Raw genomic sequence first — 57,671 nt, forward strand, 5'->3', positions numbered from 1 at the left:
ACTGCGAAGGAGAACGGATTAAATCCATTCAACTATCTTCGTTACTTATTTGAGGTACTTCCCAACGTGGATACAACAAACAAAACGGAATTGGCGAGATTGCTTCCTTGGTCGCAATCCCTTCCAGAAGAATGCTGTGTACCATCTAAATCTGAATAAAGCATACATGAAATCCCCATCTAATTACAGGTGGGGATTATTTGACGCTTACATTTATAATACATTTTTACCATTTTTTCCAGTTAAACAGAGACGCACAAATCAAAAAAAGCCAGAACGCAAAACTTCCAGCGTCCTAGCCATACTAAAAAATTAACATTTCTCTGGGGATCCTTCGCGTTCTTTCGCTTTAAACGATGAACCGCAGCCACAGCTCACGATTGCGTTTGGATTATCGATAGAGAATCCGCCGCCCATCATGTTTTGTTTGAAGTCAATTTTTGTGCCTTCAATGATTGGGATGTCCTGTTTAAAAATAACAACAGGAAGTCCATTTATTTCGTCTACCATATCTAATTCTTCGTTAATATCATACTCAAATCCAAGGGAGTAGGATAAACCGCTACAGCCGCCACCTTTTATACCAAAGCGCAGACGTACATTTTCTTCCTCGCCTTGCATCATCTCTCTAATTTGCTCAACTGCTTGATCTGTAAATGTAACAACCATATTGCGCCCTCCTTTATCATCAGTATACAAATTGTAGCACAATCAATCAAATCATTGATTTTATAAAACTCGGCATTCGCCTTGTTTTATAGTGAATGCTAACTCTTTCTTATCATAATTTGTGTTATAAATAATATGTTCCATCTGCAATAATTTCTGCTTCACCGGTCATCCATACTTGACCGTCATCTGTCCACTTAATAACTAAATCACCGCCACTTAGATGTACCGTTATATCTTTATTTTTTTCCATAAATCCGTTCAAAATAGACGCAACTGCAGCAGCACATGCACCAGTGCCGCAAGCTTGGGTAATACCAGACCCACGTTCCCATACACGATAGTTCATTTCATTACTTGACAAAACTTCTACAAAACCAACATTAACCCTGTCAGGAAATCGTGAATCAGATTCTATTATTGGACCAAGTTCAGAAACAGGTGCATCCTCAATAGATGAAACGAAAAAAAGCGCATGCGGGTTCCCCATCGAAACACCTGTTATTTCTAACTCCGTGTCATTTACGATAAACGGTTCCGCCACCACTACATCACTTGCAGGTCCAATCATCGGAATCATCGCACGATTTAGTCGGGGTTTTCCCATATTAATCGTAACCTTACCACTTTCCGGGAAAACTTCCGCATCTACTATTCCAGATTTGGCTTGAATGTGAAATCTTGCCTGATTAACCAATCCACGGTCATACGCATATTTTGCAACACAACGTAACCCATTTCCGCAATTCTGGCCTTCGGAACCATCTTTATTAAAAATGCGCATTCCAATTTCAGCTTCTTCTGTAGGGTGAATTACAATTAACCCGTCAGAGCCAATGCCAGTATGAACATTCGATATTTCCCTGGCAATAAAAGGCAGTAATTCCTCCTCTAACTCTAATTGAAAAAAATCAAGATAAATATAATTATTTCCTAGCCCATGCATTTTAGTAAATGGAATCTTCATTACGTTTCCTCATTTCATTACGATTGCAATGGAATTTCATGTTTATCCAATTTTTGGTAAATTGTTTTTAAACGTGGAATGCCTTCAGCAACTAGTTCATCGTTAACAAATACGATTGGATAAAATAAATCCTCTTCAAAAATTCGTTCCACAAATAACCGATGCTTATCCTCTGTTTGTACTGCATTAATATCTATATAATCATAGCCAATTTCATCAGCGATATATTTTCTCCCTATAGCTGCTTGAAGCCACTCATACGTATCTTTAGAACCTGGAGCACCAACGCAACTCGCACATATTTGCTCTGCTCCGTAGACTGTTACCAAAATTTTCTTGTTCCCCATGGATAAACCTCCACAAATGTAGTTTCTTATATTTTACAAAATCTTTGATTAAAGATAAAATAAAATCAACTACTTATGAAAAGATGTAATTACCAATAGATTTTTTTTAGCATTCATCTTATAATGGTACATAGAAAGGAGAAGATGGATAATGCAAGAGCAAGTGCAAGAAGTCTTAAATAAATTACGCCCATTTTTACTACGAGATGGTGGAGATGTGGAGTTAATAGACGTTGATGAGAATGGCATTGTGCTTCTTCGTCTCATGGGTGCATGTGGGAACTGTCCTAGTTCTACCATCACACTAAAAGCAGGAATCGAACGCGCGTTAATCGCAGAAGTTCCTGGAGTAACTGAAATCGAACAAGTATTTTAATACCAAATAGATTGAAAGGCAAACTAATTACAGTTTGCCTTTTTTGTTACAGCCAATCCACTACAGGTAAATCCCACGATTTATAATCAACCGCTGCATTTTGGTAAAATTCCCGCATAAATTGTTCATATCGAATTTGTTTTTGTTGTAAATCGTTCAAACTTGTCAACAATGAATCATAGGAAGTAGAAGCAAACCCTTTTTCCATCAGGTCAAAAAAATGCACTGGATAAAGTAAACGAGCATAAAGTAACCGCCAGCTAAAAGCAGAAAGCTCTTGTTCCTTCTGATATTCTTCTATAAAATTATCAATACCATCCGCATCATGATATAAAACGCGATACCTAATATGTTCCGCAATGTCCCGGACTGGGTGGTCATAAATAAAATCACCACTCCACATTACGTCCCTATTACACTGATTCGTATAGCGTTTATGTGTTATCGTTCCTTGATCGCCTTCATGAAAACGACTATCAAATTCTGCTTCCTGCAAATATTGAATTGCGTTTTCACTTATCCCAATTACATATGGAAATATCTCTGACAATCTTCGGTGGTAGGGTGATTGATATAGTGCCTCATCCTGTTCGACCTTTTGTTCGAAGGCGGTCAATTTATTAATCCATAGCTGTTTCCAATGACCATAGCTCGCGTATTCCTGTGGCTCGTAAGGATACCCTGATCCGATTCGATGGAATTGCGCCAGCGCCTGACCATGGCTTAATCTATTTTCCCGATCTAATGGATGCATCTTCACCACAATATATTCTTCTCCCATAAACAACGTGGTCCATTCCTCGTTAATATTTTGAATAGGAACCACCGAATGGTTTACATTATTCTCAAACAGGTAATAGCCTAAAGCAAGCTGTTCCGGATGAATCGTTTCCTTGTTTTCAGCAGGAATGATAAAATAAATGTAATCATTTCCAATAAATCCTTCCGCCCCATCTAGGAAACAAGTACCTTCTGATTGGATACCATAATAAGTAGAAAGTAAATTTTTCACATATTTCCCCCCTTACACATTTACAATAAGTGTATGAGTACAAATGATAGAAAAATACGTTAGAATAGGTGATTTTAATGGAAAAAAATACAAAGCAAAGTCAATTAGAAGTAAAAGCTCGTGAATGGCTTACAGAGCGTGGAGTCACGTTAGATGATATAGCCGAATTGGTCTATTATTTACAATCAAAATATCATGAAAATCTAAGTATGGAGGATTGTCGTGAAAACGTTGACCGAGTCTTAACAAAGCGCGAGGTACAGAACGCAATCTTAACAGGCATACAGTTAGATAAGCTTGCAGAAGATAAAAAACTGGATTTTCCACTGCAACAAACCATCGAAACGGATGAGAGCCTGTATGGAGTGGATGAAATTATTGCATTATCAATCGTGAATGTTTACGGTTCCATTGGTTTTACGAACTACGGGTATATCGATAAGCAAAAGCCAGGTATTTTGCAACGCCTAAACGATAAATCAACTGGCGAATGCCATACATTTTTAGATGACATTGTCGGCGCAATCGCGGCTGCTGCATCCAGTAGACTGGCGCATGGTGTTAGAGATGCTGTGAAGTTGGATGACTGATTAGAAAAACTCGGCATTCGCCTCGACCTTAATAGCGAGTGCCCAAGTATTTCTTATAAGGTCTACCATAACTTATACTTGCTGACGTTATAGGAAAAGCTGTCTAACCTAGATTAGACAGCTTTATTTATCCATTCCATTAAATTTTTTACATAGTATGTTGGTTTTTCAGGTAATGTCGGATAATCATCGAATGGTGTTACTCCCGTGAATACCATCAACGTGTCCATACCTGCTCGAATTCCAGCCTTAATATCCGTATTGTAATTATCTCCAACCATAAGGGTTTCGCTTTGGGATAATCCAATTTTCTTAAGTGCTTGTTCCATAATAATGGGCTCCGGTTTTCCAACAAAAATAGGATTGACCCCTGTACTAACTGTAATAACAGATGATAACGCACCATTTCCCGGTAGCAAACCGAACTCTGTCGGAATTGCAGTATCACTATTCGTCGCTATAAATTTGGCACCATTACGAACAAACAAACTAGCTTGAGCTAACTTTTCATACGTAAGATTTCGATCAAATCCGACTACCACATAATCCGGATTCTCCTTGGTAACAGTTAAACCCGCTTTCTCAAGCGCATCATATAATCCTCGCTCTCCAATAACGTAAACACTAGCACCTGGATTTTCAGACTGAATGTAGCTCGCTGTAGCCATTCCCGATGTAAAAACATGCTCCTCTGTCGATGGAATTCCCATGTTCATAAGCTTATTCGATATATCAAGCGCAGACCTGGTTGAATTATTTGTACAAAATAGATACGGTAGATTTTTTTCATTCAAAAATTCAATAAACTCTTTAGCAGCGTGAATTCGCTCGTTTCCTTGGTACATCGTTCCATCTAAATCAACTAAATAACCTTTATATTCCTTCACCTTTAAAAACCCTTCTTTCACTCGTTTGAAAACGCGTTCGCAACGCCTAATTCATTGTCTAGATACGTACGAATTCGATTGCTAAATTGATGTAATTTTTCATTGTTGTTGTTCATTGTTTGCAAAAGATTCGCATGATCAATGTGCATATATTCTTTAACTAACATTGTCCGCAATTTAATTACCGCTTTATATCCATTTTGTTCGTTTTCAGGCAATACTTTTTCATCAACCAAAATATCAATGATATCTTCATAACTACCTGGATCACGCATAATAAATCCGTCAATCATCATATTACCAACATCCAAAATAGATTCAATGATCATATGGGTGGTTCGTTCAAGCATTAACTTTTTGCTAAACGATTCGAATGGTTGTTTGTTTATTTCCTGCAACAATTCGTTCATATATGTAAGTATTTCTTCAATTTTTTTACGGTCCACAAAATACATTTCGTCACTACCTCCACAACATTTGGTACCACAACTATACCATATATTCCATGAACGATTAATTGAAACGTGATATAGTAGGTAAAAAGATTGAATGGCCAGGAGGATTCGTATGACAAGTAAATATAGAGTGTTAACAGATGAAACAATGCAGCAGGAAGTACGCTATCTCAGCTTTGTTGGCAACTTTAACCGATATGATTTTGCAATTACAGATGATAAAGATAGTGGAAATAAATTGGTAATAGACATGCGAAAAAACCGTTTTGCAGTGTTGAGTAAAGAAGATTTAACGGAGGAAGGTGGAATTGAACACGCTTTTCATGTGACGGAGATAGAGGCGGATGAACTGCGGGAGTTTCTGAGGGAGAAGCTGTAGGGAAACCAATGCTTCAACTTGTGGTTGACGTTTTGATTTTTTTCAAGCTATTGCTATTCTTGCTTATATATATAACTCGTGGAATAAATTTAGGGCATTATTATTTCAAAACGTCTTCCTTTTTATTTTTCAACTTAAGGGTAAAAAAGCGGTCTTTATTAACACGGGGTTATTAATAATGCCGCTTTAGTAGAATTTCTATCGTTTTTGGTTTTTAAATACTTTAGGATTGTTACATACCTCCTTATCGTTGATTAAGCAGGCTTTCCGATATTTCTTTCATTTCCTCGCTTTCTTCAAGCGGTACGTCTTTCTTAAATTTTTCTTTTAATGCCCGAATTTCCATTGCTTCAGAATCCATACATGATAGCATCTTTTTTTGGTATCTCTTTAAACGAATAAATGTAAAGAATAATCTTGGATTAATCCAAATCTTAGAAAAAAGGTAATCCATTACCTTATCAATCTCTGATTCTGTTTCTAATTGAATCAAACTTTGTCTATGAGCAGCACGTGTGGTATCGACTATATTTTGGCGAAGGATTTTTTGATCTTCTTCAGTTATGATCTCTCTTTCAAATACCTCTTTTGAGAAATCTATCCCCTCTTTTACTTTTTTCTCAATTATTTCTTGATCCTGGATAATTGATTCTGGAACTTTTACAAACTGATTAAAAGCTTCTTGAATGTTTATTGGGGCATTAGATTTTACAAATGACTCTATCTTTTGCAATATTGCTAGTAATTTACTATATATTTTTTTGGTTGATGACGATGCCCACTGTGGACCAATATCTACTAATTTGGATACTGATGTACTGATAGAAATTGAAATCATATTTACTTTATGTACCTCTTCATAATTCGGCACTACCCCGTCATCCCTAATAACAAGGTATTCTATTGGTGGTGATAACAAAAAACAGTAATAAAATTTTCCTTGATAGCTTACTTTTGCTCTGAGATTATTAACCTTTTTTCTATTTTTTTATAGGGTTCTAATGCTTCTAACACATGCTTTGGTATATCTTCCATTTCTATCATTTAAAATCTCCTTTCCAGTTTTATTACTACCGAGGATTAAGTAATCTGTTCGATATTTCCTTCATTTCTTGTTTTTCCTCTAATGGTGTATCTATTGCTATTTCTTTTTCTAAGGCTTTGATTTCCACTGCTTCAGTGTCAGCATTTGAAAGCATCTTTTTCTGATATCGCTTTAAGCGAATAAAATTAATGAACAATTTTGGGTTGGTCCATATCCTAGTAAATAGGTAATCCATAACCTTTTCAATTTCGTATTCAGCTTCTAGTTGGAGCATGCTTTGACGATGTGCAGCACGAGTTGTGTCTACTATATTTTGGCGAAGGAATTTTTGATCCTCTTCTGTTACTACATTTCTCTCTAAAGCCTTTTCCGAATAATCAAGTCCTTCTCCTACTTTTTCTACAATTATTGATTGGTTCTGTAGAATAGAACTTGGAACATTCAAAAACTGTTCTAATGCCTTTTTAATATCTGTTGGGGCTTTTGCAGTGATTATATCATCCACTTGGTTTAATATTCCCTGTAACTTTTCATATCTCTTTTTTGTTGACGAAATACTCCAAGGAACTCCTGTATCAATTATTCGTCCCGCAGAAGTTGTAAAGGACATCGAAATTATATTTACTTTGTTAGCTTCGTTATAGGAGGGAATTTCACCATCTTCATGTACTACTAAATATTCAACTGGAGGGGATAACAAAAAACAATAGTAATACTTACCTCTGTAATAAAGCTTTGCTCGGAGATTATCAACTTTTTTCTTATCCTTTTTGTAAGGTTCTAATGCATCTAATACCTTTTTGGGTATATCTTCCATTTTTATCATTTTAAAGAATTTCCTTTCTGCAATTTTGTAGGTTTAGGTATTTAAATAATTACAGGTTTTGGCATTTATTCATTATGTATGTGCTATATTCCTCTTCCTCCAAATTTCTGGTTTCATTACTTTCCCCCTTCCAAATTATGCCTGCTTTTGTCTAAGTAACCTTCCTGCTCCATAAAATGATAACTGAATATAACACATACCTTTGATTAATATTAGAAAGCACCTTTAAACTACCAGTCTAAAGGTGCATGTTTAAGTCTAACCCTTCGCCTGCTCTTCCCTAATCTGGTCAATTAAATCGCTTGCCTTCTGTTTCTCTTCCTCAATTTTTTGTTCCAATGCATCTTCCTTGTTTTCATTAAATTGATCCAACTTTTCTTCTCTTTCCTCAATCAAACTTCTAACTTCTTCTGCAACCTTTTCCGTTACTTTCTTTGTCTGCTCTAATCCTTCTAATCCATTCAATAGTAAGCTATTTTCTTTATCAACAATATCTCTAAAATTGGCTGCAATGGCATCTAATTCATCGTTCATGTGGATAGCATCCCAGGTTAAATCGACACCTTCCATGGCACTCCACATATTCATTTCAGCTGCATCTAGCGCCTCGTCAATTTGGTCTCCAGCTATATCAACCAAATCCTTACCAGAGTCAACATTGGTAAACGTACCTCCACCAGCTTCAGCAACCTTTTTCAATTGTGCCTGCGCTTCATTTCCAACATTAAATCCAATGATATTGACTTCCGTTGCAATACCAGATTCGTGAAGTTGTTTCGCCGCTTGCACTGGATCTCCTCCACAAGTTTCTTCTCCATCACTGATGATATATACAACATTTTTCACATTGTCACCGGTGTTTCCTTGTAGATCCTTCTTCGCTGCTTTGATCGATGCTGCAAGAGGTGTCCATCCTGCCGGCTTAAATTTCGATAGCGACTTATTGAATGTTTTCTCATCATATGTACTTAATGGATAAACTACTTCGGTGCTGTTGCAAGACATCTTTTTATCTTCATCGCTACCTGTACCTTTATGCCCGTAGACACGAAGTAAGATTTTTGTATCAGTTGGCAAATCGGAAACAAATTTTTTCAGTGAATCTTTCGCAGCCTTCATTTTGATTTCGCCATTCACTGCAGCTCCCATACTACCACTCGCATCTAGTAATAATGCCACATGAAGCTTTTTTTCCTCTATGGGGGCTTCTTGTTCATCCCCATTTGTAGGGGCCCCATCTACTAAAAAAGAAGGGTTAAAATTCTCATATTCTTTCAGTGCTGGAGCATAATCAGCTGCCAACAAGTGGATGAGGTGGTTATATGCTTCATCCGCAGTAAGACCTTTCGGAAATGCCTCTATTGCTTCTTTTAATTTTTCCGGGTTCATATCCTCCGTTGTGAAGACCTTTCCAGGTCCTTCTTTTACCATTTGTTCTGGAGCAGTTGCAGCTTTGGGTGCTGTGGGCTTTTCTTTTTCTTCAGTTTCAGCTGCTTCTTTTGGTTTGACCTTATTGTCTATTTTCGATTCTTCGTTTGTACAACCTGTGATTACTAAAATAATAGCAAACAACAGAATTAAAAGATGTTTTCTTATATGTATCATTTTCTGCCTCCGATTCTATAAACTAGATAAAATATCATATAAAAAAATACATTACCGCGGAGATTATCAATTTGGATAAAATCCTCATTGTAGCACCTTTATTTATTTGGTCTCTTACTCTATTTCAAAGTTAAGATAGGTCATATTGGAAACATTGTTAATAGATAATTGAATTGGTTCTGTGAACATCATAAATATGAGACTAAAAGTACAAACCTTTCAGTATAGTAGCCCTCCGTTCTTTTCCGTTAATCCATTTACTACTTCCTGAAAGATGAATCATTAAAACGTTTAACCATTTTTTTTGAAACCCTGTCATATCCAATTAAATCCTCAAACTCTCTCCTATCCATTCCCATTTTCATACGTTTCTTTTCTACCATTCTACTAACAATGGTAAAAGGTAACCAAACCAATAACGCACATAATAGGTAACCAAAGAATAGGACTCCTGCTAATAACAAAACATGGTCACCATCCGCTTTTTGAAAATAAATAAAAATTCCTAACAATGCTATGATAGATAGCCCAGTCAAAAATATCTTAGCGCTATGCTGTTTCATTAAGTAATACGTATACATGGTTTGCAACTTTTGTAGTTCACGGTTTGTTTCTTCCATTTTTCATCACCTTTGACTTTATTTTACTATTATAAGACATGTTTTTTAGCTCTTGTCTTATTTACTATCAACATCAGTTACACATATTACTTCTTATTAATCACCAAATAAAAAAATGGAGAATAGCTATAAATACAACAATAGATGTAATTCTACCAAATGTCTGTATCAATACTTTCCCACTAAGACGATAGTCGTTTTTCTCCACATAAAATATAAGCATTGCAATGATCCCACCAAAAATAACAGCAGCTATATCTAAGTATAGTAACGGGTTATTCCAGGGTAAATTATATATATCTACAGCCCATTTACCTGTAATACTAAATCCAAAAAAGTAAAAGAAGGCAGGGACTCCCAGGACACTAGCAATCCCTGAAACTAGTCTAATATAATCCCATACTTCCTTTCTATCTTCCAATTTATTAAAACACCTCTTTCAATCTTTATAAAAAATTTCTATATGAATTCTAGGAGATATAAAAATAAACCGAACCCAATGATAAAAAATATTGATCTTTTAGCAGCCTTTAATGACACTTCTCCTTCTTTCCTGACATACGTGGCAAAAATAAATAATAAAACTAGCAAAATGCACAAAGTTGATGCAACTAACTGAAATGTCTGACTCGGGAAAGTTGTATGCCACCACCATCAACTGTCCTTTCTTTTGGAAAAATAATGAATGATAATATACCCCCACCAATTATTATTGATATGCTAGAGTATTGTATGAATTTCCAGAATTTATAATTCATTTTACTCACTTCCTAAGGCAGAATTAATCTTATTATCCGGTTTTATTGCTTCCACCGAAAGTAAGTAAAAATTCTAGATGCTCACTATTCAATGTAGCTAACGTAAAATGCTTTGATTAAATTGATTGATCTATTTCTTTCAAAAACAGAAGAAAAATTCTATGTTAGACCAATACTAACTCCCAGTTATAGCTTGGAGCAATTGTTAGGAAAGGTTGGAAAGTAAATTTGCTAACAACCACCAAATGTACCTTAGTGATTTCAGGGCCATCATTGCTCCTAAAAACAATATAATTATTAAAAACACCTTGGTATTTGCAAAAACATTCCACTATTAGGAAAAGTTTAATTATATCCACTGTAAAACCACAAAGAATATTCCAAATCCTATTGCAAATAACAATGCTCTTTTTGCTGCCTTAACTGAAACCTCGCCTTCTTTCAATACGTAAGTGGCAAAAATAAATAACAAAAGTAAGCTTCCACCTAAAATTGATAAAAATAATTGAATCGAAGGACTTGGAAATGTTGTATGCCAACCACCATCAGCAGTTCTTTCTTTTGGGAATATAAAAAACAAAATTATTGAACCTCCAACCAATATGGTTATACTAGAATACTGTAAGAACCTCCATAGTTTCATGAATTCACTTCCTCTTTAAAAACTTTAATTTTCCAAGCTTTTAATATACTCTTTTATTGCATTTTTTTCATTTGGTTTTAACTCATATTTCTTTAAATTTACTAAGTCTTTAGATTTTAGATTTATATTATTTTGAGTGTTTATATTATGTTGTAAATCGAGATTCAAGTTATTATATTTTGAAGAGTGGTCATTTAGAATATTCGGTTCCCCTTTAAAAATTTTACCTATTTGATCACTAATTGCTTTCTTTAAAGACTCGTATGCAAGTTGACCCTGATTTTTCCAAGTTTCTGCTTTAACGTCTAGCTTCATAAATAGAAAAGAGGCAACAACTCCTCCTGCGTAACTTTCCCATGAGCCGTTTCCAGAACCTGCAGCGTCTATCAAGAAGCTCGATGCTCCTCCAATGTTTGATCCAAGCAACGTGTAACCAATACCACCACCATATTTTTTGGTTGCAAAACTTGATAATGCTTTTTTAAAAATTGGGCCACCAATTGTGCTGTTAAAAATGTAATCAAAGCATCAGCTACTAATGTTCTTGGTGATCCAACATCACCTGTTGTAAGCCATTTTACACCTAATGAGCCAACATATGCAGCGAATGGTATTACTGAATTCTTTAACCAAGCTCCAGCCAAGAACCGAAAAGCCATACCTCTACCCCCTATGATCAATGCTAAAGCAAAATCCCGGGAAAATTTAGGTGCTATTTTTCCTGCTATTCTAAGAAATAACGAACTTCCTGTTGCTGAAAGCGCAAATGCTCCTAATAATCCGCCTCCGAATGACCATGCTAGAGCATGCATGAAAGAAAAGTCATCGGTTCCACCATTCAACAGGTAGTAACTACCACCCAAGATAGTCGCTCCTGCAATTACACCAGCAACTATTAGTCCTGTTAAAGCAACCGGTGATAATGCAATGATTACTATTACTAATGCAATTCCTGCAATAATGGCTCCAATAGTTTTAATTAAATCCTGAGCCCAATCTGGTAAATTGTTAAACCAATCAGAAATTCCTTCAATAATATTATTAACGCCTTCTGAAATCGCTTTACCTACATCAACCAGAAAATCCACTGTTGCATCAGTTGCATCTTTAATAGCTCCCAAGTGACATCAGCTGCTTCCTTTATTCCATCCCATGTTGCTTCTGCAGCATCTTTTATTCCATCCCAGAGATCATCTAAAAAATCCGATATTCCCGGATCATCCGCACCTGGGTTACTGGTACCTTCCTTTCCACCTATCTGTCCCTGTTCCCTTTCTTCTTTACTTACCTTAATTGCACCCACTGCAGCTACAATACCAACTACCAATCCTACTACACCCAATGCAATTAGTGCTGCTATAGCCGCTATAACTGTAACTATCGCGGCAACAGTTTTTATGAGGTCTTGAACAAAATCTGGTAGACTGTCCCACCACTCTTGTACTGTTTCAGCAAATTCCTCAATTGTATTTTTTGCCCACTCTCCAATATCTTGAGCACATTGACCAACATCTTTAGCGCATTCTACTACACTATCTTTCACGTCAACAAATGTATTCTTGATGTCTTCTCCAATGTCTTTTAGTTTATCCCATGCCTTTTCCTACCAAGGTCTATCTGCATCTCCAATATCTGCGTCACCACTGTTATGATCCCCTGGACTAGTGTCTCCTTGTTGTAATTCCGTTGGTTTTAATCCACCATCTTCATACTCAAATTCACCAAGATCAGCAATAACATTATTTCAATTTTCTAAAGTAAAACAGTGCAGTGCACTATTTGAGAAAAATCTATTTTCTATACTGCTTCAACTATTTAATTAACGAATTTCATCTATTTTTTCAGATAATTATACCTAAACTTATGCTTATTTACTTATTCAGTTCTTCAACCTCCAAATTATAATCTTCAATTAATTCGTTTACCTTTTCATTGGCTTTAGTTCCAATCTCGTTCGCTTCTGCCAATTTTTCTTCATACTTTTTCATAAGCTCCGCTACTTTTGGGTTATCTTCTGACGTGTTTTTTGCAATTTCTAATGCTTCTAATCTTATATCAAAAGCATCTGACCACGTATTAAATTGTTTGATGCGCATTTTGTTTAAATTCTTTACTACATCAGTTTCCGGTTTTTGTTGTTGCATATATTGATTTATTTCATCAATAACTGGTTTTACTTCTTCTTTTTGGATTGTATACGTTTTTTCAAGGTGTTGCGCTTGCCCCGATTTGACAAGTAGTTCATCCACCTCTTTGACTTTTTTATTTACTATTTCGATGTAATCATTGTGGTACTCGATAATTTCCTCAGCTTCTGGTGAACTGCAGGCTGAAAGAAATAAGAATATAACAATACCTATTACACTAACTATTTTTTTCATCATTCGTCACCTTTCATTTTCGATTCAATATATCCCATAATTTCTTTTCTTTTCCCTAAAACAAATTTATATTCTTCGCCAGATTTCAAAATAACTACCATGCAATTCGGGATAAATCCCATTGATTTTGCTTGATCAACACTTTTTATTTCATCGTAAGAGATAGATGCTTCCTTTTTCTGTACGTTAAGAGCATGCGGTTTAAAATAAATACGTTGATTGGATACTTTCAATTTGCCGCCAACTGCTTCTATACCCCTTTTTAAATTTGCGCCAATGTCATATTGGATGTTTTCACCTTGTTTAAGTTCCATCGTATTAACCCCTCCATAAAATTATTCAGCATGTAACCTATTCATTTTGTATTGCAGATAAAAAATGTGGAAGAAAAATGTAAGAAAGTGATTTACACTGATGTTTTCAACGTTATGTATGAGTATATTCCTTACCTGAAATGTTAGATAAAGTGTAATTGTAATTCCGAGATATGTGATGACCATATCGATGTATTGGTAATAGATTAATATGAACCCTGATGTATAAAAATTAACTGGAATTACCGTCAAAGCTATTATTCCGTATAAAATAAATAATAGGAATGGCGTAACGAATGAAATCCGCTCCTCTGATCCTACTTGATTTAATTTTTTCCTTCGTTTTAAAAACCAGAAGGGAATATACGTCCCAAGTGTGAGTATAGCTAGTATAATCGTCAGAAACACAGATTCCCTTTTAAAAGATACACTAGAAATAGATTTTTCTAATATCTTCGCATTACTAGTTTCCAATTAATTCACCCCTTTCAAACTAATTCATTCATAAGGAATGTAGCATTTCATTTTTTCTATCTGCTTCCCAATCGTAGTAATTAAGTGTTACAACAATTACGAAATACGGCAAAATCAATCCATTTATAAGTTGCCGTATGAGTAAAATAGTCAAAAAATCATTATGTAAATCAAAATAACGTAATCCGTTTGTTGATATACTCCAAATTAGTGCATTCAAGCAAACTATAATTAACACGAGAACGATCATATCAATAAACCCTGATCGACCAATTCTATAAGTCTTTTTGTATAATTCCATACCAATCGCATTTTCATGGATGGCAACATACGGAAAAAGAAATGCTAGTATTAACATAAAAATCCCTGGAATGATAAATAGAGCAGTACCAATCATGATACTTATGAAATAGTAGATATTCATAATTGAAACAGGTACAATCATCATGACAAAGGTAGAATATAGCTTACCAATTTTAACTTCTTGATCAGAACATATCTTGGAAGCAAGGTATACAAAAGGTACTTGAACGATATTTATAATAAATAATTGAATAACTGTACTAATGGTAATTGAACTTATAGAAAATCCAAACAACGTAAAGCTTTGAGAAGAAAAGGTAAAAGCAACTAATTGCAATGGAAAAACAATTGTAATAAAAAGTAGAAGGATGACTAAAAAGTGATCCAAATATATCGATAACGCTCTTTTCAAATGCATACCTTATACCTCCTTAACTACTCTTTTACTATATATCACCGCAAAAGTTGCTCCGATAATTGTAGTGACTAAACCGAATAATATTCCAGCGTTTAAAACTAATGGAGCGAGCAAAATACCTGGTACTAGTAAGATTGTTACAACTTGATTTAATACACTTAGAATTACACCTGCTATTGCCGCAAGTGTATATGGATGGTTTGGATTTAAGTAGCTTACTAGAAAACCGGCGGGAATATAACAAAATAAATACAATGCTAGAGATGAGATTATTCCTTGACCAATACCAAGCCATCCTATAAAAGTACTAACGACAATTGATAATAAAATACCAAATCCTATTCCGTGCCATATCGAATTATCTTTAACCATAATAGTACCTTCACTTTCTAATTAGGGTTTTCTTTACTGTTTAGGTCGTAGTTGGGGTTTTCTACGCGTACCCAGAGACCTTGAAAACCAACAATTATAATGAAACCAAAAGGGATCAGGCCACATGCCAAAATAATTGTTGCAGTTTCATAACCTTGAAACACTTGAAGTGTTCTTGCAAATCCGTATGATCCCCCACCAGTTAATGCTACAAGTGTGAATCCTAATATATAGTATATTTTTCCGAAAACTGTTTTCCTCGATCTTGAGGAAAATACTCCTTCAATAATGGTGTATCTATATCTGTAGGAGAGAATAAATGTAACAAAATATGTACAAATCATTAAAGTTCCCAACCAAAATGGTTCCCCAAGAACTCTCCATAAAGGTATTAAACAAAATATTCCAACAAAATTATAGGTTATTACTCCAGTAAGAGCATGCCAACGATAATCACGATGTTTTTGTTTAAAATAACCAAATAATACTCTTAAAGTTAGAAGCGAAATAATTACAAGCAATATCTTCCCATAAAGAGCGGACCAGCTGGGAACTGCACAAGCAATTAATCCCATAACTGTTGGAGTAAATGGGGAGAAATACACATTCCTCCCGGCTTGTTCAGCAGCACTTTCTTCATATTTTTTTTGCATTCAAATCACCTTTCATATTACACTCAATTTACTATGAAAATAATCCACCTACAAAATCGCCAATTTTACTAGCCGCATCTACGACTTTGTCAAGACCTGCTTTTACAATTTCTTTGGTGCGATTTCGTATCCTTTTACCAAAGCTGGTAGACATTAATAATCCAACACCTAAGCCGACTGCTGCTCCAACAATAGTTCCAACCCCTGGAACTACTGATCCAATAGCTGATGAAGTTGCCATTGAGGCTGCTACAGAACTTAACACTGTAGTTCCACCAGCAATTGCTCCATCAGTTATCATTGCAGCGGCAAAATCAGTACTAACCACGCCTGGGCCACCATTTTCTGCAGAGTTTTTACCCCATCCATAGGAAGCATATGTACTTCCGAATGTAAGGATATGACCCACCATTCCCCCACCTTTTAAATTATTGGTGAGTTTGAATGCGTCATCTCCATAATTGCTAAGTAGACCGTGTTTTACTGATGCACTTACTTTAAAGTTTTTTTGGATATGAAGATTATTAGTGTTTTTTTTATACGTAGATGCCCCTCGTTTAATTCCCCTTTCGTCATGATAAACATCATCTAAAGTTGTACCAATATAATTATTTATACTATTTGCACCAATTTTATTCAGTTTTTTCCCAACATAGCTTTTAACCCAGCGACCTTTAATATTTCTTGGTCCAGTAACAATGTACTTATTTCCTCTCGGTGTAACCTCATATCCGTACCCCCAGCTAATACCACCAGGAATTGCTGTTGCGGCAAAATTATGGTACATGTGTACATTCTTAGCGTGATCGATGGTATTCTCTATATGTTCGGCTTCATCACTTATTTCTCCATCTCTGTTCTCATTATTGTTAACCGACTTATTAGTTGGATTATTCGAAGTCTCATTACTATTTTTACTGTCCATATTTCCATCAGTTCCTGATCCTTCTGTACTTGAACCTTCAGTACTAGATCCTTCAGTACCATCACCAGTCCAAGGTTTTCCATCCCATTTTAAATCACCAGCGTCCCATGGCTTCCCTTCCCATGGTTTTCCGTGCCATGGGTCTCCAGTCCAAGGTTCGACTGCATATGTAACTGTAACGATTATTGATTGCAGAACTATAAATAGAATAGTTAGTAATGATAATACACGTACAATTAATCTACTAATTTTCATCACCCCGTTTTTAACACTTTTCTTATACATATCCCTCGCTTATGTTAGTTCTGTGTTTGTGTGTTGTATTTTTTGTTTATGGATTTTTTTATCCTTTCAATGTTATCAACGCTTATATTTTCTAAATTTTTCTCTATTTCATCTTTTAAAGTATTAATTTTTTCAACTACATCGTCTTCCATACTATCCAATTTCGACTCTTGGTCATTTGTAATTATTCCTACATCTTCAGCTACACTAATAACTCTACTTAAATTATTTCCTATAGATAAAGAAGTGAAATGCCATTCGTTTGTAATCTCCATTATGTCGAAGCTATTATCAACACCAATTGCATCCAAATCGTCGATAGCGTTTTCTTTCCAGTCTTTCCAAGCTTCTAATACCTCTTCTGCACGATCAAATTCTTCATTTAATTCTTTTTGATCGTTTACAGTTGCATATACTCCATTTGATACTTCAGCCATTTTTTGTAGCTGCTCTTGTGCTTTGGCATCAGCCTGAAAACCAATTATATTTATAATTGGTTTTGCATTTGATTTAAAAAGTGATTTAGCTACTTTTACTGGATTCCCTTCACATGTACCAATTCCATCACTCACTAAATAAATTAAATTGGTATTATTTTTAGCATCAAATTCACTTAATGCTTTTTGTGATTGTTTTAATGCTGAAGCAATTGGTGTCCACCCTTTAGGTGAAAATTCATTTAAAGCTTGCTGAAATTTTTTCTCATTATATGGTGCAAAACCATAAACTTGCTCAATAGCACCACATGACATTTTTTTATCGCTTTCCGAACTAGAACCTTTGTGTCCATAAACCCTTAATGAAACATTAGCCTTTTCAGGAATACTCTTTAAAAAATTATTAATTGTTTCTTTCGCCAATTCCATTCGTGTTTGACCGTTAACATCCGCGGCCATACTTCCGCTGGAATCAAGAATAATTTCTATATTATAATTTTCTTTAAAATGATATCTTGAGTCAGGCAAATCAGGATTACCAAATGATGCAAACTCCCATTTTTTTACTACATCCTTTGGACTTGGAAAATCTTCAGCTACGAGCCAATACATATAACTTAAATATTTTTTATACTCCTCTTGAGACGGATTTTCACTCATAGGTTTTAGTTTTTTTAATTCTTGTTTAACCTTTTCTTCATTATCCCATATGCTCTTGTTGGCAAATTCGCCTGGGCTTTGGGTTGCAAAACCAGCTATATCAGTTGGAATTAAGGGCATATTCTCAAATACATTTTCCTTATTACCTTTATTTATTTTTTCAGTACTATCTTCTTTGTCAGATTCAACTTTCTCTGGATCGTTATTTTCACTAGTATTATTTTTTGTTTCTGTATCATTGCTTTCATCACATGCAGTAAGTGTAATGATAATTACGAATACAGAGAACAAATAGCACATTTTTTTAAGCATTTTGACTCTCCTTATATCCACCTTTTGTCAATTTGTTTAAGTATCAATTCTTATTTTTTCTAAAAGTTTAAGTAGCCCTGAGACGGAACCAAAATACTAGTACTGAAGTGAACTAGTTCCATTACTGTTTGGAAAGAGACGAAAAAGATTGCTTTTAGGGAAAATTCTTTTCATCAATCAACCAAATTACATCGCCTCGATTTTCACTTTTCCTAAAGATATACTTCACCTATGTTAGTTCTGTGTTTGTGTGTTGTATTTTTCGTTGATGGAATTTTTCATCTTTTCAAGGTTTTCAACACTGATATTTTTAAGTTTTTCTTCTAATTCATCCGCGGTTTTATCAATTTTATCTATAATCTCTCTTCTTCTTGCGTTTAGTTCCTCTTTTTGCTCATGCGTAATAATTCCTAAGTTTTGAGCTACACCCGCAATACTTGACATATCATTACTTGTCTCCAGTGTTTTAAAAGACCATTCATTGTGAATTTCCAGTATGTCAAAGTTATTTTCAACTTCAATTGCATCAAGATTATTAATTGCTTCCTCTTTCCATTTTTTCCAAGCTGCCAACACTTTTTCAGCGCGTTCGAATTCAGCTTTTAGCTCTTCTTGATTTTCCGCTGACGCATAAATACCACCTGATACTTTGGCCATTTCTTCTAATTGTTTTTGCGCCTCAGCATCAGTTTGAAAACCAATAATATTAATAATTGGCTTGGAATTGGATTTTGATAATTCTTTGGCAACCTTGACTGGATCTCCATCACATGTGCCTATACCATCACTTACCAAATAAATTAAGTTTGTATTACTTTTTACATCAAATTTTCCTAATGCTTCTTGTGATTGTTTTAAAGCAGCTGCAATAGGAGTCCATCCTTTAGGGGAAAAATTGTTTAGTGCATCTTGAAACTTATCTTTTTGGTATGGAGCAAAACCATAGACTTGCTTGATGGCATTACAAGACTTTTTTTTATCACTTTCAGAGCTTGTTCCCTTATAACCATATACACGAAGAGATACATTGGCTTTATCTGGAATACTTGACAAAAAATCATTTATTGCTTTTTTAGCAAGTTCCATCCTCGTTTGCCCTCCGGCAGCAGCAGCCATACTTCCGCTAGAGTCTAAAATAACTTCGACATTGTAATTTTCCTTAAAATGATATCTAGAATCTGGTAAGTCGGGATTTCCAAACTCCGCAAATCCCCACTTTTTCACTGTATTTTCAGGATTAGAATAATCTTTTGCGACCAACCAATACATAAAGTGTAAGTATTTCTTATATTCTTCATCTGTTGGATCTTCACTCATGGGTCCTAAATTCTCAAACTCTTTTTTGATTTGAGCTTCCAAATCATATAAATTTTTATCTTTAGCAAATGGACCAGACTTTTGTTTTGATAATCCTGAAACATCTGTAGGTATTGGTGGTATATCCTCTAGCTTTATTTTTTCGTTACTTGGAATTGAATTAATCTGGTCTTGATTATTTTTATCATTTGTTTTATTATCAGACGCTTTTAGATTATTTTTTTCAGCTGTATCATTATTTGAAGCTTTTGTACTAGAATCTTCATTATCTGTACAACCACTAACAAATAAAAAGGCAACTAATAAAAGCAACACATATGTCTTTAGATATTTCATAAATTTTCTCCTTACCATTGAATAGGTATATAACTTCCATCAGTACTTTTTTACATTGAGTTTATTCTAAGATTAAGAATGTAATTAATGCTGGTGCATTACAATCATTGATTTTTCCTCTCTACTATCGATTGAATATGATTCTTCCGCATTAACGGTAAAGCAACCCCAATAATCATTGCGGTATAAGGAATCCCACCATCCCCTGCTAACCATTCAAATACCGTAACAGGCACATAGATCGCATAAATAAAAATCATTAATATAAGATAAAATCTTCTCCATCTTTTTTCTGATTTCGACATGTTACCACTCCCATTCCTCATAATTATCTAATTGAATTTTAGTGCCGTACGTCCAAATGTCTTCCAAGAAATCTATCTTTGGTCCAGCTGAACTCTCATAGATTTTTTCTTGGATGCCAGCCATAAATCCATCATACGAAACACTTTCCATTTCATTAGCGGCACGTATATAAATTCGATTATCTTGTATGGCCAATTCCGCATTTTCTAGAACGCCACCATTTTGGGTAATGGTTTCCTTCGCCTTACGAATGACTTTATCCTCTATGTTTTCACTCTGCAAAACTTCCATTAGCTTCGTTCTAACTACTTCTTTATCTAGTTCATCTTCCAATACAATATCAAAAGCTTCTAATTGAATTTCGTTAGTTGTCCAATCACTATATGCCGGACTATTTGATAACGCTTTAGCTTTGTCATCAACTTTTTCTTCAATGTCTTTGAAGAATGCTTGAACAGCTCCCTCTAATGTTTCATGTTCATAGTCGTAAATAATCTCCCTGACATTCTCATACAAAACACTCGATGCCGCCATACTTGCTTGTTGAACCGTAGTTGCTGAGTCTTCTTTAACCGTTAACGCAAGGCCCATATTGACAACAAAGATAAAAAGTATCATCATAATTCCAAGCATTCCAAGCACAAATAATGCGATATTGCCTTGTTCATTCTTTAACTTTTCCATTACTCGATCACCCTGCCAAATGCAGTTGAAGTATAAGGTACAGATGGTGAAGCCTCGCCAAAGATACTATCTGGTAAAAATACAAACTCGATGGAGACACTAACCGATGCCTCAAAATCTTTAACACCAGGCGGAGGTCCAGCTATATTGGTCGTATGGAGATAATCACCAGTAGAATTCAAGATTTCGTTAGCTGCTTCTGTAGCTTCCGTATGGCTTTTTGTAATCGCATATACGCTGGCATACTCATTGGCTGCTGACTGTGTAATTAAAACCCCATTAATTCCAACAATAAACTGCCAGACAATCATTAATAAAAGAAATGCCAAGGGAACAATTCCAAGGAATTCAATAGTTGCACTGCCTTCTTCATTTTTTTGAATTTTCTTCAAACAGTTCATTAGAACTAAGCCTCCTCAACATTTACTTCCAATACTTCTTGTTCCTCTCGCCACTTAATCATGTATGAAGTTATGAGGATAATAATAAATGGATATAATAATAGATTTAATACAATTTGCGTAATAATTTGCGCTGCATAGGATGATGTAATGTTAAACAATTGTGCTGTGACAAATATTCCGAATAGAAGTTCAATAACACCGGAAATAAATATAATTAATAAAAGCTTAAAGAAGTGTTTTTTTCCCAATCGAAATCCTTCTTTAAATGACTTCCAGACTGATTTTTCATCAAATATACTGATGTAAGGAATAGGGAAAAGAAGGGAGAATATCACTAACCCCGGGACTACGAAGAGCATAAATCCTATTGTAGAAAAAATGGATACAATACATGCAAATAGAAAAATGGTAAAACCATTTATAATAAAAACATATAAGGAATTTTTCAGACTACGCTCATTTCCTTCAAATTCATTTAAAACAAAACGGACATATGGAACCTGCGCAAAAAGATATAATAATATCGTTAAAAAACCATAATAAATATCCGCTACTGAATATACTCCAAAAAAATTAGGTGTTATGGCAAAAATATAGTTAGTAACTAATGAATGTATAATTAGCAAAGGTAAAGTAGTGAGAAGCATGATAATGATAAGCTTCTCAAACTTACCTGTGTATATTTCCCAGGTGAATTTTAAAGGTTTCCTCATAATTAACTCCTTGATCCCTATGGATTTCGTAATTTACTCTTAACTTTTTCTAGCTGTTGATCCAGTTCCTTATCGTATTCTGATAGAACTAATTCATCATATTGCTCATCTGTCATATCATGTAAGTCTCTTCCGTAATCAAGTCGTGACAGACCTTCTCTCATTTCCTTTTCAGCTACATCTGTTGTCATTTGTTTCAATGTTTTTGGATCTGTAAACTGATCAAATTTTTTAATTTCTGGTTTATTCCGATTTTCATAAATAACATTAAAATCATTTCTGTTATCATATCTATCAAGATATTGTTTATATTGAATTCTCATAAGTAGAGGGATATAACTCTTAATATCTTGCAAATCACCGTCTGTAAAAAAGCCTTTTTCTTTTACTGCTTCGTACTTACGTACCGCTTCATGATAATGTTCGACTAACGATTCCTGCAGATCAATCATATTTTGAACAATTGTTAGTGAACGTTGATAAATTATTTCTTTATCAGACTTCAGGACGTTACTTTCAACTATTTTCTTTAGATAATCTCTTACTTCATGAAAAGCTGCAAAATTAATAGTTGCTCGATATTTACCATCCGATTCAATATTATTTATTGAAACTGAATAATGTAGCAATGGTCTCAAGGCAATTAATTGATCCTGTTTATTATTCGAGTCAGGTGATAAAATTGCATAACCTCTTGTTTTATCGCCTCGTTTGAATAGAGCAAAATAATGCGGGTGGCCATGTACAACATATGCAAAACGTTTTACGAAATAATTTTCAAATAGTTTTTTATTGTCTTCAGCAAGACCTATTAACTTTTTTTGATTTAATACAATTTTTTCCATAATTATACTCCTCATTACATAAGACTTACTAGGATTGTTAAATTAGCAATTATCGAATAGAGCTAATGCTCTATTCGATTAAGAAAACCAGCCAGTTACTGTATCCCAAGCTTTTTTAGCACCATCTTTTATCGCGTTACCAGCTTTTTTTGCAAGGGATTTAGCCGTCGATCCCAAACTACCTTTCCAGTTATTTGCAAATAGTTTTACACCTTTTGAAACTACCCATAAACCAGCTCCTGCAGCAACCATACCTGCACCAATTACCTGGCCACCTGGAATAGCTGCAGTTACTACACCGGCATTCATAAGTGTATCTCCTAGATTTTCTCCCACGTCCGCAACAGCTGAAGTTTTCTCGGCACCAGAAGCATTGCTATTAAACGTATCAACTGCATCTCCAATACTATTGTACGTTTTCACCGCTGAGACACCTGTACCTAAAGCTGCAACCCCTACATTTAATTTAGATAATGCACCCATTTTTCCAGCAGCCCTAGTTAGATCTGAAACAGTATCCCCAGTATTTGCGACATTAGATAAATCATCTGCAGCTTCAGCAACGTTACCGGCATTTGCTAAATTTTTCAAATTACGTGCATTTTGAAAGTCCTTTACTGCTTTGATACCTTCTTCAACTTTTGAAGCCGTATCGTAAGCATCAGTTATAAAATTACTACCGACACCAAGCTTCATTCCATTGACAATCATGTTTCCAAACATTTGTCTAGTACTACCAAAACCAAATTTCACGTTTTCCCCAGCATCTAATCTATTTTGGTAATCAATAGCAGCATTAATAAACTGTGCCTGACCGTTTATAATGTCTTTTACAACATATTCACCGATCTGAAAACCTTTTTCATCATAAAAATGTGGTATTTGAGGAAATCCGGGTTCTGCTGTGGTTCCATTTCCAGAAAAACCTGAAATCGCCCATGGATTTCCTATCGTTCCGTATCCATTGTATCCGTACATCATCCATGGGTTTCCAAGACCATATGGTCCAGCCCAAGGATTACCATTCGTACCGTATCCATTCCAAGTAGAGTTCGTCCATGGGTTTCCAACAGTTCCGTACCCAGCCCATCCTGGATTTAACCAAGGGTTTCCAGTCGTACCATTACCTATCCAGGCAGGCTTATTCCAACTGTCCCCTTCAAAATCAGATTGATTCCAGCCTTTTAGGTACCAGGGTACACTTTCCCAGTCGTAACCAGTCCAATTCTCGCCTTCTGTCCCCTTACCATTTGTGCCTTTTCCAGTCCAGCTTTCACCTTCAGTTTGCTTTCCAGTCCACGTCTTGCCTTCCCATTGTAAGCTACTTCCATCCCAAGGATCTCCTTCCCATGGGTTTCCTTCCCACGGGTTACCAGTCCATGATTCCACTGCATAAGCAACTGGAACCATGACTGGTTGAAATGTAACGAAAAGGATTGCCAAAAGGACAAAAATAATTCTCATCAATCTACCAATTTCTATCACCCCTTAACTTTTCTTATACAAGTGGCTCATTTATGTTAGTTCTGTGTTTGTTTGTTGTATTTTTCATTAATAGATTTCTTTAATTGTTTAATTTTTTTTGCGCTGATATTTTTTAGTTGATTCTCTATTTCATTTCCGAAACCATCAATAATATCTCTCATTTTATTTGCTCTAGATTGAAAATCTTGTTGTTGTTCAAAGTTAATTATTCCTGCTTCTTCTGCTACATACATTAGATTATATAAAGCGTTTTGCTGAGAAGTGGTAGTGAAACTCCACTCATTAGTAATACCTAATATGTCGAAATAACTATCCGTATCAGCATAATCTGCTTCCTGCAAAGCATCTTCTTTCCACTCTTTCCATGCCTGTAGTACCTCTTCTGCGCGGGCAAATTCCTCTTGCAATCCGTCAGAATCATTTACGTTTGAGTAAATTCCACCTGATACCTCGGCCATTTCTTGTAATTGTTTTTGCGCCTTTGCATCAGCTTGATAACCAATAATATTAATAATTGGTTGCGCATTTGATTTGGAAAGTGATTTTGCGATCTTAACGGGATCTCCATCACAGGTGCCAATCCCATCACTAACTAAATAGATTAAATTGGTATTATTCTTTGCATCAAACTTCTTTAATGCTTCTTTTGATTGTTTTAATGCACCAGCAATTGGAGTCCACCCACTTGGTTTAAATTGATCCAATGCCTTTTGAAACTTTTGCTCATCATACGGAGCAAAACCGTAAACCTGTTCAATAGCACTACACGACATCTTTTTATCGCTATCAGAGCCGGTACCCTTATGACCATATACGCGTAGCGATACATTTGCCTTTTCTGGAACATTTTTCAGGAAATTGTTTATTGTTTCCTTTGCTAATTCCATACGTGTTTTTCCATCAATGACGTTTGCCATACTACCACTTGAATCCAATATAATTTCAATATTGTAATTTTCTTTAAAGTGATATTTTGAATCAGGTAATTTTGGATTACCAAATGATCCAAACTGCCATTTTTTTATAATGTTTTGTGGATCCGGATAATCTTCAGCAATTAACCAATAAAAATAACTAAAATATTGGTCACGTTCTTCTTGTGTAGCACTTTCACCTAAAGGTGGTAAGTCCTTAAATCTTTTTTTCAATTCTGCAGTTATATCATCTGCCAAAATTTCTTTACCAGCAAATTCTCCCGGAAGTTGATTCACGTATCCTGCTGCGTCTGTCGGAATGGGTGGTGTGTCTTGAATAATAGAAGTTGTTACGTTTTGTACTTCTGTATCTTCTTCCGTATTATCTTCTTTCTGCTGACTATTTTCTTTTTCATCAACTTGTTCTACTTCTTCATTATCGCTTTTTTTAATATCATTTTTCTTTACATCATTATTACATGCTGAAATTAGAACTAAAATAAATAGTAGTGTAAGAAATACAAGAAGTTTTTTAGTCATTTAAATTCTCCTATTAGTTGTTGTTATAATCAATTGTTCAATATTATTTACCGCCACCTATTTGAGAAAGGAATCCTTCAAATTTTTTCACAATGGTTTCTCCAAACTTAGAACCATCAAAAGCAGTTGATACCAAACCAACAACAAGTACTATTACTGCTGCAATCCCTATCCACTCCAACGTCTGTGATCCTTTTTCTTCATTTTTCCATCCTTCAACAGTGTTTAACATCTTCGCATAAAGTCCATTTACATAATTCATTTAAAATTCCTCCTAATTTTTTATTAAAAGTTACTCAAGATACTATTATCCCCCATCAACATATTCATGATCATCAGCCCTGCAATCATCAATATGGAAACTGGAGCAATTAAAAAGGTTGTTACTAGTGTTACCTTTGGTGCCGCCTTTGCAGCGAGTTCTTTTGCCTGTTCTTCCTTAATTTGTCGCATATCATCTGCTTGGATTCTAAATGTCTTTGCAATTGGAATACCTAAATTCAAACCTTGGATAAGACCTTTAATTAAAGATTGAAATTCTGGATTATCGTTACGTCCCAGAAGATCACGATATGCATTTTCTCTCGGCACACCTAGGTCTATCTCTTGGTTAAACCTAGAGAACTCCTCTCGTATCGGCCCGTCAAAGTAACGAATCACCTCCCTTAATGCATGATCTAAGCTAACTCCTGCTTGCACACTAGTACTTACTGTATCTAGAAAGTCGGGTAAATCTTTGCGAATTAAATCCTGTCTTTTCTTAGCTTCTCTTCTTACTAAAATTATTGGAGTAAAATAACCTAAAATTGGTGCAAACACAAGTATATATTGAGATAACGGAAGACCGATAATAACTGCTAAGATTCCTACAAAGAAACCAACTATGAATAGGAATATTTTTAATCCTTGAAATCGCTCTACCGTTAATTGCAACGGATTACCAGATTTTCTTAACCATTCTTTCACACTATAATTCTCACTGAAAAAATTGATTCGCTGACCGAGATCAGAGAAATCGTCTGCATACTTGGTGACTTGTTGAAAGATTGCTGCTCGTCGATTCTTTTTCTTTTGTTTTTTCTCAAATGGGTCAACGTGCGTTACTTCCGACACATGGTCCAATACGCTTCTCTTTTCTTGCAAAAAAGACCAGAAATGCTTCATACAAAGTACGATACAGAACCAAAAAGCTATGATTGTAATAATAATTAATGCATCCATAGGCTACACCTTTATGTCCGTAATTTTTCGAATTAAGAAGAAGGATAAAAGAATCGCTGCTAGAAATAAAATTAAAATGACGATTCCAAACCCTTCCCATAGTGGTTCAATAAAACCATCTATCACATTATTCATGACTAGCAGTAAAAATATCGGTAATGCTGGAACAATAAAGGAAATATATTTTTGTTCCGAAGTCATTGTTTTAATTGTTTGCGTTAGTACTTTTCGATCTTCAAATGTGGTTGCCATTGTATCCAAGGTCAATGCCAGGTTTCCACCCGTTTTCTTCTGTATCAATAATGTGGCAATGAACAAATTGAAATCTCGAGATTTATTTCTTTTTTGAACTGATCGTAAAGCCGCTTCTAAAGAAACTCCTAGCTTTAATTCGTTGGAAATACGTTTAAACTCATCACCAGCTGGTGCACTTACTTCTCTTGCGACGATGTCAATACCTTGATTTATTGTAAGTCCTGACCTTGCAGCATTTCCTAGTAATCTACAAATCTCAGATAATTGCTCATTAAAACGAGTTTCATAGTTATTTTTCCGAAAATAAAATAATAAAAAGTTTAATGCGATTACAATAGCTAAAGGTAGAAACATACTCACAAATGAAGGCATATTAAATACTGAATAAAACAATACAAATAATGCTAGATATCCAACTATCAACGCACCCATATATTCCGATGGTAATAACTTTAGATTCGCATTTTGTAGTTTGTTTCGTAATTTGTCTGAACTCTCACGTTCGTCAAATCGATCGCCCAGCTTGCTTATTACACTTTTTCGTTGTTCCTCTGGATACCATTGTCTAACTTTTTGCTTCCATTCTTTCTTCTGATTTCTGTATCCTAAGAAAAAATATCCGCAGATAAGTAACGATAGGACCGCGAAGCTATATAGTATGGACACGGTTAAGCTCATCTGCAATCTCTCCTTCAGGTTCAAAGAAATCAGGTCTAAACGTAATTCCTAATGTTTCCATTTGATCAATACACTTCGGACGTATGCCGGTTGCAGTATAAAAACCATGAATTTTGCCTTTTTCATCTACGGCAGTTCGTTTAAAACAGAAGATATCCCGAACCTCAATTTTATTTTCCTTACCAACTTCCACTTCTGCTATATTCATAATCTTCCTGGTACCATCAGACAAACGCTGTACTTGAACAATGTAATCTAACGCTCCAACAATATACTCTCGGATAATATGAGTAGGTAAGTTCATACCTGCCATTACTACCATACCTTCCACACGATTAATCGCGTCTGTAGGTGTATTCGAATGGACAGTCGTTAAAGATCCTTCATGTCCAGTATTCATTGCTTGTAGCATGTCGAACGCTTCTGATCCTCGAACCTCTCCAACGATGATTCGATCAGGACGCATTCGTAATGAGTTTTTTACTAATTGTCGTATCGAAATTTCGCCTTCCCCTTCAACGTTAGGTGGTCTTGCTTCCATACCAACAACGTTTTTACGTGCAAGTCTTAATTCTGCTGAATCTTCAATGGTAATGACTCGTTCATCATACGGTATTGCTTTTGCTAATGCATTGAGTAGTGTTGTTTTACCACTACCTGTTCCTCCAGAGATCAGTACGTTCATTTTCCCCTGTACAAGGGCTTGCATAAATTTCGACATATCGCTAGTAAACGTTCCATATTTCTCCAAATCGTCCATGACAAAAGGGGTTTTCCTAAATTTCCGAATAGAGATGATCGTTCCACCTAAGCTTATTGGTGAGATGACGGCATTAACACGACTACCATCTGGTAATCTAGCATCCACCATAGGTGAACTTTCATCGATACGCCGTCCTAAAGGTGCTACTACACGATCAACAATATGTCTGACATGTGCCTCATCTTTAAACGTTATATCTACTTGCTCGAGTTTCCCGTTTTTTTCTACATATATTTCTTTCGGTCCATTTACCAGTATTTCCGTAATATCATCGTCTTTTAACAGCGATTCAATTGGACCAAATCCAACACTTTCGTCTATAAGTCTTGAAAGTAACGTTTCTTTATCATGCCTGGGGATAACAACTTTTTCCTCGGTCATAAACTGATTAATAAATCGTTCAATCTTTAGTCGTTTATCTGCTTCTTGTAAACTTGTAATCTGCTCCAAGTTGACCTCTGTTAAAAGCCTAGATTTATAATGTTCAACTAATTCATCTATATATGAGTTACTTACTATGTAGTCTGACTTATAGCTGTCCTTTTGTTCTTCTCTATTATTCCGCTGAAAAAGGGGCATTGCCTCACCACCTTTAAATTTGTTTACTTCCTTATTTCAGCATGGATCGCACCCATTTTTGTACGTCTTTTGCAACTGGCGTAAGCTTTTTTTCCTTTGATTCTTTACGAAGAGGAACACCTTGATTCATAAAGCTCTGAACACCTTTTAAATCTCTTCTTATCTCGGAAGCGACTGGGTATGACACAAAACGTTCAATATCCTTCTTCGTTAATTCGTTATCTTTCCCTGCAAAATTAATTACGAGCTCCATTCGGTCCTCCGTATTAATTCCAAGTTGTTGATACAACGTTTCGACATTTTTTAAGACACGAATTGCTACTGTATCCAAATTCATCACGTAATAAATGCGCTCTGATTCTTCCAGCGCCGTATAAACACGCTCCTCCATCCAGGTTGGTACATCAACTACGATAAAGTCATAACTCCGTTTACTAGCCCGCATCAATCGTAAAATAAACTCTTGATCAATTTTTTCTGCCATTTCGGCATCACGTGGACTTACCAAAACTTCCAGTCCAGAATGTGGCTCTTTTTCTGCAATGTTTCGGATGTGGTGTTCATTCAGTTCATGTATTACTGGAATTAAATCTATAATGGAACGATTACTTTCTAATCCTAGAAATGTTTCTGACCCGCCATACTGTAGATTTAAATCGATATAAAGCACCTTAGCAGTCGACTCAAGTTTTAGTGTTTGAGCAAATGCAGAACTAATTAATGACTTCCCGGATCCACCTTTACCACTATAAAAGGTAAATACTCTTCCTCCACCGCGCTTAAATACTTCTTGGGAACCTGATCCACCTTCCAATCTTGTTCCGATGATAATGTTCAATCTTTCCTTTAGTAATTCTTCTTCTACTGGCAAAACAAAGTAATCCGTCACACCAAATTTAGTTAAGTCCCGTAATAAATCAAAGTTTTGTATATCATTGATAAATACAATGGTTGCTTTAGGATGTTCCGCAAGCACAATTTGCACAAGATCTAGTGGTGACTCTTGTTCTGTTTTTAAAATAATAGCTATTTGAATCGTATGTTTCTTTATGTCTTGTGGTAAGACCCGTTGTAATTGAAACGCTTCACTAAGTTGACTTTGTATCGATTCATAAAGGAATTCATTTTCCCCTAATACATGTATTTCATTTATTTTTTTCATTTGATTCCTCCATCGAAAAAGAAACGTATTTTACTGGTCATCTTTTTTTTGTTTCCTTTTCTTTTGGTTGTTCTTCAGTTGATTTTTCTTCTTTTTTAGATTGTTGGTCCTCTTTTGGTTGTTCTTTCGGTTGTTCTTCCTTTGGCTGTTCTTCTTCTGTCGGTGTTGTTTCTTCAGTTATTCCTTCAGTCTCAGGTTCTTCGTTACTTTCTTGTTGCTGCCCAACGTTTGATTTTACTATTCTTAGACTGTCCGCGTAATTCTGCATATGTATTAAGTTAGGGACATCTTCGAAAGGAATTTCTAATTGAACTCCTTGGAATTTACCATTTTTATCCGAAGTTGTTCTAGCAACCTTTACATCGGTCATGAAAACTTCTGTAACTGGTTTTCCATCAAAGGTGTGCGAAACTATAAGGTCAACCCGGTCAAGAGGAGTTAATTTTTCATCAAAGAATACACTCTCCGAACGTAATACTGTTACAAGTCGATTATCCGCTTCGGTTACCGTCGATGCCTGCTTCAGCATATTTTTCGTTATGATATCACCTGATGAAAGTGGAACAACCGATACCTTATTGATTAGATTCTCAATGTTTACAATATGTTCATCTCTAAGGTATTTTTTTGGAATTTCTTCTGTAGTAATGTCTTCTGGTGTGATTAAAGCTCGTGAGGATATTTCGTTACTAGCAACAACGACTTCCACCATTGTTCCTAAATTACTGTTAAGTGCTTGCACCTTCTTTAGCACCAAAAACCCTGATAAAGCAGCTAATATAAGTGCGATTAAAAAAAATATAATTGCCTTCCGCTTCGACTCGAGCATCAACTTAAACCTCATTTCAAAAATTATGTTTAACTACTTACTAATTACCCATTATATATATAAATAATTACACAAATTACAAACATGTCAATTTGAGCCAATTAAAACAGGCAGTTTAAAAGTATATATAGTGTAAAATTTCAAGTTTACTTACCATTTATTGTTAATTTAAAGGATAAAAATCCCTATAGTATTTCCATATTTTAACAATAACATACCTTAAAATTTAAATTTATGGGTATTTCTAATCATTTTTCAAAATCTTTAACAAAAGGTAATTTATCTTGAATTCAAGATAAATTTATCACCGCTTATCCCTTTTCTAGTATAGGCTCTAGCTAATTATTGAATTGTCGTTTTTTAAAGCATTTTACTATCAAATTTTCTAATTCAATATTCACATGTTTAGCCAATTTAGTGTGACAAAATAATCATATAAGGAAATGATTCGTTTTGTTTTACATAAATAGGACCAATTTAACAAAAACTGAATAATGAAAGGGTGAGACAAATGGCGAGAAATAAAAAAAGAAATTACTCAGAAGTAGATAATGTAGAGAGGCAACGAAATGAATTAATTCCAGAGGAGTTTCCTGAGGGACCTGTGGGATCATCAATTAATAAGCACGAGCCTGTAGAAAGTAAATCAACTCCTTGGGAAAAGGGTCAACGCAGGCAGAGTGCGTTTGTTTATCCGGATAAAGAACAGCATGATGGTTTACAACGACATACTCCACCATTACATCCACCGCATGACGAAACTGGTGAGGTGCTCCCTGAAGAAGAAAAAGAGCAGTAGTTCCAATTTGAACTACTGCTCTTACTTATAACGTTATGGTAGACCTTATAAGAAAAACTACGGCATTCGCTGTTACGGACGAGGCGAATGGCGAGTTTTTCTAATCAACTTTTTTTAATACAAAATAGGCACATCCAAAATTACAATACTCGTATAAATAATCGTCTAGCGTACTAATTTTAGAGTCAAATGCAGCTTTTACGTTTTGATCATCGTAAAATCCACGCAAACGTAGCTGATCATAGCCCCAGTCACCGACGATAAAGTCGTATTTGGATAGTATTTCAGAGAATCGCTCATTTAGGCGTTCTTGGTCAAATCCGTTTTTATTGTCTTCTATCAGTTCATACGTTTTTCCATGTAATTCAATCAACACGTTCACCCCACTTGAGTTGATTATAGTTTACCACAAATGAAAGCATTTCAACTAGCAATTATCCTGAATTTACATGTATTAGTCCAAAATGATTGTGAATGAAATTTTTATCATGTAGCAAAATAACCCCATAAAGTGAAACTGTATTCAGTGAGTGTTTATTTTTTCATTGAATGTTTAGTTGAACGAATCGGACATTTACGGGTCGGTGATAGTCCATTTTCGAAAAGGGTATTACTGCCTGTTAATGCGGGATAAATAAGAAAAAAAGGCGGGAAATTTTTATGTATAAAAAATTTGCATTCGTATTATTATTGTGTACACTGTTCATCTCCGCATGTGGAACTACCAATCAAGGTACGGGTGAACAGGAACAAATAAGAAATGAGTTAGATCCAACGAGAAATGACGAAAATCCTTCAGATTTTGAAGAGGAAAATCGTTTAGGTTATGTCCATTATACAAAGGATCAGTTAGATACCAATGAGGAAGGTAATCATTCTGTTACGATGGATCGTCATAAACTAGCTGACATGATTTCACGAATAATTCTTCGTAATCAAGACTTTGAAGAAGTTGCAACGCTTGTTACAGATAGAGAGGTCCTAATTGCATACGGTGCAGATGACGAGCTTGATGAAGAAATAGCTGCAGATATCGCGAAGAAGTCTGCTGCTGCTGTGATGCCAAGTTACTTTGAGGTTTATGTATCCGATAATCAAAGTTTAATTCCTGATATCCAAAGCTTGCACAATAGTACTACACAGAATGGTGATTACCGTAATACCATCGACTCCATCATAAAAGAAATGAAAAAGTCACCGCAAGGCGTTGACAAGGAAAACAATAGGTGATGATGCTATGAAAATTTATCACGCTATTTGTGCACTAGTTATTATACTCACCGTACAATTAGGCACAAATACTGTATTTGCCGAAGAAGAAAATGACATTTACGAAGAACGAATGGAGCTATTTAAAAAAGCAGAGGCCTTGACGTTAATTCCATGGTATTACTACGCTGCTATTGACCAGTACGAACGAAATATTCAAAAAGATGTTCCATCAGATCAAGTTATTTCCATTTCATTTGAACCAGTAAAGTGGTATGGAATAGGAAATCCTAAAAACATGAGCGAGCAAGCTATCACCCTCTTTAATGGTATCGGGAAAGATGGTGATGGAGACCAAAAGGCTGATCCGAATAACCCTGAGGATGTATTGTATACAATGGGTAGGTACTTGCAAACCTATGGATATTCAAAAGAAGATATCAAAATTGCACTTTGGAATTATTATCATCGTGATTTAACTGTTCAATCAATCATGAACACGGCTCGAGTGTTTAACAAATTTAATGGTATTGAATTAACGGATCGTGCATTTCCTTTACCTTCAAATTATAATTATAGCTACAATAACACGTGGGGTAATAGACGTGGCTTCGGTGGTTTGCGAATCCACGAAGGAACAGATATTTTTGCTGATTATGGTACTCCTGTAAGATCAACAACGTATGGTGTAATTGAATTAATGGGATGGAATTTATTTGGTGGTTGGCGAATTGGTATACGGGATGTTCATAACATATACCATTACTTTGCACATCTTAGTAAATACGCAGACAACTTAAAGGTTGGCCAAATTGTGAAGCCTGGTGATGTCATTGGTTATGTCGGATCAACAGGATATGGTCCCCCCGGAACATCTGGAAAATTCCCACCACATTTGCACTATGGCATGTACAAGGATAACGGCTACAGTGAATGGTCCTTTGATCCTTATCCATACTTGAAAAAGTGGGAGCGAATGGAAAAACAATAAAGTGAAACTTCATTCAGTGTGGGAACTTCTCCCCATTGGATGCTTTAATCAACGCATGATTGTATATATCACAGCCATTCCTTACCATGATAATCGACAAACTCTGAGTCATCCCGTAAAAGTCTTCGTATATTTCCTTTACTAGCGTGGTGCTATAGATTCTCGTTACTTTCAACAATTAGAAAAAGAACCATTAAGATAACGTTGTATCTCAATGGTTCTTTACATTTCTATATTGATTTTAGTTTGCTTTTCGTTCTTTTCCCTTTTTAATGGCATTCATAATACTTGCAACAAGGCCGCCCCAAATAATTACCATGCCTAAAATCATAATAAAGATTGCACTAGCACTCATATTATTCGCCTCCCTTAGATGAAGGTAAGTCTTCTTTATTTGCTTTCCACTTGCTTAACGATATCAAGATACCTACTACTATTGCGCCGACAGCTACAAATACTCCACTATAGAGAATAAATGAATCTGCGTAGCCGCCATAGTTTCCAGTAGGTGTATCAAATTCTTTTAACAGATTTTCCTTGAATAAACCAAACATCATGTATCCAAGGACGATTGGTGTAACTACGCTTAAACTAATTGTCCACCATGAACCGAGTCGAATATCAGAAATTTCATTTGCATGATTTTTGTATTCGTTCAGTTTACGGAATACCCATGCCATTAGTACAACTTCGACTAATCCTAAGAATGCTACACCAAATTGGTTAATGAAGTAATCCGCTACGTCAAGGAAGTTTAAACCACCCCTTGTTGCAAATAACAATGAAATTAGGGCTGCTACTCCTCCACCAAATAATACCGCCTTGTTTCTAGAAATGTTAAACTTATCAACTAAACCAGCAACATACGTTTCCGTGATGGAAATTAACGAAGTCAAACCGGCTAAAACCAATGATGCAAAGAATAAAAACCCAAAAAATTCATTAAACGCTGGGAATTCATTTATAATTTGCGGGAATACCACAAACGCTAATCCAACGCCACCAGCTACAACCTCGTCTACAGCAACACCTTGTTGCATTGCCATAAAGCCAAGTACAGAGAATACTCCAATACCACAAAGTAATTCAAAGCTTGAGTTACCAAAACCTGTAATAAATGCGTTGTTTGTAATGTCAGATTTTTTTGGAAGGTAACTAGCATACGTAATCATAATTGCAAATGCAATCGACATACTAAAGAATATTTGACCGTAAGCAGCAACCCATACGCTTGGATCCATAATCTTGTCAAAGTTTGGTTCGAAGAATGCTTCTAAACCAGTAAGTGCACCAGGTAAGGTGACTGCGCGAATAACGATAATAATAAAGATAATTACCAAAGCTGGTATAAATATCCGGTTCGCAACCTCAATACCTTTTTTAACACCTTTGAATAAAATTCCTAAAACAACAAGCCAAACAATAATTAATGGAATAAGTACACCTGGGACAAATCCGCCTACTTGACCAGGATCTGCTAATTGTAAGTAGTCACCAAATAAAAATCCTTGTGTATCTTCTCCCCAATTTAAATTGAATGAAAATACAGAGTAAGAAATGGACCATGCAATAATAACCGAATAATAGGTGGAAATGACAAATGCTACTAATACTGCCCACCAACCTACCCATTCTGCCTTTTTATTAACTCTACGATACGTTAATGGTGCTGATCCCTTGTATTTATGACCCATAGTGAATTCCATGATTAAAATTGGAATCCCTGCTGTTAGTAAAGCGAATAAATACGGAATAAAAAATGCTCCACCACCATTTTCATATGCTACCGCTGGAAATCGCCAAATGTTACCTAAACCAATTGCCGAACCAACTGCAGCCATAATAAATCCAGCTCGTGTTCCCCATTGAGACCTTGTCTCCATCGATTCTACCTCCCCTTTTCTTCTATTCCTTCTTAAAGTATATCTATGAAAAAAGTTGAGAAGGAATGTTATAAATCTTTACTTTTTTCAGATATTTATGATTGTATTATAACGATACTTTATATCTATGTCAAAGCAATTTTCATATTTTTAAAACTATTAAAAGTTTTAGGCTACTATATGTTAACCTTTTCTATAATAGTAAATGCTTTGTTTCTACTCAATTCATTAACAAGGATATGCCTACACAATCTTATGCCCAACGTACTTAGGAAACATTTATCACTAGTTCAATACCATACCCTTTTAAAGTCTAAAAAACAGACTGCCGTGAATGAACGACAGTCTGGATTAGATTATACATTATTTACTTTGGTTTTGTTGATAAAATGAATAAACATGCTGGTTAAAACTACTAAGGCAAGAGTCAATAGCAAGGAAAGTAGAACATTCCCTGAATATCCCATCACTAAATAACTAATACCCCCAGCTACTGCAACTAGACTTGCATAAGGTAACTGCGTTAACACGTGATCGATATGATTTGCTCCAGCACCTGTTGACGAAAGTATTGTTGTATCTGATATCGGTGAACAGTGATCCCCGAATACTGATCCTGCTAATACTGCAGAAAGCGAAGGTAATAACAGGGATACATCGGTAATAACGGTAATTTCAGCTGCGATAGGCAACATAATACCAAACGTTCCCCAAGAAGTTCCTGTTGCTAATGCCATTAACCCTGCAATAATAAAGAATAAAAATGGTAGTAATGCAGCATCAATGGAAGCTTTCTCTACAAGATGAGCAAGATAATTACCTGTTCCTAATGTATCAATTACGGAACCAATCATCCATGCTAGAATCAGAATGTAAATAGCAGGTAACATTGTTTTAATGCCTTCTCCAACAATCTTCAAACTACTAACACGTGGTTCGGATTGTAATAGGTGAAAGATAAATGCCACCACAACTGCTAAGGCACCACCAATTATTAATGATAAGTTAACATCTGTATTGGCAAAAATGGAAAGGAGCGAGTCATCATCGCTATATTGTACACCTGTAACAATCATTGCTCCGACAGTACCTACAATTAATAAAACAATTGGTATGATCAAATGATATATTTTTCCATCACGATGTGGATCAAATACTTCTTCTAAATCACCTGGTATGTTTGAATCATTAGGATCAATGACTTCACCAGTTTCAATCGCACGTTTTTCATGTTTGCGCATCGGTCCAAGATCCAATTTGAGGTATGCTGTTAAAAACACTAGCAAAATTGCACCGATTGCATAAAAATTGAGTGGAATCATTTGAACAAATGCTTCAAGCGGTTGAATATTAGTAATGCCATTCGCAACTAATAAACTTCCTATCACCCCAATAATATACGCACCCCAACTCGAAATTGGTGAAAGTACAGTTACTGGAGCAGATGTTGAGTCAATAAAATATGCTAGTTTCGCACGTGAAACATTGTGTCGATCAGTCAAAGGTCTAGCTACTTGGCCAACAGCTAATGCATTAAAGTAGTCATCAATAAAAATAATGATTCCTAAGATTGCTGTCATAGCTTGAGCACCAGCGCGCGTTTTCACACGCTTCATCATGTAATCGCCAAATGCACGACTCCCACCTGATGCTGAAAGAAAAGCTGTCATGATACCTAAAAGGAATAAAAATCCTAATAATAACAAATTACCAATATTAAGCCCTTCAGTTGTATAAAAAATTTGATAAAAAACAGTCCATATTTCGTTTAACGTATTTAAGATATTAAAATCATGAATAAATAAAGCCCCAACAATAATCCCGATTCCTAATGATAGTAAAACACGTTTTGTAAGTAGTACCAATATAAGCATGAGTAGAGCTGGTACTAATGAGTAAATCGTTCCTTCCATTTTTCTTTTACCTCCATAAATTTTTTGATGAAGGTGCACAGAGATACGCAATATAAAAACACACAAAAAAGCAATGATAGAAAATAACCTACCATTGCTTTTACAATATACGTTATCCTCCATTTCGATCAGTAGTTCTCCATGCACAATCCTTACATGACAGTATAGCTCTTATTCAAAGCCATCCCAGCGGTAGAAAGATTGACCCTTTCTTCGCTTCGGCAAACAGCCCTTTCATCAATAATCATAGGTGTCATTCTCCTATTGACTACTCTTTCTGTTTGCTCCTCTACCTCACCGATCTGATAAGGTTAGTCTATGAAATTATTTTTTTATTATACTAAGTTATTCACTTTTTTTCAAGTCATCTTTAGGGATGGCAATTGGTGGAAGTTCAGTTCCACTGCCTCCATAGTAGTCTGGTACCTCTGAGTTAATCGTTCTTGAATCAATGTAAATATTAGTAGTTACTTTCTTAGTTTTAGTTGTGAACGGAACAACAATTTGTACATCGACTTGCACTTTAACATATAAAGAGTAGACAGCTGTATTGATGCCAAGTTCTTCTTTTTCAAAAAACAAATCAGATTGAATCGCACCCACAATTTCAAAGTTTACCGGTATTTTAGGACCTAAGTTTGCAAGGATTGGACTATCGAAAGCTTGCCCGATAGGTATTTCTACAACGGTTGGATCTTTTTCTGCTAAATCATTTGCCGAATCGTCATAATCTAATGACGGCATATCAGGATCATCCGTATCTACTGTTTCCCCTTTATTCATATTATATAAAAAGTATTCTGCACGTTCCGTAGCTTTCCTCAATATCTTGTTCTGTGCTTCAGCACTCCAACCAAGCATGGTAATATATCCTTGATCATCTTTGGATACTTCCACAAGGTCATCAAATGTTACACCTTCGCTAGACTTAACCGCAGCATTAATTGTTCTTGTCGCAAACTCGATTGTCTTGTTTTGCGCTATTTCCATTAATGGCGGCCGTATTTCCTTTCCTATAAACCAAACACTAAACCACGTTACCGATATAAAAATGATACACGTTATAACGAATATGTATTTAACTGGAGGTGGCTTTCGGTTATTTTTAAACTGAAATTTTCTCGGTTGCATCAACATGAAAAAACCCCCTTAAAACAAGATATGCTTGTATTAAGAGAGTTAGAATTTCAAATTATCTTTAGTTATGAAGACAAGCGGAAATCGTGAGAGATAAGCATTTCGATAAATCAACTTCGTATGGAGTTACATCCTGTTCGCTTTCATCCTTCGTAATTCGAACAATTGGACGATCACACAAATGCAAATGTTGCTTTAAGATGACACCGATTCGATTATCACTCAATTTAACCGTCAATCCATTTGGATATACAGCTACACTTCGTTTAAAGGCCTCAACTATCCCTTTATCAAATTTGTTAATTGCTCCAGCATATAAGATTTCAAGTCCTTCATGTGGTAACATTGCATCACGATAACTCCTGTTACTTGTAACCGCATCGAATACATCAGCTACAGCAAGAATTTTCGCGTGTGGATGGATTTCACCACCATCAATCCCTCTCGGGTATCCTGATCCATCCAACCGTTCATGATGCTGGAATGCGCAGTGTGCTACTACAAGTGGAATGCTTTCTTGTTTACGCAAGAAATCATACCCATATTGTGTATGGCACTTAATTGCCTCAAATTCTATTGGTGTTAGACTGGAGGGCTTTTTCAAAACATCAGGGTCAATAAATATTTTCCCTATATCATGCAGCATTGCTCCGACGCCAAGTTCAATAAGTTTATCCTTTGTCAGCTTAAGTTCTGTCCCGATAGCTAGTGAATATATTGTAACGTTTAGCGAATGTTGGAATATGTAATCATCCGTGACAAACACATCAGCAAGTAATGATAATGCATCTCTCCGATTCATGATTTCATCGATAAGATGTTCCACAACGTTCGCCATCTGACTACCTTTTTTCTCTAGTATGTAGGAGCGGTCAGTAAAACCTTTTTGCTTAATATCAGAAAATGTATCTTTTATTGTAGTCGTTGCTTCAAGTCTCGACTTTTCAGATATAACAGATTCAATTTGAATATCATTGGTCAACTCGTCTTCAATATAAATATATGTAATGCCCTGCTCTACCAAACGCGAAATCATTTGCTTGGTTAAGCTCAATCCTTTTTGAATTAATACCGTACCACTTTCGTTATACACCGCTTGACCAACTGTAGTACCCGGTTTAATTCGTTTTGTATTGGCTAATCTCATAGCGTTCTCCTAACTCTGTGTCGCAGCAAATTGAATTCATAATGGCTAACTTCATAAAAATTCTAACAAATTCCAACCTAAAATACTATATAAATTTATAAAAAAATACAAATATCGACAAAACTGGGGCGAAATAAAGGATATGCCTCCCACAATGGAAGACATATCCTTTATGAAATAAGCGATAATGCATCTTTACCGGTCATTCCAGCTTCCCATCCATATGATTTTGAAGCGTCGGTTATTTTTTGTAGTGGTGCATGCAACAATTCATCAATTGTTTTTACACCTACCGCTCGCCCGGCGATGACTTTCCTGTCAGCTAGCTTTTCGTTTAATAAATCAACATCTAATGCACCACACATGATATAACCAATCTCATTTGAAATGACAAGTAAATTCGTTTTTGGTAGTTCAACAGTAATTGCCGTAAAAAATATTCCATCAATCTCTAATGGATTCACAGTTATCATTCGAATAGCTCCTCCCTCTCTACATCTTCACCTATATATGTGTATGCAGATGGCGGATTCAGTGCTACTCGAAAGAATTATGCTTTGCCATATTCTTTTTTTAATGTAAGGACTAATAAATCACGTAAAAATTCTGGTAAGTAATAGTTTTTCACTTCTGACTTTGCAACCTCTGGTAGTAATCGTCCGAATGTAAATGTATCAGCTGTTGCCACGTGGTAGGTCCGATCTGGATCAATTGGTTCACCATTTAAATTAACTTTTTTTACATATTCGTGACCGTCTTCTTTTATCTCCGTTCTTACTTCGATACCAGCGTAAATCATTCTACCTAGTACCTCTCCCCTGAAACCAAATCCTTTTAATTTTAGTTCCATAAAATCCTTTGTAAAGGAGGCGCGAACAACCTCCATTAATTCATCGCCGTTCAATTCAACGACACATGGATTGATGGGATGCGGACAAATTCGGTGAATGTCTTTACGTGTAATGGGTCCAGCCTCAAACTGGTCGAGTAATACACCAGCGTTTAGCATGGCACAATCAGCACCAGTCCAATCCTTAAGGGTCTCTGTTAGCTTTTCCATTACCAAGGTATTTTTGAACCAATTAACCTCGATTATCTCATCAGCTGTGACAATAGTTTCTTCTAAAACTTTTTCCGCCTGTACGATTAAATCATTTAGTTTCTGTTCGGTTTGTAAATCTTTCGCCCTCTCTGAAATGTCAGTTGTATATGCTTCCTTGTTTACAAGCTTCTCCTGTTCCGTATCCCAAGTTAAAATTACTTCCCCGACAAAAGCACAATGCTTTCCTGCAGCGGTAAGGATGGTGTCCTTTACCGTTTCACCAGTACGTAATAAATGATGGGTGTGTCCACCAATAATAACGTCGATATCCTCGTATCTCCGAGCAATCTCTTGGTCTTCTGTTATGCCTAAATGGGACAATAACACAATGACGTCTGTTTGTTCCGCCAATTTTGCCACATAATAATCCAACACTTCAAAGGGTGATTTAATATGCCAATCCAATAGTTCGTAAAATGCATTAAATGGCGCCGTCAATCCGATAACACTAATTCGAACACCATTGTGTGATTCGATTTGTACCGTTGGATGTGCCCATGGCGGATTGGCACCGTTTAAATTTTGTAAATTTGCACATACGACTTCAAATTTTGCATCATCATATAAATGATATAAATCCTCATGCTCTAGCGTAATCCCTTCATTATTGCCAAAGGTGACTACATCATATCCGACATCGTTCATTAGTTGCACGTTCGCTTTTCCCATAAAAGCCTCTGCAATCGGATGCTCACGATCAACATGGTCACCAATATCGAATAGCCAACACGATTGATTATTTGCTCTCTTCGTATCTCGGGCTTCTTTTAAATAACCTGCTACGCGTGACCATTGATCAAATTTACTATGTAAATCATTCGTATAATAAAAAAATAACTTTTCCTCCATGGTACATCCCCTTACATTAACCCATCATAAATTAAGCGTACACCAATAATAATTAATAATCCGCGTAGAATCCATTCCAGAACCTGACTTTTTAATTTTTGGTTTATTGCAGCTCCTATGGTTCCGCCTACCCATGCACCCGGTACAAACCATAGGACATATTCCCACTCCACGTGACCAAGCAGGATATGTGTTCCAGCTCCAATTGTACTTGTAAAAAATATCATAAACATGGAAGTTGCGACTGCGATGTGTGCAGGAAATCCAAATAGCAGGATCATCGTTGGCACCATTACAGAACCTCCACCAATTCCGAACAAACCGGACAGAGTTCCAACAATTAAAGCAATCGGAAATGCTAACCAGAATGAAACAGTGTAATGATATGTTTTGCCATTCATTTCAAATGACCGAACGTTTTTGTTCGAACTGTTTATATTTGTATTAGTTGAAGTTTTTCGCTTTAACAAAAAAAGTGACGAGAGAAGAATAATTAACATACCAAGATATAACGTAAATTTATCGGTATCAATATACTGATTTAACCACGAGCCTAAAATCCCACCTGGAATACCACCAGTCAAAAAAATTAAAGCCGTTTTATAATCAACGCGCCCTTTTCTGAAATATGAAATCGTTGATGAAAGCGCAGTAAAAATCATGACAACTAACGAGATACCGACAATGGTGTGAGGAGTTGCCCAAGCAAATCCATCCAAGTACTGTTGTAGTATCAACAAGCTTGGAACCAAAATAACACCGCCACCAAGGCCAACCAAACTACCTAACATAGCGGTTACTAACCCAATAATCAAGCAAATAACATACACCATTCCCCTATATCCCTTCTGTCTGTAAGCTAAGTCTTTCCTTCCTATTTTAGCACGCATGTAAGGGCAATTCTAATTATTGGGTTGATGAGGGTATGATGGTTACTGATAAGGTTTTTGGTGATTGGCTTGTATTCTATATCTTTTGGCTTGTATTTTTCAATTTTGGACAGTATTTATTAAATTTGGCTTGTATTTTTTTAATTTGGCCAGTTTTGTTCCTTAAGTAGATGACTCTGCCTCATCTTGACTTCTAATCCTTTGCCTAAGCAAAGGTGCTGTCGCCCTTAGTTAAATAGAAAAAACCTTGATACATATACTGTACCAAGGTTTTTTTGTTTTTTACCCGATTGAGCCTTCCATCTCAAACTTAATAAGACGGTTCATTTCAACTGCATATTCCATTGGAAGCTCTTTTGTAAATGGCTCGATGAAGCCCATTACAATCATTTCGGTAGCTTCTTGTTCGCTAATTCCTCTACTCATTAGGTAGAACAATTGCTCCTCAGAAACTTTTGAAACCTTTGCTTCGTGTTCAAGTGAAATATTGTCGTTATTAATTTCGTTGTATGGAATTGTATCCGAAGTTGATTCGTTATCCATAATTAATGTATCACATTCGATGTTTGAACGCGCTCCATCGGCTTTACGTCCAAAATGTACAAGTCCGCGGTAGTTTACTTTACCACCTTGTTTTGAAATCGACTTGGAAACAATTGTAGAAGATGTGTTAGGTGCCAAATGATGCATTTTTGCACCAGCATCCTGACATTGTCCTTTTCCTGCAATTGCAATCGATAGTGTATTTCCGCGTGCTCCTTCACCTTTAAGGATACAAGCTGGATATTTCATGGTTAACTTAGAACCAATGTTTCCGTCAACCCATTCCATCGTACCATTCGCATCAACTGTTGTACGTTTTGTAACTAAGTTGTAAACGTTGTTTGCCCAGTTTTGGATGGTTGTATAACGGCAGTATGCATCTTTATGAACAAAGATTTCAACTACTGCACTATGCAAGGAATTCGTTGTATAAACTGGTGCTGTACAACCTTCTACATAGTGAACTGATGCACCTTCATCAACAATGATTAGCGTACGCTCGAACTGACCCATGTTTTCCGAGTTAATACGGAAGTATGCTTGTAATGGTGTAGTTGCTTTTACACCTTTTGGTACGTAAATGAACGATCCACCAGACCAAACAGCTGAGTTCAATGCTGCAAATTTATTATCTGAAGCTGGAATAACTTTTCCAAAGTATTCTTTGAATAATTCTTCGTTTTCTTTTAGAGCTGTATCCGTATCTTTAAAGACGATACCCATCTTTTCTAAATCTTCTTGTAAGCTATGATAAACAACCTCTGATTCATATTGTGCTGAAACCCCAGCCAAGTATTTTTGCTCAGCCTCTGGAATTCCTAGCTTATCAAAAGTTTGTTTGATTTCATCTGGTACTTCATCCCATGTTTTTCCTTGACGTTCTGAAGGCTTAACATAGTAGATGATTTCGTCAAAATTTAATTCAGAAAGATCTCCACCCCATTGTGGCATTGGCATTTTGTAAAATTGCTCTAATGCCTTCATCCGGTAGTCAAGCATCCATTGAGGTTCTTCTTTAATTCTGGAAATTTCCTCTACTACTTTTGGTGTTAATCCTCTTTCAGTACGGAAAATAGAGACGTCTTTATCATGAAATCCATATTTATACTCTTCTATTTCAGGCGCTTTTTTCGCCATGTTAAAAACCTCCTTTAGGTGTTGGTTACTCCACTTATCGTATTAACGTCCAGCTCCTGCGCCCAGCGACTAGTAGACTTCCCTCCCTGTTCCTCAATAAGTCAAGCACGATGCCCTACAGGATGTAGGGTAGTTCGATGTGCCACAGGACGTGGCGTTCTTAATCGAACCTCCTTAACGGCTTTCCTATATCTAGAACAGGTCAGTCCAGTCTATACGTCGCTAACCGGGCGCATCCGCTTTTGATTTCTACTCGTCGTGAACACCTTTCTCCATTGCCTTCCATGCAAGTGTAGCACATTTAATGCGTGCTGGAAACTTGGTAACTCCCTGTAATGCTTCTATATCATCTAGATCAAATTTCTCTGTATCGACATCTTCACCCAACATCATTTTAGAAAACAATTCCGACATGTTTAATGCTTCATCGATTGTTTTTCCTTTGACGGCTTGGGTCATCATCGATGCAGATGATAGACTAATCGAACAGCCTTCTCCATCAAATTTCGCGTCTGTAACTATACCGTCTTCAATCTTAAATTGTAATTGAATACGATCACCACATGTTGGGTTGTTCATATCAACCGTCAATGCATCTCCTTCAACAACGCCGCGGTTTCTAGGATTTTTATAATGATCCATGATTACTTGTCTATATAGTGTATCGAGGTTATTAAAAGACATCACCAAAATACTCCTTCGTTTTGACAAGTCCTGCTACTAACCTGTCTATATCTTCTTCCGTGTTATATAAATAAAAGCTAGCTCGTGCAGTTGCCGTTACATCCAGCAGGCGCATAAGTGGTTGTGCGCAATGATGTCCGGCACGTACCGCAATTCCTTCTGCATCGAGTGCAGTTGCTGTATCATGCGGGTGAACATCGTTTAAGTTAAATGTAACTAGCCCTGCTCGCTCTTCAGGACCATAAATGGTAATACCATCAATTGTCCGTAATTGCTTTAATGCGTATTTCACTAGGTTGTGCTCATGCTCAAGAATGTTGTCCATTCCAACGTCATTCAAAAAGTCAATTGCAGCACCTAATCCAATTGCTCCAGCAATGATTGGTGTCCCACCTTCAAATTTCCAAGGTAGTTCCTTCCAAGTTGAATCATACAAATGAACGAAATCAATCATCTCTCCACCAAATTCAACTGGTTCCATCTCTTCTAGAAATGCACGTTTTCCGTATAGTACACCAATTCCAGTTGGGCCACCCATTTTGTGACCAGAAAATGCGTAAAAGTCAACATCTAATTCTTGTACATCTACTTTCATATGTGGTGCACCTTGAGCGCCATCCACGAGCATTACCGCCCCGTTTTGATGCGCAATTTCTGCAATTTCTTTAATTGGATTGATCGTACCAAGAACATTTGATACGTGCATAATGGAAACCATTTTCGTGTGTGATGTAATAGTTGCACGAACATCATCAAGTGAAAGGCTACCATCCTCTTGAAGAGGTATATACTTCAATTTTGCTCCTGTAGCCTTTGCTGCTTGCTGCCAGGGGATAATGTTACTATGGTGCTCCATTGGTGTAATCACAATTTCGTCGCCTTCTTGTAAGTTAGCTCGAGCGTAGCTATACGCTACTGTGTTAATTGCTGTTGTTGTGCCTCGTGTGAAAATAACCTCTGCTGTACTAGAAGCATTGATAAAGCGACGAACTTTTTCACGTGCTCCTTCGTATTTTTCAGTAGCACGTGTACCAAGGGTATGAACGCCTCGGTGCACGTTTGAGTTATCTTGACGATAATACGTATCAAGCGCCTCTATCACTTGCAGTGGTTTTTGCGATGTTGCTGATGAGTCAAGATATACTAATGGATGTCCATTTACTTCCTGATTAAGAATCGGAAACATTTGCCGAATGGCTTTTACATCCATTAGTAAACTTTCCTCTCAATTACTTGCGTCAATTGCTTTTTAACCGATTCGATCGGGAGCTGATTGACAACCGGAGCTAAGAAGCCATGAATGATTAATCGTTCTGCTTCTTTCTGTGTAATACCACGGCTCATCAAGTAGTATAATTGAACAGGATCCACACGTCCCACAGATGCAGCGTGTCCTGCAGTTACATCATCTTCTTCGATTAATAGGATTGGGTTAGCATCACCACGTGATTTACCACTTAGCATTAACACACGTGACTCTTGCTCGGCATTTGATTTAGAAGCACCATGCTCAATTTTTCCTATTCCGTTAAAAATCGCTGTAGCACTATCTTTCATAACACCGTGTTGTAAAATATAGCCTTCTGATTCTTTACCAAAGTGAACAATTTTAGCAGTAAAGTTTTGTGTTTGTTTACCACGTCCAACTACTACCGTTTTTGCGTTTGATACGGAATTATCGCCAACTAAATGTGTGATATTTTCAGAAACGGTATTTCCATCGTTCATTTGCCCTAAAGCCCAGTCGATTGTTGCATCACGATACGCAACACCGCGGCGATTCACGTATGTTGTTGTTCCTTTTGCAAAGTTATCAACTGCACCAAATGAAATTCGTGCATTGTTATGCGCAATTACTTCTGTCACAATATTTGCTACTGTTTTTTCTTCGTGATTGTTCGATACATAGTTTTCCACATAAGTTAGGGAACTATTATCGTCTGCTACAACCAGCACATGATTGAACATGCCAACTTCTGGATCTTCCTGCCAGAAAATGGTTTGCAACGGTACATCTAGTTCTACATTTTTTGGAACGTAAACAAAAATCCCACCGTTCATTAGTGCCGCGTGTAATGCTGTTAGACGGTGTTCATCTACTGAAACAGCATCCTTCATATAATAGCGTTTCACTAAATCTTCGTGTTCGGTCATTGCTGTAAATATATCTGTAAAAATTACGCCTTTTTCTTTTAGCTCATTATTCAATGATGCGAACGCAACCGAATGATTCCGTTGAATGATTAAGTTTTCCGATCCTTTTTCAATGAAATCCTTAATTTCTTCTGGTAAGTTTTCTAGCGATTCGATTTGCTCACCTTGTGCAGAATGCTTAAACTGGCTAAAATTCCATTTGCCAATTCTTGTTTTATCCGGTTTCGGCATCTCAAGCGATTCAGCTTGATCAAGAGCATGAAGGCGCAATGATTTCATCCATTCTGGTTCGTTTCTTTCCTGTGAAAACTGATTAATATATGCTTGATCATATGGCAGTTTAGTATCAACAGTCATATTACCCCTCCTTACTTCTACGCTTTTTGACCTACAGTTTCGTCTTCTATACCTAACTCTTCTTTAATCCACTCGTAACCTTCAGCCTCCAAACGTTTTGCAAGCTCAGGTCCACCAGACTTCACAACACGTCCTTGCATCATTACATGAACATGATCTGGTGTAATATAGTTTAATAAACGCTGATAGTGGGTGATAATTAAGCAACCAAATTCATCGTTACGTAACTTATTAATTCCTTTAGAAACAACTTTCAATGCGTCAATATCAAGACCAGAATCAATTTCATCTAAAATTGCAATAGCTGGCTTAATCATCATTAATTGAAGAATCTCATTACGCTTCTTCTCTCCACCTGAAAAACCTTCATTTAAGTAACGCTGTGCCATATTCTTATCAATTTCTAGATAATCTAATGCACTATCCATTTCTTTAATAAACTTCATTAATGAAATTTCGTCACCTTCTTCGCGACGTGCATTTACAGAAGAACGTAAGAAATCAGAAGTAGTTACACCACTAATTTCACTTGGATATTGCATTCCTAGGAAAAGACCAGCACGTGCACGTTCGTCTACTTCCATTTCCAGAACATCTTCTCCATCAAGAAGTACGCTACCTTCCGTTATTTCATACTTAGGATGCCCCATAATTGCTGATGCTAGTGTCGATTTACCTGTACCATTCGGTCCCATTACTGCATGGAATTCGCCACCTTTTATCGTAAGGTTTACCCCTTTTAATATTTCACTATCTTCAATGGATACATGAAGATTTTTAATTTCTAGTGTAGATCCTGCCATATCAATACCTCCAATTACTTTTATATGCTATTTTTCAAATGGAAACTTATATCCATTCTCAATTTATTCTCATTACAATCTTAAAGCATTTCGAATGTATAATCAACTCTTTTAAACCGTGAAAGTAAGGGACTTCAGTTTGGGAACTTTGCCTATAGAAGGGATATTTCGTGGATCTATAGCTGTGAGGTTGTTTCTGCTAGAAAAGATATGGCTTTGTACCCTGTCTCGGCAAGCTAAGGTCCCAAAATCGATCAAAATTTCGAGTTTCTACTATTATATGTACAAAGAAAATGTTGGTAAAGCGACTAATCGCTTTACCAACATTTTGCAAAATCTATTTGTGTAGTTGACTATCAAGTTCAGCACTAATGTGTTTACATTGTTCATATTCGTTCTGACGTTTCTTTTCAACCTTGATTTGATTCTCAAGCTTACGTCCATATTCTGCATAACCCATATTATGTGATTGATGCATCGCCTTCTCCATCTCTGGAGTGTAATTCATTCTTATCCCACTATAAATAGTGAATCATCCTTTCGATTTAATTACATAAATAACACTAACACATATAATTTACCCGGACAAAACGCAAATAAACGTGAGATTTCATGTAAAAATGAATATACACTCCGACGATGAAGTTAGCGACTTTTTCTTATTATATCTTGCCAATTACTCCGATTTACTGAGTAATACTCATTATTTGTGAAAAATCTTAATTTTTTCCATCTACTGGAACAACAGCACCGTCAAATTCTTTTAGAATAAAGTTCTGTATTTCTTCAGAATGTAAAACATCAACAAGTGTATTCAATGCTTTATTATCCTTATCTTCTTCCTTAACTGCTACTACATTTACATATGGCGATTCTGATCCTTCCAAAATTAATGCATCCTCTGAAGGATTCAGTTCTGCTTGGATAGCATAGTTTGTATTGATTGCCACTAAAGCATCTTCTTCAGATTGATACATATCAGGTAAAAACGCTGCATCAATGTCACTTGAGAACTGAAGGTTTAAAGGATTTTCTACTATGTCGTCAACCGTTGCCTCTACTTTGTTAATACCATCAGCAAGTTTTATTAATCCTTTGCTTTCTAGTAATGAAAGGATTCGGCCGTGATCGGCTACAGAACGACTCATGATAACTTCAGTACCTTCTGGGATATCTTCCACATTTTTAATTGTTTTCGAATATATTCCAATTGGTTCAATATGAATTCCGCCGATATGCGTAAAATTGTAGCCTAATTCTTCTTTTTGGTTTTTCAAGTATGGAATGTGCTGGAAATAGTTTGCATCTAAATCTCCGCTAGCTAAGTCTTGATTCGGTAAAACATAATCTTGGTATTCCTCGATGTTTAAGGTAATACCTTTTTCTTCAAGGATTGGTTTTGCTTTCTCTAGAATTTGCGCATGAGGTACACTTGATGCACCCACAGTTATTTCTTTATCGCTACCACTACTCTTTTCTTCGTTACCTCCACATGCAACCAATGTCAATAAGACTAAAAATGATACGAATGCTATTATCTTTTTCATGTTTGTCTCCCCTTATCTTTTATCTAATTTGTTTGAAATAAAGTCTCCAATGAACTGAAAAATAAATACAATAATGACAATTAATATGGTACAAACTAGTACAACGTCAAAATCATGTCGCTGAAATCCATAAAAATATGCATAGTTCCCGAGTCCCCCTGCACCGATTACACCAGCCATTGCTGTATAACCAATTAAGGCAATCGCCGTTACTGTTAATCCTGAAATAAGTGCTGGCATTGATTCTGGTAGCAATACGCGGAAAATAATTGTTTTTGTTTTTGCCCCCATTGCCTTGGCTGCCTCTACGACTCCTTTATCAACCTCCCTCAATGCTATTTCAACCAACCGTCCATAAAATGGTGCGGCTCCGATAATCAGTGCAGGCAATGCTGCATTTGGTCCACGGATGGTTCCAATTAAAAACTCGGTAAACGGGAATAATAATAAAATCAAAATAATAAACGGAATCGCTCTAAATATATTAACTAATGAAGCAACAATTAGGTTTACGAATTTATTTTGCCAAATGCCATCTTTCGCAGTTAAATATAAAAGTAACCCTAGAACCGTCCCCAAAATAAACGTTCCTATTAATGCCAAGATTGTCATGTAAAATGTTTCATACGTGGCAATCCAGAAATCCTGTACATCCAAATTTGGAAAAAAATTAGCTAGCATCGCGAAGCACCTCCACTTCAACTGAGGTCTGCTCTTTGATATACGTTACAGCTTGCTCCAATTCATTCTGATCACCAATCAATTGAACGAATAACGTTCCATAAGCCCCGCGCTGTGTTTGAGTTATTTTTCCTTGCAAGATATTGATGTCAATTTGATATTTCTTAGATAACTGACTGATAAGCGCTTGATTTGTTGTTTCACCAACAAAATGGAGTCGAACAATTTTACCCTGTTCGTAGCTTTCAATGATTTCCTGAACACTTTCATTTTCATCGCTTGAACCCATAACCTGTTCAACAAATTTCTTTGTAACCTGTTGTTTTGGACGTAAAAATATATCCAATACATCGCCTTGTTCCACAATCCTGCCATTTTCCATAACCGCTACTTGGTTACAAATTTTTCGAATCACATGCATCTCGTGTGTGATTAAAATAATCGTTAAGCCAAGCTTTTTATTGATGTCTACTAATAAGTCTAAAATGGAGTTGGTTGTCTCTGGATCTAGCGCTGACGTTGCCTCGTCACAAAGCAATATCTTTGGGTTATTTGCTAACGCTCTAGCAATACCTACACGTTGCTTTTGTCCCCCGCTCAATTGTGAAGGGTAGGCATTTTCGCGACCTGCTAGCCCAACTAATCGTATTAACTCTGTAACCCTTTCATCTCGCTCGCGTTTTGGAATGCCCGCTATTTCCAGTGGAAAGGCGATATTATCTTGAACCGTTCGTGACCACAAGAGGTTAAAATGCTGAAATATCATTCCTATTTCTTGTCTAGCCAAACGTAATTGCTTCGTGTTCAAAGCAGTTACTTCTTGGTCATCGATAACAACGCGACCACCTGTCGGCTCCTCGAGTCTGTTAAGTAGACGAACGAACGTACTTTTTCCAGCACCACTGTAACCAATGACACCAAATATTTCACCTTCCTTTATTTTCAACGACAAATCATCAACCGCATGAATGGCTGACTTGCCAGTACTAAATTGTTTACGTAATCCTTCGATCGAAATCATGACAAAACCTCCAATAAAACAGCTACTGAGCATTGATATTCTGCTCATTTTCTTCTTAACAACGCAAAAAACGCCTTTCTGTAAGAGAACAGAAAGACGTAAATAATTAGCCTTCACGTTCTCTCATCTTTCAAAGCCAAAGCTTCGCAGGAATTAGCACCTTTCAAACAATAATTTGTTTGAAGGTTGCCGCGGTTTCATAGGGCCAGCCCCTCCACCGCTCTTGATAAGAGAGTAAAAAGTATTTGGTTGTTAAAATCTATAAATCAAATCGTACCACCTGAATAAGCAGGTGTCAACAACTATTTTTTAAGTTGCAAAAAGTTTTGGCTCATATTTCATCAAATACGTATAGATATTTGGTATCGATTGAAATGCATACACTTTCTCTTTGATTTCATTTTCATCCTTTATTAGCAAACAAGGCACACTTTCCACCTGTGCATCCTGCATGAACGAAGGATATAACGAGGCGTTCATCTCGAGAAAAATCTCTTCTTTATGAACAGACTCAATCTGGTTTAACATCGATTTCGCCAAATGACAGGTACCACAAAACGGCGTATAAATATATAAAAAATAATGATCTTGCTTTAATTTTTCTTCTGTTATTGGTTGCAATGCAATCACCTTACGTCAAAAATATCGGGTTTACATTTATACGCTTACTAACTAACGCAGTCGCAAGCGCAGAAGCAGGAGTAGTTGCTACTTCGCGAAATTCGCTACTAACATAAATATGTTCTGCATGCGGAAGCTCTCTGGCCAATTGCTTACGAAGTTTTACTCCAGCACTGTCCTCATCCGCCAAAATATACACTTCTTTGTTATCTAAATCATACGTATCTAACAGCTCATCGAACTTGGCTACACCAAGTGTTCCATTCGTACAAATAATCGTAACGGGGTCTGTAATAATTTTTTCAATTTGCTTTTTATCTGTTAACCCCTCAACAATAATTACTTTGTCTGAATCAGGTGCAATCATGACATATCACTCCTCATGAATTCAAGCAAAAAACCTCTTACGATATCCTATGATGCGAATAAGGCTGACTACACTCCTTTTTTAAAAAGGAGTAAGCCAGCCAACCATTCATCTATTTAATTAATCTTCATTAGTCATTTCTTCGTATTTTTCTGCTGACATTAGGTTATCAAACTCACCTTCATCAGACGGTTCAACAACTACCATCCAAGCTTTTTCATATGGTGATTCGTTTACAAATTCTGGACTATCTTCAAGCTCTTCGTTAATTTCAACTACTTTTCCGCTAATCGGAGCATATAATTCAGAAACTGTTTTAACTGATTCAACGCTACCAAACGGTTCGTCAGCTTCAATTTCTTCTCCAACCTCTGGAAGCTCGACAAATACGATATCCCCTAGTTCAGATTGTGCGAAATCAGTAATTCCGATTCGTACTTTGCCATCTTCTTTTTTTACCCATTCGTGTTCCTCTGAATACAATAAGTCTTTTGGTAAGCTCATCTACAATCCCTCCAAGAATAATTAAACTGTTATTTTTTCCATGTATGATTAAAGATATCTTCTTTAAATCCAACGGTTACATTTTCACCATCTGTAGTGATTGGCCGCTTAATCAGCATGCCATCATTCGCAAGCAACTCTGCCATTTTTTCATTTGATGCATCAGTAATTTTTTCTTTGATGTTATTTTCGCGATAGCTTTTCCCACTTGTATTGAAAAATTTTTTGGCAGGAAGATCGCTTTTTTGCATCATTTCTAGCAGCGTTTCTTTTGATGGTGTTTCCTCAACAATATGTATACTAGTATAATCGATATTGTTATCATCTAGCCATTTTTTTGCCTTTTTACACGTACCACAATTAGGATACCAATAAAACGTTAATGCCACAAGTCTACCTCCTTTATTCTTACGTTGATTATAGCAAATATAGTGGCAGACGGTCGATGGAAATGCTGGAGATTATCGTGATGGATATGGTGGGTTCGGCAATTATTGGGGCTGTTCTGGCATTTCTGTGCGGTGGTTCGGCATTTATTGGAGTTGTTCCGGTATTTCTGTGCAGTGGTTCGGCATTTACTGGAGGTGGTCCGGCATTTCTGTACGGCAATTCGGCATTTATTGGATTGTCAGACAATCCAAGTATAGTGTGATCAGTTGGATCGTATGTATTTTTCTAGGCATTAGAACAAACATCATAAACAGAGCCGCAATCACATGACTGCGGCTCCTCTTTCACTAGACTTAAACTACATAACGCTCTTCTTCAATAATTTTCGCTGCGATTTCACGTTTCTTAGAAATCACGTCAGTTGGTGTGTGGCGAGTTAGTTTGCGTAATGATGATAACATCATGCGCAGGTTGTCACCTTTTTCAACTGCAATCAATGTTTCTTTTGCATCAGCTTCAATACGATTAAATGCTTCTTGAACATATACTTGCGTGTATAGAAGTTTTTGTTTATTTTTCTCTTCGCCAGATTTGTTAATTGCTTTTTCTGTACGAAGAATTGTTGCTTCCATGTTGTATACTTCGTTCGTCATATCAGCTAGATTCACAAGGATTTCCTGTTCATTCTCTAGTTTTTGCATGTATTTTTGTGCAGCTAATCCAGCACCAAGTAATACCATTTTCTTCGCGTTTCTTAGCAAATATTTCTCTTGCTCAAGTGGCTCTGTTCCAGGTTCTTCTGGCATCATCATCATTAATTCTTCCTGTAAACTTTGTGCTTTTTGCAATAATGGCAGTTCACCTTTCATCGCTTTTTTCAACAAAGTACCAGGTACGATTAAACGGTTAATTTCGTTTGTTCCTTCAAAAATTCGGTTAATACGTGAATCGCGGTACATACGTGCAACTTCGTATTCTTCCATGAAACCATACCCACCGTGCAACTGCACAGCTTCATCCGCAACATAATCTAAACATTCAGTTGCTGAGTATTTATTCATCGAACATTCGATTTGGTATTCTGCGATAGCACGTGCCACTTCACGGCCGTCTTTTAACTGTTCATCGGTCAATGCGCCCATGCGTTGCTCGAATAAGCCAACGGTACGATAAACAGCACTCTCGTTTGCGTATGTTCTAGCAGCCATTGTAGCAAGTTTTTCTTGTGTTAATGAAAAGCTTGAAATTGGCGTGTTGAACTGTTTACGCTCGTTTACGTATTTCGTCGCTACTTCAATTCCACGTTTCGAACCGCCAACACCGCCGATTGCTAGTTTATAACGGCCAACGTTCAAAATGTTGAATGCAATAATGTGCCCGCGACCTTTTTCACCTAATAAGTTTTCAACAGGAACTTCAGCATCTTCTAAAATCAATGTACGGGTAGAAGAACTCTTGATTCCCATTTTTTCTTCCTCTTGACCAGTTGATACACCTGGGAAGTCACGCTCTACGATAAACGCAGTAAAATGTTCACCATCAACTTTTGCATACACAACGAATACATCCGCGAACGCCGAATTGGTGATCCATTGCTTTTCACCATTTAAAATATAATGCGTTCCTGCCTCGTTTAATTTAGCGGTAGTTTTAGCACCTAATGCATCGGAACCTGAAGACGGCTCTGTTAGCGCATATGCTGCCAATAATTCACCAGTTGCAAGCTTCGGTAAATACTTTTCCTTTTGCTGATCGTTTCCGAAAAATACAATTGGTAATGAACCAATACCAACGTGCGCACCGTGTGTTACTGAAAACCCACCTGCACGTGAAAATTTCTCCGTAATCAAGGATGAGCTGATTTTATCTAATGCTAATCCGCCGTACTCTTCTGGCACATCAGCACCAAGTAAACCAAGTTCTCCAGCTTTTTTCAATAGATCCACTGAATGCTCGAATTCATGGTTCTCTAGGTTTTCAACTTTCGGTAAAACTTCACCGACAACAAAATCTTCCGTGGTTTTCGCAATCATTTTATGTTCATCAGTGAAATCTTCTGGTGTAATCACATCATCAGCAGTAAGATCCTCGACTAAAAATGCCCCACCTTTAAAGATTTTTTCCTTTGTATCACTCATATTTAACGTCCCCTTTGTAATGGAATAAAAATCTGAAAGTCCTAACTAATATTGATTATTGTTTAATGTCTCTGTAGATGTAAACTGTGCACTAGTGAAAATTCATGTTTATCCTAACTACATCGCTGATTACCGCTTCTGGCAAGACTGATTTTTTTCGAGCGTACTGGAATGATTACATGCAGGATGGCACCTAGCGGACTCACGATACCTTATTTGGGTAAAATAACAGTAAATGCGGTTGTTATCGGACTCAGGATTCCTTATTTGGGTAAAAACAGTTGAAAATTATGTTTTTTAGCTGAATAAGGGATCCTGTGTCCGTTAACCCTCAAAATAAGGCTAAAAAAGGTAAATAAGGCATCCTCTGTCCGATACCAAGCATTGTCCCTGGCTGCATTATTAGTTCAGAATGTTCAGTTTACAGTTTACTGAAATTTTTCATTTAGATAGTAACGAAACATCTTTATAAACGCCACTTACAATAATTCAAACACTCCGGCAGCGCCCATTCCGCCACCGATACACATGGTCACTACACCAAATTGTACATTTCGACGCTTCATCTCGTGGATAAGGCTTAGTGTTAACTTAGTACCTGTGCATCCAAGCGGGTGACCAAGTGCGATTGCTCCACCGTTTACATTAACTTTATCTATATCAAGATCAAGTCCTTGAATAACGCGTACTGCTTGAGATGCGAATGCCTCATTTAATTCGAATAATCCAATATCAGAAAGCTGTAATCCAGCAATTTTTAATGCTTTCGGTACTGCTTCAATTGGACCTACACCCATAATTTCCGGTTCTACACCAGCTACTGCAAATGAACGAAATTTTACGAGTGGTGACAATCCTTCAGCTTCCGCTTTCTCACGATCCATTACAAGAACTGAGGCAGCTCCATCACTCATTTGTGAAGAGTTTCCAGCTGTTACAGACCCTCTCACATTAAATGCTGGTCGGAGTTTCGCCAAAATATCGGTCGTTGTTCCAGGACGAACCCCCTCATCCATTCCAAACATATTTGTTTTTTCTTCAATTTTATTATTTTTTCCGA

The 57,671-nt window shown here is 36.3% G+C and carries 69 protein-coding genes and 2 riboswitches (1 of these 71 running past the window's edge); of the genes, 8 read left to right on the forward strand and 61 right to left on the reverse strand.

Features of this window, described 5'->3' with window-relative positions; genetic code table 11:
- Positions 1–159, forward strand: a 159-nt coding sequence (locus ACY9Z2_RS06370; protein WP_463609025.1) for a transposase domain-containing protein, incomplete at its 5' end; no start/stop codon positions are given.
- Positions 160–312: 153 nt separating this feature from the next.
- On the opposite strand, the gene ACY9Z2_RS06375 is transcribed toward ACY9Z2_RS06370, so the two are convergent.
- The 3 genes from ACY9Z2_RS06375 to ACY9Z2_RS06385 all read right to left on the reverse strand — a co-directional run bounded on the left by ACY9Z2_RS06375 (position 313) and on the right by ACY9Z2_RS06385 (position 1,983).
- The gene (locus ACY9Z2_RS06375) at positions 313–669 is read right to left on the reverse strand and encodes a HesB/IscA family protein (RefSeq protein ID WP_463608784.1); all 357 of its coding nucleotides are present in this window, start codon (positions 667–669) and stop codon (positions 313–315) included.
- Between the two features lie 124 nt (positions 670–793).
- Positions 794–1,636, reverse strand: coding sequence for a diaminopimelate epimerase (gene dapF / locus ACY9Z2_RS06380; protein ID WP_463608785.1), 843 nt, complete (start codon positions 1,634–1,636; stop codon positions 794–796).
- A gap of 17 nt (positions 1,637–1,653) precedes the next feature.
- Positions 1,654–1,983, reverse strand: coding sequence for a YuzD family protein (locus ACY9Z2_RS06385; protein ID WP_463608786.1), 330 nt, complete (start codon positions 1,981–1,983; stop codon positions 1,654–1,656).
- Positions 1,984–2,134: 151 nt separating this feature from the next.
- On the opposite strand from ACY9Z2_RS06385, the gene ACY9Z2_RS06390 reads away from it, so the two are divergent.
- Positions 2,135–2,359, forward strand: coding sequence for a NifU family protein (locus ACY9Z2_RS06390; protein ID WP_430784520.1), 225 nt, complete (start codon positions 2,135–2,137; stop codon positions 2,357–2,359).
- A 46-nt stretch (positions 2,360–2,405) separates the two neighbouring features.
- Here ACY9Z2_RS06390 and ACY9Z2_RS06395 read toward each other — a convergent pair whose 3' ends face one another.
- Positions 2,406–3,371, reverse strand: a complete 966-nt coding sequence (locus ACY9Z2_RS06395; RefSeq protein ID WP_463608787.1) for a protein kinase family protein — start codon at positions 3,369–3,371, stop codon at positions 2,406–2,408.
- Positions 3,372–3,448: 77 nt separating this feature from the next.
- On the opposite strand from ACY9Z2_RS06395, the gene ACY9Z2_RS06400 reads away from it, so the two are divergent.
- Positions 3,449–3,961 (forward strand): phosphatidylglycerophosphatase A family protein, encoded by a 513-nt coding sequence (locus tag ACY9Z2_RS06400; RefSeq protein ID WP_463608788.1) that lies wholly within the window; start codon positions 3,449–3,451, stop codon positions 3,959–3,961.
- 113 nt (positions 3,962–4,074) lie between these two features.
- On the opposite strand, the gene ACY9Z2_RS06405 is transcribed toward ACY9Z2_RS06400, so the two are convergent.
- Both ACY9Z2_RS06405 and ACY9Z2_RS06410 read right to left on the reverse strand, forming a co-directional pair.
- Positions 4,075–4,848, reverse strand: a complete 774-nt coding sequence (locus tag ACY9Z2_RS06405) for a TIGR01457 family HAD-type hydrolase (protein WP_463609026.1) — start codon at positions 4,846–4,848, stop codon at positions 4,075–4,077.
- A gap of 17 nt (positions 4,849–4,865) precedes the next feature.
- Positions 4,866–5,303 carry a DUF86 domain-containing protein gene (locus ACY9Z2_RS06410; protein ID WP_463608789.1) on the reverse strand — a complete coding sequence of 146 codons (438 nt, stop codon included), beginning with the start codon at positions 5,301–5,303 and terminating at the stop codon, positions 4,866–4,868.
- A gap of 112 nt (positions 5,304–5,415) precedes the next feature.
- Here ACY9Z2_RS06410 and ACY9Z2_RS06415 point away from each other — a divergent pair, with 112 nt between their 5' ends.
- On the forward strand, positions 5,416–5,682 hold the full coding sequence (locus ACY9Z2_RS06415) for an SAV0927 family protein (protein WP_463608790.1): 267 nt from the start codon (positions 5,416–5,418) through the stop codon (positions 5,680–5,682).
- A gap of 244 nt (positions 5,683–5,926) precedes the next feature.
- Here ACY9Z2_RS06415 and ACY9Z2_RS06420 read toward each other — a convergent pair whose 3' ends face one another.
- The 31 genes from ACY9Z2_RS06420 to cpaB form a co-directional block, all read right to left on the reverse strand.
- Positions 5,927–6,553: a hypothetical protein gene (locus tag ACY9Z2_RS06420; protein ID WP_463608791.1), complete on the reverse strand. Its 627-nt coding sequence runs from the start codon at positions 6,551–6,553 to the stop codon at positions 5,927–5,929.
- Between the two features lie 199 nt (positions 6,554–6,752).
- Positions 6,753–7,553 (reverse strand): hypothetical protein, encoded by an 801-nt coding sequence (locus ACY9Z2_RS06425; protein WP_463608792.1) that lies wholly within the window; start codon positions 7,551–7,553, stop codon positions 6,753–6,755.
- A 258-nt stretch (positions 7,554–7,811) separates the two neighbouring features.
- Entirely contained in the window at positions 7,812–9,158 is a 1,347-nt protein-coding gene (locus tag ACY9Z2_RS06430) for a vWA domain-containing protein (protein WP_463608793.1), read from the reverse strand.
- A gap of 260 nt (positions 9,159–9,418) precedes the next feature.
- Complete coding sequence (locus tag ACY9Z2_RS06435) at positions 9,419–9,778, reverse strand: hypothetical protein (RefSeq protein ID WP_463608794.1); 360 nt, start codon at positions 9,776–9,778, stop codon at positions 9,419–9,421.
- 100 nt (positions 9,779–9,878) lie between these two features.
- Entirely contained in the window at positions 9,879–10,199 is a 321-nt protein-coding gene (locus ACY9Z2_RS06440) for a hypothetical protein (protein ID WP_463608795.1), read from the reverse strand.
- A 686-nt stretch (positions 10,200–10,885) separates the two neighbouring features.
- Positions 10,886–11,179, reverse strand: a complete 294-nt coding sequence (locus ACY9Z2_RS06445) for a hypothetical protein (RefSeq protein ID WP_463608796.1) — start codon at positions 11,177–11,179, stop codon at positions 10,886–10,888.
- A gap of 24 nt (positions 11,180–11,203) precedes the next feature.
- Positions 11,204–11,569 (reverse strand): hypothetical protein, encoded by a 366-nt coding sequence (locus ACY9Z2_RS06450; RefSeq protein ID WP_463608797.1) that lies wholly within the window; start codon positions 11,567–11,569, stop codon positions 11,204–11,206.
- Positions 11,566–12,300, reverse strand: coding sequence for a hypothetical protein (locus ACY9Z2_RS06455; protein WP_463608798.1), 735 nt, complete (start codon positions 12,298–12,300; stop codon positions 11,566–11,568). The genes ACY9Z2_RS06450 and ACY9Z2_RS06455 overlap by 4 nt, the downstream gene beginning before the upstream one ends.
- Positions 12,246–12,722 (reverse strand): hypothetical protein, encoded by a 477-nt coding sequence (locus ACY9Z2_RS06460; protein ID WP_463608799.1) that lies wholly within the window; start codon positions 12,720–12,722, stop codon positions 12,246–12,248. The genes ACY9Z2_RS06455 and ACY9Z2_RS06460 overlap by 55 nt, the downstream gene beginning before the upstream one ends.
- Before the next feature lie 328 nt (positions 12,723–13,050).
- Entirely contained in the window at positions 13,051–13,560 is a 510-nt protein-coding gene (locus ACY9Z2_RS06465; protein WP_463608800.1) for a hypothetical protein, read from the reverse strand.
- Positions 13,560–13,874 (reverse strand): GRAM domain-containing protein, encoded by a 315-nt coding sequence (locus ACY9Z2_RS06470; RefSeq protein WP_463608801.1) that lies wholly within the window; start codon positions 13,872–13,874, stop codon positions 13,560–13,562. The genes ACY9Z2_RS06465 and ACY9Z2_RS06470 overlap by 1 nt, the downstream gene beginning before the upstream one ends.
- A 21-nt stretch (positions 13,875–13,895) precedes the next feature.
- Positions 13,896–14,348 (reverse strand): hypothetical protein, encoded by a 453-nt coding sequence (locus tag ACY9Z2_RS06475; RefSeq protein WP_463608802.1) that lies wholly within the window; start codon positions 14,346–14,348, stop codon positions 13,896–13,898.
- A gap of 28 nt (positions 14,349–14,376) precedes the next feature.
- Positions 14,377–15,069 carry a hypothetical protein gene (locus tag ACY9Z2_RS06480; RefSeq protein ID WP_463608803.1) on the reverse strand — a complete coding sequence of 231 codons (693 nt, stop codon included), beginning with the start codon at positions 15,067–15,069 and terminating at the stop codon, positions 14,377–14,379.
- Positions 15,070–15,072: 3 nt separating this feature from the next.
- Positions 15,073–15,441, reverse strand: coding sequence for a hypothetical protein (locus ACY9Z2_RS06485; protein WP_463608804.1), 369 nt, complete (start codon positions 15,439–15,441; stop codon positions 15,073–15,075).
- Positions 15,442–15,458: 17 nt separating this feature from the next.
- Positions 15,459–16,094: a hypothetical protein gene (locus ACY9Z2_RS06490; RefSeq protein ID WP_463608805.1), complete on the reverse strand. Its 636-nt coding sequence runs from the start codon at positions 16,092–16,094 to the stop codon at positions 15,459–15,461.
- A 31-nt stretch (positions 16,095–16,125) separates the two neighbouring features.
- Entirely contained in the window at positions 16,126–17,277 is a 1,152-nt protein-coding gene (locus ACY9Z2_RS06495) for a YtxH domain-containing protein (RefSeq protein WP_463608806.1), read from the reverse strand.
- 41 nt (positions 17,278–17,318) lie between these two features.
- Positions 17,319–18,713, reverse strand: coding sequence for a VWA domain-containing protein (locus ACY9Z2_RS06500; protein ID WP_463608807.1), 1,395 nt, complete (start codon positions 18,711–18,713; stop codon positions 17,319–17,321).
- 234 nt (positions 18,714–18,947) lie between these two features.
- Complete coding sequence (locus ACY9Z2_RS06505; protein WP_463608808.1) at positions 18,948–20,366, reverse strand: VWA domain-containing protein; 1,419 nt, start codon at positions 20,364–20,366, stop codon at positions 18,948–18,950.
- Between the two features lie 104 nt (positions 20,367–20,470).
- Positions 20,471–20,671, reverse strand: a complete 201-nt coding sequence (locus ACY9Z2_RS06510; RefSeq protein ID WP_463608809.1) for a hypothetical protein — start codon at positions 20,669–20,671, stop codon at positions 20,471–20,473.
- A 1-nt stretch (position 20,672) separates the two neighbouring features.
- Positions 20,673–21,356, reverse strand: coding sequence for a Tad domain-containing protein (locus ACY9Z2_RS06515; RefSeq protein ID WP_463608810.1), 684 nt, complete (start codon positions 21,354–21,356; stop codon positions 20,673–20,675).
- Complete coding sequence (locus tag ACY9Z2_RS06520) at positions 21,356–21,757, reverse strand: TadE/TadG family type IV pilus assembly protein (protein ID WP_463608811.1); 402 nt, start codon at positions 21,755–21,757, stop codon at positions 21,356–21,358. The genes ACY9Z2_RS06515 and ACY9Z2_RS06520 overlap by 1 nt, the downstream gene beginning before the upstream one ends.
- A gap of 5 nt (positions 21,758–21,762) precedes the next feature.
- Positions 21,763–22,008: a hypothetical protein gene (locus tag ACY9Z2_RS06525; RefSeq protein ID WP_463608812.1), complete on the reverse strand. Its 246-nt coding sequence runs from the start codon at positions 22,006–22,008 to the stop codon at positions 21,763–21,765.
- 482 nt (positions 22,009–22,490) lie between these two features.
- The gene (locus tag ACY9Z2_RS06530; RefSeq protein WP_463608813.1) at positions 22,491–23,318 is read right to left on the reverse strand and encodes a hypothetical protein; all 828 of its coding nucleotides are present in this window, start codon (positions 23,316–23,318) and stop codon (positions 22,491–22,493) included.
- A gap of 78 nt (positions 23,319–23,396) precedes the next feature.
- Positions 23,397–24,782 carry a hypothetical protein gene (locus tag ACY9Z2_RS06535; RefSeq protein WP_463608814.1) on the reverse strand — a complete coding sequence of 462 codons (1,386 nt, stop codon included), beginning with the start codon at positions 24,780–24,782 and terminating at the stop codon, positions 23,397–23,399.
- A 56-nt stretch (positions 24,783–24,838) separates the two neighbouring features.
- Positions 24,839–26,257, reverse strand: coding sequence for a VWA domain-containing protein (locus ACY9Z2_RS06540; protein WP_463608815.1), 1,419 nt, complete (start codon positions 26,255–26,257; stop codon positions 24,839–24,841).
- A gap of 43 nt (positions 26,258–26,300) precedes the next feature.
- Positions 26,301–26,519, reverse strand: a complete 219-nt coding sequence (locus ACY9Z2_RS06545; protein ID WP_463608816.1) for a hypothetical protein — start codon at positions 26,517–26,519, stop codon at positions 26,301–26,303.
- A gap of 23 nt (positions 26,520–26,542) precedes the next feature.
- Positions 26,543–27,478: a type II secretion system F family protein gene (locus ACY9Z2_RS06550; RefSeq protein WP_463608817.1), complete on the reverse strand. Its 936-nt coding sequence runs from the start codon at positions 27,476–27,478 to the stop codon at positions 26,543–26,545.
- A 3-nt stretch (positions 27,479–27,481) separates the two neighbouring features.
- The gene (locus ACY9Z2_RS06555) at positions 27,482–28,411 is read right to left on the reverse strand and encodes a type II secretion system F family protein (RefSeq protein ID WP_463608818.1); all 930 of its coding nucleotides are present in this window, start codon (positions 28,409–28,411) and stop codon (positions 27,482–27,484) included.
- Positions 28,383–29,753 (reverse strand): TadA family conjugal transfer-associated ATPase, encoded by a 1,371-nt coding sequence (locus ACY9Z2_RS06560; protein ID WP_463608819.1) that lies wholly within the window; start codon positions 29,751–29,753, stop codon positions 28,383–28,385. The genes ACY9Z2_RS06555 and ACY9Z2_RS06560 overlap by 29 nt, the downstream gene beginning before the upstream one ends.
- Positions 29,754–29,784: 31 nt before the next feature.
- Positions 29,785–30,915, reverse strand: coding sequence for a CpaE/TadZ family protein (locus tag ACY9Z2_RS06565; RefSeq protein WP_463608820.1), 1,131 nt, complete (start codon positions 30,913–30,915; stop codon positions 29,785–29,787).
- A 37-nt stretch (positions 30,916–30,952) separates the two neighbouring features.
- Positions 30,953–31,744, reverse strand: a complete 792-nt coding sequence (gene cpaB, locus ACY9Z2_RS06570; RefSeq protein WP_463608821.1) for a Flp pilus assembly protein CpaB — start codon at positions 31,742–31,744, stop codon at positions 30,953–30,955.
- 511 nt (positions 31,745–32,255) lie between these two features.
- Between cpaB and ACY9Z2_RS06575 the strand changes: the two genes are divergently transcribed.
- Entirely contained in the window at positions 32,256–32,543 is a 288-nt protein-coding gene (locus ACY9Z2_RS06575) for a hypothetical protein (protein ID WP_463608822.1), read from the forward strand.
- Between the two features lie 100 nt (positions 32,544–32,643).
- On the opposite strand, the gene ACY9Z2_RS06580 is transcribed toward ACY9Z2_RS06575, so the two are convergent.
- Complete coding sequence (locus ACY9Z2_RS06580) at positions 32,644–32,916, reverse strand: YutD family protein (protein ID WP_463608823.1); 273 nt, start codon at positions 32,914–32,916, stop codon at positions 32,644–32,646.
- Positions 32,917–33,203: 287 nt separating this feature from the next.
- Between ACY9Z2_RS06580 and ACY9Z2_RS06585 the strand changes: the two genes are divergently transcribed.
- Together ACY9Z2_RS06585 and ACY9Z2_RS06590 are read left to right on the forward strand one after the other, a co-directional pair.
- Positions 33,204–33,773: a YhcN/YlaJ family sporulation lipoprotein gene (locus tag ACY9Z2_RS06585; RefSeq protein ID WP_463608824.1), complete on the forward strand. Its 570-nt coding sequence runs from the start codon at positions 33,204–33,206 to the stop codon at positions 33,771–33,773.
- A gap of 7 nt (positions 33,774–33,780) precedes the next feature.
- On the forward strand, positions 33,781–34,743 hold the full coding sequence (locus ACY9Z2_RS06590) for a M23 family metallopeptidase (protein ID WP_463608825.1): 963 nt from the start codon (positions 33,781–33,783) through the stop codon (positions 34,741–34,743).
- A gap of 241 nt (positions 34,744–34,984) precedes the next feature.
- Here the strand turns inward: ACY9Z2_RS06590 and ACY9Z2_RS06595 are convergent, their stop codons facing one another.
- The 21 genes from ACY9Z2_RS06595 to ACY9Z2_RS06695 form a co-directional block, all read right to left on the reverse strand.
- Positions 34,985–35,098 (reverse strand): methionine/alanine import family NSS transporter small subunit, encoded by a 114-nt coding sequence (locus ACY9Z2_RS06595; RefSeq protein ID WP_463608826.1) that lies wholly within the window; start codon positions 35,096–35,098, stop codon positions 34,985–34,987.
- A gap of 1 nt (position 35,099) precedes the next feature.
- Positions 35,100–36,626 carry a sodium-dependent transporter gene (locus ACY9Z2_RS06600; protein WP_463608827.1) on the reverse strand — a complete coding sequence of 509 codons (1,527 nt, stop codon included), beginning with the start codon at positions 36,624–36,626 and terminating at the stop codon, positions 35,100–35,102.
- Positions 36,627–36,982: 356 nt separating this feature from the next.
- A complete protein-coding gene (locus tag ACY9Z2_RS06605; protein WP_463608828.1) occupies positions 36,983–38,539 on the reverse strand; it encodes a Na+/H+ antiporter NhaC family protein in 1,557 nt (518 codons plus the stop codon).
- 124 nt (positions 38,540–38,663) lie between these two features.
- Positions 38,664–38,839: riboswitch (Lysine riboswitch) on the reverse strand.
- A 45-nt stretch (positions 38,840–38,884) separates the two neighbouring features.
- Positions 38,885–39,676, reverse strand: a complete 792-nt coding sequence (yunB, locus tag ACY9Z2_RS06610) for a sporulation protein YunB (RefSeq protein WP_463608829.1) — start codon at positions 39,674–39,676, stop codon at positions 38,885–38,887.
- A 61-nt stretch (positions 39,677–39,737) separates the two neighbouring features.
- Positions 39,738–40,823, reverse strand: coding sequence for an HD-GYP domain-containing protein (locus ACY9Z2_RS06615; RefSeq protein WP_463608830.1), 1,086 nt, complete (start codon positions 40,821–40,823; stop codon positions 39,738–39,740).
- A gap of 170 nt (positions 40,824–40,993) precedes the next feature.
- Positions 40,994–41,296 (reverse strand): YunC family protein, encoded by a 303-nt coding sequence (locus ACY9Z2_RS06620; RefSeq protein WP_463608831.1) that lies wholly within the window; start codon positions 41,294–41,296, stop codon positions 40,994–40,996.
- Positions 41,297–41,373: 77 nt separating this feature from the next.
- Entirely contained in the window at positions 41,374–42,774 is a 1,401-nt protein-coding gene (locus ACY9Z2_RS06625) for a bifunctional metallophosphatase/5'-nucleotidase (RefSeq protein WP_463608832.1), read from the reverse strand.
- A gap of 11 nt (positions 42,775–42,785) precedes the next feature.
- The gene (locus ACY9Z2_RS06630; protein ID WP_463608833.1) at positions 42,786–43,607 is read right to left on the reverse strand and encodes a sulfite exporter TauE/SafE family protein; all 822 of its coding nucleotides are present in this window, start codon (positions 43,605–43,607) and stop codon (positions 42,786–42,788) included.
- A gap of 339 nt (positions 43,608–43,946) precedes the next feature.
- Complete coding sequence (gene sufB, locus ACY9Z2_RS06635) at positions 43,947–45,344, reverse strand: Fe-S cluster assembly protein SufB (RefSeq protein WP_463608834.1); 1,398 nt, start codon at positions 45,342–45,344, stop codon at positions 43,947–43,949.
- A gap of 249 nt (positions 45,345–45,593) precedes the next feature.
- The gene (gene sufU / locus ACY9Z2_RS06640) at positions 45,594–46,028 is read right to left on the reverse strand and encodes a Fe-S cluster assembly sulfur transfer protein SufU (RefSeq protein WP_463608835.1); all 435 of its coding nucleotides are present in this window, start codon (positions 46,026–46,028) and stop codon (positions 45,594–45,596) included.
- On the reverse strand, positions 46,018–47,238 hold the full coding sequence (locus ACY9Z2_RS06645) for a cysteine desulfurase (RefSeq protein WP_463608836.1): 1,221 nt from the start codon (positions 47,236–47,238) through the stop codon (positions 46,018–46,020). The genes sufU and ACY9Z2_RS06645 overlap by 11 nt, the downstream gene beginning before the upstream one ends.
- Positions 47,238–48,539: a Fe-S cluster assembly protein SufD gene (gene sufD, locus ACY9Z2_RS06650; protein ID WP_463608837.1), complete on the reverse strand. Its 1,302-nt coding sequence runs from the start codon at positions 48,537–48,539 to the stop codon at positions 47,238–47,240. Before sufD ends, ACY9Z2_RS06645 begins: the two co-directional genes overlap by 1 nt.
- A 17-nt stretch (positions 48,540–48,556) precedes the next feature.
- Positions 48,557–49,342 carry a Fe-S cluster assembly ATPase SufC gene (gene sufC / locus ACY9Z2_RS06655; protein ID WP_463608838.1) on the reverse strand — a complete coding sequence of 262 codons (786 nt, stop codon included), beginning with the start codon at positions 49,340–49,342 and terminating at the stop codon, positions 48,557–48,559.
- A 337-nt stretch (positions 49,343–49,679) separates the two neighbouring features.
- Positions 49,680–49,850, reverse strand: a complete 171-nt coding sequence (locus ACY9Z2_RS06660; RefSeq protein ID WP_463608839.1) for a YuzK family famiily protein — start codon at positions 49,848–49,850, stop codon at positions 49,680–49,682.
- A 211-nt stretch (positions 49,851–50,061) separates the two neighbouring features.
- Positions 50,062–50,889, reverse strand: a complete 828-nt coding sequence (locus ACY9Z2_RS06665; RefSeq protein WP_463608840.1) for a MetQ/NlpA family ABC transporter substrate-binding protein — start codon at positions 50,887–50,889, stop codon at positions 50,062–50,064.
- A 12-nt stretch (positions 50,890–50,901) separates the two neighbouring features.
- On the reverse strand, positions 50,902–51,570 hold the full coding sequence (locus ACY9Z2_RS06670; protein WP_463608841.1) for a methionine ABC transporter permease: 669 nt from the start codon (positions 51,568–51,570) through the stop codon (positions 50,902–50,904).
- The gene (locus ACY9Z2_RS06675; RefSeq protein WP_463608842.1) at positions 51,560–52,591 is read right to left on the reverse strand and encodes a methionine ABC transporter ATP-binding protein; all 1,032 of its coding nucleotides are present in this window, start codon (positions 52,589–52,591) and stop codon (positions 51,560–51,562) included. The genes ACY9Z2_RS06670 and ACY9Z2_RS06675 overlap by 11 nt, the downstream gene beginning before the upstream one ends.
- Positions 52,592–52,711: 120 nt before the next feature.
- A riboswitch (SAM riboswitch) is annotated at positions 52,712–52,824 on the reverse strand.
- A 76-nt stretch (positions 52,825–52,900) separates the two neighbouring features.
- Positions 52,901–53,212, reverse strand: a complete 312-nt coding sequence (locus ACY9Z2_RS06680; RefSeq protein ID WP_463608843.1) for a thioredoxin family protein — start codon at positions 53,210–53,212, stop codon at positions 52,901–52,903.
- Between the two features lie 10 nt (positions 53,213–53,222).
- Positions 53,223–53,579, reverse strand: coding sequence for a toprim domain-containing protein (locus ACY9Z2_RS06685; protein WP_463608844.1), 357 nt, complete (start codon positions 53,577–53,579; stop codon positions 53,223–53,225).
- Positions 53,580–53,699: 120 nt separating this feature from the next.
- Positions 53,700–54,083, reverse strand: a complete 384-nt coding sequence (gene gcvH / locus ACY9Z2_RS06690) for a glycine cleavage system protein GcvH (protein WP_463608845.1) — start codon at positions 54,081–54,083, stop codon at positions 53,700–53,702.
- A 29-nt stretch (positions 54,084–54,112) separates the two neighbouring features.
- Positions 54,113–54,472, reverse strand: coding sequence for an arsenate reductase family protein (locus ACY9Z2_RS06695; RefSeq protein ID WP_463608846.1), 360 nt, complete (start codon positions 54,470–54,472; stop codon positions 54,113–54,115).
- A gap of 86 nt (positions 54,473–54,558) precedes the next feature.
- Here ACY9Z2_RS06695 and ACY9Z2_RS06700 point away from each other — a divergent pair, with 86 nt between their 5' ends.
- Positions 54,559–54,735, forward strand: coding sequence for a hypothetical protein (locus ACY9Z2_RS06700; RefSeq protein WP_463608847.1), 177 nt, complete (start codon positions 54,559–54,561; stop codon positions 54,733–54,735).
- Positions 54,736–54,826: 91 nt separating this feature from the next.
- On the opposite strand, the gene ACY9Z2_RS06705 is transcribed toward ACY9Z2_RS06700, so the two are convergent.
- Positions 54,827–56,611 (reverse strand): acyl-CoA dehydrogenase FadE, encoded by a 1,785-nt coding sequence (locus tag ACY9Z2_RS06705; RefSeq protein ID WP_463608848.1) that lies wholly within the window; start codon positions 56,609–56,611, stop codon positions 54,827–54,829.
- Positions 56,612–57,090: 479 nt separating this feature from the next.
- Positions 57,091–57,671 carry the end of an acetyl-CoA C-acetyltransferase gene (locus ACY9Z2_RS06710; protein WP_463608849.1) on the reverse strand. Its footprint extends 595 nt past the window's final position, so 581 of the gene's 1,176 nt are visible here — the last part of the coding sequence; its start codon lies off the right edge, out of view — the gene reads right to left on this strand; the stop codon is at positions 57,091–57,093.

Source organism: Virgibacillus sp. GM2-2 (genome assembly GCF_055329585.1).

Coding starts and splice junctions, on each gene's coding strand:
- ACY9Z2_RS06375 (WP_463608784.1), bottom strand. CDS start 669: ATGGTTGTTACATTTACAGATCAAGCAGTTGAGCAAATTAGAGAGATG.
- dapF (WP_463608785.1), bottom strand. CDS start 1,636: ATGAAGATTCCATTTACTAAAATGCATGGGCTAGGAAATAATTATATT.
- ACY9Z2_RS06385 (WP_463608786.1), bottom strand. CDS start 1,983: ATGGGGAACAAGAAAATTTTGGTAACAGTCTACGGAGCAGAGCAAATA.
- ACY9Z2_RS06390 (WP_430784520.1), top strand. CDS start 2,135: ATGCAAGAGCAAGTGCAAGAAGTCTTAAATAAATTACGCCCATTTTTA.
- ACY9Z2_RS06400 (WP_463608788.1), top strand. CDS start 3,449: ATGGAAAAAAATACAAAGCAAAGTCAATTAGAAGTAAAAGCTCGTGAA.
- ACY9Z2_RS06410 (WP_463608789.1), bottom strand. CDS start 5,303: ATGTATTTTGTGGACCGTAAAAAAATTGAAGAAATACTTACATATATG.
- ACY9Z2_RS06415 (WP_463608790.1), top strand. CDS start 5,416: ATGACAAGTAAATATAGAGTGTTAACAGATGAAACAATGCAGCAGGAA.
- ACY9Z2_RS06425 (WP_463608792.1), bottom strand. CDS start 7,553: ATGATAAAAATGGAAGATATACCCAAAAAGGTATTAGATGCATTAGAA.
- ACY9Z2_RS06430 (WP_463608793.1), bottom strand. CDS start 9,158: ATGATACATATAAGAAAACATCTTTTAATTCTGTTGTTTGCTATTATT.
- ACY9Z2_RS06435 (WP_463608794.1), bottom strand. CDS start 9,778: ATGGAAGAAACAAACCGTGAACTACAAAAGTTGCAAACCATGTATACG.
- ACY9Z2_RS06445 (WP_463608796.1), bottom strand. CDS start 11,179: ATGAAACTATGGAGGTTCTTACAGTATTCTAGTATAACCATATTGGTT.
- ACY9Z2_RS06465 (WP_463608800.1), bottom strand. CDS start 13,560: ATGAAAAAAATAGTTAGTGTAATAGGTATTGTTATATTCTTATTTCTT.
- ACY9Z2_RS06470 (WP_463608801.1), bottom strand. CDS start 13,874: ATGGAACTTAAACAAGGTGAAAACATCCAATATGACATTGGCGCAAAT.
- ACY9Z2_RS06480 (WP_463608803.1), bottom strand. CDS start 15,069: ATGCATTTGAAAAGAGCGTTATCGATATATTTGGATCACTTTTTAGTC.
- ACY9Z2_RS06485 (WP_463608804.1), bottom strand. CDS start 15,441: ATGGTTAAAGATAATTCGATATGGCACGGAATAGGATTTGGTATTTTA.
- ACY9Z2_RS06490 (WP_463608805.1), bottom strand. CDS start 16,094: ATGCAAAAAAAATATGAAGAAAGTGCTGCTGAACAAGCCGGGAGGAAT.
- ACY9Z2_RS06500 (WP_463608807.1), bottom strand. CDS start 18,713: ATGCTTAAAAAAATGTGCTATTTGTTCTCTGTATTCGTAATTATCATT.
- ACY9Z2_RS06505 (WP_463608808.1), bottom strand. CDS start 20,366: ATGAAATATCTAAAGACATATGTGTTGCTTTTATTAGTTGCCTTTTTA.
- ACY9Z2_RS06510 (WP_463608809.1), bottom strand. CDS start 20,671: ATGTCGAAATCAGAAAAAAGATGGAGAAGATTTTATCTTATATTAATG.
- ACY9Z2_RS06515 (WP_463608810.1), bottom strand. CDS start 21,356: ATGGAAAAGTTAAAGAATGAACAAGGCAATATCGCATTATTTGTGCTT.
- ACY9Z2_RS06520 (WP_463608811.1), bottom strand. CDS start 21,757: ATGAACTGTTTGAAGAAAATTCAAAAAAATGAAGAAGGCAGTGCAACT.
- ACY9Z2_RS06530 (WP_463608813.1), bottom strand. CDS start 23,318: ATGGAAAAAATTGTATTAAATCAAAAAAAGTTAATAGGTCTTGCTGAA.
- ACY9Z2_RS06535 (WP_463608814.1), bottom strand. CDS start 24,782: ATGAGAATTATTTTTGTCCTTTTGGCAATCCTTTTCGTTACATTTCAA.
- ACY9Z2_RS06540 (WP_463608815.1), bottom strand. CDS start 26,257: ATGACTAAAAAACTTCTTGTATTTCTTACACTACTATTTATTTTAGTT.
- ACY9Z2_RS06545 (WP_463608816.1), bottom strand. CDS start 26,519: ATGAATTATGTAAATGGACTTTATGCGAAGATGTTAAACACTGTTGAA.
- ACY9Z2_RS06550 (WP_463608817.1), bottom strand. CDS start 27,478: ATGGATGCATTAATTATTATTACAATCATAGCTTTTTGGTTCTGTATC.
- ACY9Z2_RS06555 (WP_463608818.1), bottom strand. CDS start 28,411: ATGAGCTTAACCGTGTCCATACTATATAGCTTCGCGGTCCTATCGTTA.
- ACY9Z2_RS06560 (WP_463608819.1), bottom strand. CDS start 29,753: ATGCCCCTTTTTCAGCGGAATAATAGAGAAGAACAAAAGGACAGCTAT.
- ACY9Z2_RS06565 (WP_463608820.1), bottom strand. CDS start 30,915: ATGAAAAAAATAAATGAAATACATGTATTAGGGGAAAATGAATTCCTT.
- cpaB (WP_463608821.1), bottom strand. CDS start 31,744: ATGCTCGAGTCGAAGCGGAAGGCAATTATATTTTTTTTAATCGCACTT.
- ACY9Z2_RS06575 (WP_463608822.1), top strand. CDS start 32,256: ATGGCGAGAAATAAAAAAAGAAATTACTCAGAAGTAGATAATGTAGAG.
- ACY9Z2_RS06585 (WP_463608824.1), top strand. CDS start 33,204: ATGTATAAAAAATTTGCATTCGTATTATTATTGTGTACACTGTTCATC.
- ACY9Z2_RS06590 (WP_463608825.1), top strand. CDS start 33,781: ATGAAAATTTATCACGCTATTTGTGCACTAGTTATTATACTCACCGTA.
- ACY9Z2_RS06595 (WP_463608826.1), bottom strand. CDS start 35,098: ATGAGTGCTAGTGCAATCTTTATTATGATTTTAGGCATGGTAATTATT.
- ACY9Z2_RS06600 (WP_463608827.1), bottom strand. CDS start 36,626: ATGGAGACAAGGTCTCAATGGGGAACACGAGCTGGATTTATTATGGCT.
- ACY9Z2_RS06605 (WP_463608828.1), bottom strand. CDS start 38,539: ATGGAAGGAACGATTTACTCATTAGTACCAGCTCTACTCATGCTTATA.
- yunB (WP_463608829.1), bottom strand. CDS start 39,676: ATGTTGATGCAACCGAGAAAATTTCAGTTTAAAAATAACCGAAAGCCA.
- ACY9Z2_RS06615 (WP_463608830.1), bottom strand. CDS start 40,823: ATGAGATTAGCCAATACAAAACGAATTAAACCGGGTACTACAGTTGGT.
- ACY9Z2_RS06620 (WP_463608831.1), bottom strand. CDS start 41,296: ATGATAACTGTGAATCCATTAGAGATTGATGGAATATTTTTTACGGCA.
- ACY9Z2_RS06625 (WP_463608832.1), bottom strand. CDS start 42,774: ATGGAGGAAAAGTTATTTTTTTATTATACGAATGATTTACATAGTAAA.
- ACY9Z2_RS06630 (WP_463608833.1), bottom strand. CDS start 43,607: ATGGTGTATGTTATTTGCTTGATTATTGGGTTAGTAACCGCTATGTTA.
- sufB (WP_463608834.1), bottom strand. CDS start 45,344: ATGGCGAAAAAAGCGCCTGAAATAGAAGAGTATAAATATGGATTTCAT.
- sufU (WP_463608835.1), bottom strand. CDS start 46,028: ATGTCTTTTAATAACCTCGATACACTATATAGACAAGTAATCATGGAT.
- ACY9Z2_RS06645 (WP_463608836.1), bottom strand. CDS start 47,238: ATGGATGTAAAAGCCATTCGGCAAATGTTTCCGATTCTTAATCAGGAA.
- sufD (WP_463608837.1), bottom strand. CDS start 48,539: ATGACTGTTGATACTAAACTGCCATATGATCAAGCATATATTAATCAG.
- sufC (WP_463608838.1), bottom strand. CDS start 49,342: ATGGCAGGATCTACACTAGAAATTAAAAATCTTCATGTATCCATTGAA.
- ACY9Z2_RS06660 (WP_463608839.1), bottom strand. CDS start 49,850: ATGAATTACACTCCAGAGATGGAGAAGGCGATGCATCAATCACATAAT.
- ACY9Z2_RS06665 (WP_463608840.1), bottom strand. CDS start 50,889: ATGAAAAAGATAATAGCATTCGTATCATTTTTAGTCTTATTGACATTG.
- ACY9Z2_RS06670 (WP_463608841.1), bottom strand. CDS start 51,570: ATGCTAGCTAATTTTTTTCCAAATTTGGATGTACAGGATTTCTGGATT.
- ACY9Z2_RS06675 (WP_463608842.1), bottom strand. CDS start 52,591: ATGATTTCGATCGAAGGATTACGTAAACAATTTAGTACTGGCAAGTCA.
- ACY9Z2_RS06685 (WP_463608844.1), bottom strand. CDS start 53,579: ATGATTGCACCTGATTCAGACAAAGTAATTATTGTTGAGGGGTTAACA.
- gcvH (WP_463608845.1), bottom strand. CDS start 54,083: ATGAGCTTACCAAAAGACTTATTGTATTCAGAGGAACACGAATGGGTA.
- ACY9Z2_RS06700 (WP_463608847.1), top strand. CDS start 54,559: ATGGTGGGTTCGGCAATTATTGGGGCTGTTCTGGCATTTCTGTGCGGT.
- ACY9Z2_RS06705 (WP_463608848.1), bottom strand. CDS start 56,611: ATGAGTGATACAAAGGAAAAAATCTTTAAAGGTGGGGCATTTTTAGTC.